The organism is Pseudomonas sp. FYR_5 (assembly GCF_043106315.1).
In the GTDB taxonomy this organism is placed as follows: Bacteria; Pseudomonadota; Gammaproteobacteria; order Pseudomonadales; family Pseudomonadaceae; genus Aquipseudomonas; species Aquipseudomonas putida_Y.
On sequence record NZ_JBICMK010000043.1, the window covers coordinates 1 to 54,233 of the forward strand.

General features: G+C 60.5%; 61 protein-coding genes, 1 tRNA gene and 1 pseudogene (1 of these 63 running past the window's edge). 33 read left to right on the forward strand and 30 right to left on the reverse strand.

The annotated features are described in order from the left end of the window. Positions 1–127 precede the first annotated feature (127 nt). Positions 128–243: pseudogene (locus tag ACF8RA_RS04990) on the reverse strand (single-stranded DNA-binding protein); the annotation flags it as partial. Between the two features lie 206 nt (positions 244–449). On the opposite strand from ACF8RA_RS04990, the gene ACF8RA_RS04995 reads away from it, so the two are divergent. From ACF8RA_RS04995 to ACF8RA_RS05005, 3 genes are all read left to right on the forward strand, one after another. After that, entirely contained in the window at positions 450–2,666 is a 2,217-nt protein-coding gene (locus ACF8RA_RS04995; protein ID WP_392487490.1) for a TonB-dependent siderophore receptor, read from the forward strand. Positions 2,667–3,101: 435 nt separating this feature from the next. Next, a complete protein-coding gene (locus ACF8RA_RS05000) occupies positions 3,102–4,310 on the forward strand; it encodes an MFS transporter (protein WP_176682306.1) in 1,209 nt (402 codons plus the stop codon). A gap of 153 nt (positions 4,311–4,463) precedes the next feature. Continuing rightward, entirely contained in the window at positions 4,464–5,069 is a 606-nt protein-coding gene (locus ACF8RA_RS05005; protein WP_176682307.1) for a TetR/AcrR family transcriptional regulator, read from the forward strand. 62 nt (positions 5,070–5,131) lie between these two features. On the opposite strand, the gene ACF8RA_RS05010 is transcribed toward ACF8RA_RS05005, so the two are convergent. Together ACF8RA_RS05010 and nhaA are read right to left on the reverse strand one after the other, a co-directional pair. After that, positions 5,132–6,493 (reverse strand): chloride channel protein, encoded by a 1,362-nt coding sequence (locus tag ACF8RA_RS05010; RefSeq protein WP_392518853.1) that lies wholly within the window; start codon positions 6,491–6,493, stop codon positions 5,132–5,134. A 138-nt stretch (positions 6,494–6,631) separates the two neighbouring features. Continuing rightward, complete coding sequence (gene nhaA / locus ACF8RA_RS05015; protein WP_392518855.1) at positions 6,632–7,993, reverse strand: Na+/H+ antiporter NhaA; 1,362 nt, start codon at positions 7,991–7,993, stop codon at positions 6,632–6,634. A 303-nt stretch (positions 7,994–8,296) separates the two neighbouring features. Here nhaA and ACF8RA_RS05020 point away from each other — a divergent pair, with 303 nt between their 5' ends. Next, positions 8,297–10,270 (forward strand): choline BCCT transporter BetT, encoded by a 1,974-nt coding sequence (locus ACF8RA_RS05020; protein ID WP_176682493.1) that lies wholly within the window; start codon positions 8,297–8,299, stop codon positions 10,268–10,270. Positions 10,271–10,297: 27 nt separating this feature from the next. Here the strand turns inward: ACF8RA_RS05020 and ACF8RA_RS05025 are convergent, their stop codons facing one another. The 7 genes from ACF8RA_RS05025 to ACF8RA_RS05055 form a co-directional block, all read right to left on the reverse strand. Next, on the reverse strand, positions 10,298–10,714 hold the full coding sequence (locus ACF8RA_RS05025; protein WP_209967007.1) for a DUF1850 domain-containing protein: 417 nt from the start codon (positions 10,712–10,714) through the stop codon (positions 10,298–10,300). Then, positions 10,711–12,738 (reverse strand): TRAP transporter permease, encoded by a 2,028-nt coding sequence (locus tag ACF8RA_RS05030; protein WP_176682310.1) that lies wholly within the window; start codon positions 12,736–12,738, stop codon positions 10,711–10,713. Before ACF8RA_RS05030 ends, ACF8RA_RS05025 begins: the two co-directional genes overlap by 4 nt. Before the next feature lie 27 nt (positions 12,739–12,765). Next, positions 12,766–13,716 (reverse strand): TAXI family TRAP transporter solute-binding subunit, encoded by a 951-nt coding sequence (locus ACF8RA_RS05035; RefSeq protein WP_176682311.1) that lies wholly within the window; start codon positions 13,714–13,716, stop codon positions 12,766–12,768. Positions 13,717–13,820: 104 nt separating this feature from the next. Next, a complete protein-coding gene (locus tag ACF8RA_RS05040) occupies positions 13,821–15,275 on the reverse strand; it encodes a TrkH family potassium uptake protein (RefSeq protein WP_176682312.1) in 1,455 nt (484 codons plus the stop codon). Between the two features lie 429 nt (positions 15,276–15,704). Continuing rightward, positions 15,705–16,346: a 3-oxoacid CoA-transferase subunit B gene (locus ACF8RA_RS05045; RefSeq protein ID WP_176682313.1), complete on the reverse strand. Its 642-nt coding sequence runs from the start codon at positions 16,344–16,346 to the stop codon at positions 15,705–15,707. 8 nt (positions 16,347–16,354) lie between these two features. Beyond that, positions 16,355–17,050 (reverse strand): 3-oxoacid CoA-transferase subunit A, encoded by a 696-nt coding sequence (locus ACF8RA_RS05050; protein ID WP_103469815.1) that lies wholly within the window; start codon positions 17,048–17,050, stop codon positions 16,355–16,357. 543 nt (positions 17,051–17,593) lie between these two features. Further along, positions 17,594–17,779 carry a hypothetical protein gene (locus ACF8RA_RS05055; RefSeq protein ID WP_176682314.1) on the reverse strand — a complete coding sequence of 62 codons (186 nt, stop codon included), beginning with the start codon at positions 17,777–17,779 and terminating at the stop codon, positions 17,594–17,596. A gap of 729 nt (positions 17,780–18,508) precedes the next feature. Between ACF8RA_RS05055 and ACF8RA_RS05060 the strand changes: the two genes are divergently transcribed. Then, a complete protein-coding gene (locus ACF8RA_RS05060) occupies positions 18,509–18,703 on the forward strand; it encodes a hypothetical protein (protein WP_176682315.1) in 195 nt (64 codons plus the stop codon). A 130-nt stretch (positions 18,704–18,833) separates the two neighbouring features. On the opposite strand, the gene ACF8RA_RS05065 is transcribed toward ACF8RA_RS05060, so the two are convergent. Continuing rightward, positions 18,834–19,739: a LysR family transcriptional regulator gene (locus ACF8RA_RS05065; protein ID WP_176682316.1), complete on the reverse strand. Its 906-nt coding sequence runs from the start codon at positions 19,737–19,739 to the stop codon at positions 18,834–18,836. 98 nt (positions 19,740–19,837) lie between these two features. On the opposite strand from ACF8RA_RS05065, the gene ACF8RA_RS05070 reads away from it, so the two are divergent. Then, positions 19,838–20,599, forward strand: a complete 762-nt coding sequence (locus tag ACF8RA_RS05070) for a TSUP family transporter (protein WP_176682317.1) — start codon at positions 19,838–19,840, stop codon at positions 20,597–20,599. Position 20,600: 1 nt separating this feature from the next. Here the strand turns inward: ACF8RA_RS05070 and ACF8RA_RS05075 are convergent, their stop codons facing one another. The 5 genes from ACF8RA_RS05075 to ACF8RA_RS05095 all read right to left on the reverse strand — a co-directional run bounded on the left by ACF8RA_RS05075 (position 20,601) and on the right by ACF8RA_RS05095 (position 25,301). After that, on the reverse strand, positions 20,601–22,025 hold the full coding sequence (locus tag ACF8RA_RS05075; protein WP_176682318.1) for a GGDEF domain-containing protein: 1,425 nt from the start codon (positions 22,023–22,025) through the stop codon (positions 20,601–20,603). Positions 22,026–22,162: 137 nt separating this feature from the next. Continuing rightward, positions 22,163–23,992, reverse strand: a complete 1,830-nt coding sequence (locus ACF8RA_RS05080) for an SLC13 family permease (protein WP_392462035.1) — start codon at positions 23,990–23,992, stop codon at positions 22,163–22,165. A gap of 126 nt (positions 23,993–24,118) precedes the next feature. Next, a complete protein-coding gene (locus ACF8RA_RS05085) occupies positions 24,119–24,511 on the reverse strand; it encodes a glycine zipper domain-containing protein (protein WP_016498896.1) in 393 nt (130 codons plus the stop codon). A gap of 73 nt (positions 24,512–24,584) precedes the next feature. Beyond that, the gene (locus tag ACF8RA_RS05090) at positions 24,585–24,767 is read right to left on the reverse strand and encodes a hypothetical protein (protein ID WP_176682320.1); all 183 of its coding nucleotides are present in this window, start codon (positions 24,765–24,767) and stop codon (positions 24,585–24,587) included. 243 nt (positions 24,768–25,010) lie between these two features. Beyond that, positions 25,011–25,301, reverse strand: coding sequence for an RcnB family protein (locus tag ACF8RA_RS05095; RefSeq protein ID WP_176682321.1), 291 nt, complete (start codon positions 25,299–25,301; stop codon positions 25,011–25,013). A gap of 117 nt (positions 25,302–25,418) precedes the next feature. Here ACF8RA_RS05095 and ACF8RA_RS05100 point away from each other — a divergent pair, with 117 nt between their 5' ends. Both ACF8RA_RS05100 and ACF8RA_RS05105 read left to right on the forward strand, forming a co-directional pair. Further along, positions 25,419–25,769, forward strand: a complete 351-nt coding sequence (locus ACF8RA_RS05100) for a hypothetical protein (protein ID WP_176682322.1) — start codon at positions 25,419–25,421, stop codon at positions 25,767–25,769. A gap of 182 nt (positions 25,770–25,951) precedes the next feature. Next, entirely contained in the window at positions 25,952–26,773 is an 822-nt protein-coding gene (locus ACF8RA_RS05105) for a class I SAM-dependent methyltransferase (RefSeq protein WP_392462036.1), read from the forward strand. On the opposite strand, the gene ACF8RA_RS05110 is transcribed toward ACF8RA_RS05105, so the two are convergent. The 4 genes from ACF8RA_RS05110 to ACF8RA_RS05125 form a co-directional block, all read right to left on the reverse strand. Beyond that, the gene (locus tag ACF8RA_RS05110) at positions 26,774–27,541 is read right to left on the reverse strand and encodes an SDR family oxidoreductase (RefSeq protein ID WP_021782185.1); all 768 of its coding nucleotides are present in this window, start codon (positions 27,539–27,541) and stop codon (positions 26,774–26,776) included. It abuts the gene before it with no gap. 36 nt (positions 27,542–27,577) lie between these two features. Next, entirely contained in the window at positions 27,578–28,645 is a 1,068-nt protein-coding gene (locus ACF8RA_RS05115) for a phosphotransferase family protein (RefSeq protein ID WP_176682324.1), read from the reverse strand. 184 nt (positions 28,646–28,829) lie between these two features. Beyond that, complete coding sequence (locus tag ACF8RA_RS05120) at positions 28,830–29,147, reverse strand: SCP2 sterol-binding domain-containing protein (protein ID WP_003251077.1); 318 nt, start codon at positions 29,145–29,147, stop codon at positions 28,830–28,832. Positions 29,148–29,203: 56 nt separating this feature from the next. Further along, entirely contained in the window at positions 29,204–29,914 is a 711-nt protein-coding gene (locus tag ACF8RA_RS05125; protein ID WP_176682325.1) for a histidine phosphatase family protein, read from the reverse strand. 197 nt (positions 29,915–30,111) lie between these two features. On the opposite strand from ACF8RA_RS05125, the gene sohB reads away from it, so the two are divergent. Continuing rightward, on the forward strand, positions 30,112–31,137 hold the full coding sequence (sohB, locus tag ACF8RA_RS05130) for a protease SohB (protein ID WP_176682326.1): 1,026 nt from the start codon (positions 30,112–30,114) through the stop codon (positions 31,135–31,137). 154 nt (positions 31,138–31,291) lie between these two features. Beyond that, positions 31,292–31,365, forward strand: a tRNA-Cys gene (locus ACF8RA_RS05135). A gap of 102 nt (positions 31,366–31,467) precedes the next feature. Here the strand turns inward: ACF8RA_RS05135 and ACF8RA_RS05140 are convergent. The 9 genes from ACF8RA_RS05140 to ACF8RA_RS05180 form a co-directional block, all read right to left on the reverse strand. Further along, positions 31,468–32,532 carry an integrase gene (locus ACF8RA_RS05140; protein WP_161751009.1) on the reverse strand — a complete coding sequence of 355 codons (1,065 nt, stop codon included), beginning with the start codon at positions 32,530–32,532 and terminating at the stop codon, positions 31,468–31,470. 3 nt (positions 32,533–32,535) lie between these two features. Continuing rightward, positions 32,536–32,772, reverse strand: a complete 237-nt coding sequence (locus tag ACF8RA_RS05145) for a DUF4224 domain-containing protein (RefSeq protein WP_099454697.1) — start codon at positions 32,770–32,772, stop codon at positions 32,536–32,538. Between the two features lie 237 nt (positions 32,773–33,009). After that, positions 33,010–33,213, reverse strand: coding sequence for a hypothetical protein (locus tag ACF8RA_RS05150; protein ID WP_392518857.1), 204 nt, complete (start codon positions 33,211–33,213; stop codon positions 33,010–33,012). Next, positions 33,206–33,499 carry a hypothetical protein gene (locus ACF8RA_RS05155; protein WP_392518859.1) on the reverse strand — a complete coding sequence of 98 codons (294 nt, stop codon included), beginning with the start codon at positions 33,497–33,499 and terminating at the stop codon, positions 33,206–33,208. Before ACF8RA_RS05155 ends, ACF8RA_RS05150 begins: the two co-directional genes overlap by 8 nt. Beyond that, positions 33,496–33,993 carry a hypothetical protein gene (locus tag ACF8RA_RS05160; RefSeq protein WP_392518860.1) on the reverse strand — a complete coding sequence of 166 codons (498 nt, stop codon included), beginning with the start codon at positions 33,991–33,993 and terminating at the stop codon, positions 33,496–33,498. The genes ACF8RA_RS05155 and ACF8RA_RS05160 overlap by 4 nt, the downstream gene beginning before the upstream one ends. Before the next feature lie 82 nt (positions 33,994–34,075). Continuing rightward, positions 34,076–34,321 (reverse strand): pyocin activator PrtN family protein, encoded by a 246-nt coding sequence (locus ACF8RA_RS05165; protein ID WP_019096608.1) that lies wholly within the window; start codon positions 34,319–34,321, stop codon positions 34,076–34,078. Beyond that, positions 34,318–34,827: a hypothetical protein gene (locus ACF8RA_RS05170; RefSeq protein WP_392518861.1), complete on the reverse strand. Its 510-nt coding sequence runs from the start codon at positions 34,825–34,827 to the stop codon at positions 34,318–34,320. Before ACF8RA_RS05170 ends, ACF8RA_RS05165 begins: the two co-directional genes overlap by 4 nt. Next, the gene (locus ACF8RA_RS05175; RefSeq protein WP_156676014.1) at positions 34,824–34,988 is read right to left on the reverse strand and encodes a hypothetical protein; all 165 of its coding nucleotides are present in this window, start codon (positions 34,986–34,988) and stop codon (positions 34,824–34,826) included. The genes ACF8RA_RS05170 and ACF8RA_RS05175 overlap by 4 nt, the downstream gene beginning before the upstream one ends. Before the next feature lie 139 nt (positions 34,989–35,127). Further along, positions 35,128–35,832 carry a S24 family peptidase gene (locus ACF8RA_RS05180; RefSeq protein ID WP_392518862.1) on the reverse strand — a complete coding sequence of 235 codons (705 nt, stop codon included), beginning with the start codon at positions 35,830–35,832 and terminating at the stop codon, positions 35,128–35,130. A 97-nt stretch (positions 35,833–35,929) separates the two neighbouring features. Between ACF8RA_RS05180 and ACF8RA_RS05185 the strand changes: the two genes are divergently transcribed. The 6 genes from ACF8RA_RS05185 (at position 35,930) to ACF8RA_RS05210 (ending at position 41,245) form a co-directional block, all read left to right on the forward strand. Beyond that, positions 35,930–36,154: a YdaS family helix-turn-helix protein gene (locus tag ACF8RA_RS05185; protein ID WP_019096612.1), complete on the forward strand. Its 225-nt coding sequence runs from the start codon at positions 35,930–35,932 to the stop codon at positions 36,152–36,154. 215 nt (positions 36,155–36,369) lie between these two features. Continuing rightward, the gene (locus ACF8RA_RS05190) at positions 36,370–36,858 is read left to right on the forward strand and encodes a phage regulatory CII family protein (protein WP_133978501.1); all 489 of its coding nucleotides are present in this window, start codon (positions 36,370–36,372) and stop codon (positions 36,856–36,858) included. Continuing rightward, positions 36,851–37,054 (forward strand): TraR/DksA C4-type zinc finger protein, encoded by a 204-nt coding sequence (locus tag ACF8RA_RS05195; protein ID WP_392518863.1) that lies wholly within the window; start codon positions 36,851–36,853, stop codon positions 37,052–37,054. The genes ACF8RA_RS05190 and ACF8RA_RS05195 overlap by 8 nt, the downstream gene beginning before the upstream one ends. Beyond that, positions 37,051–39,819, forward strand: a complete 2,769-nt coding sequence (locus ACF8RA_RS05200; RefSeq protein WP_392518864.1) for a bifunctional DNA primase/polymerase — start codon at positions 37,051–37,053, stop codon at positions 39,817–39,819. Before ACF8RA_RS05195 ends, ACF8RA_RS05200 begins: the two co-directional genes overlap by 4 nt. A 325-nt stretch (positions 39,820–40,144) precedes the next feature. Further along, the gene (locus ACF8RA_RS05205) at positions 40,145–40,693 is read left to right on the forward strand and encodes a hypothetical protein (RefSeq protein WP_392518865.1); all 549 of its coding nucleotides are present in this window, start codon (positions 40,145–40,147) and stop codon (positions 40,691–40,693) included. 207 nt (positions 40,694–40,900) lie between these two features. Further along, on the forward strand, positions 40,901–41,245 hold the full coding sequence (locus ACF8RA_RS05210) for a phage holin family protein (protein ID WP_265977992.1): 345 nt from the start codon (positions 40,901–40,903) through the stop codon (positions 41,243–41,245). Positions 41,246–41,474: 229 nt separating this feature from the next. Here ACF8RA_RS05210 and ACF8RA_RS05215 read toward each other — a convergent pair whose 3' ends face one another. Beyond that, positions 41,475–41,759: a hypothetical protein gene (locus ACF8RA_RS05215; RefSeq protein WP_392518866.1), complete on the reverse strand. Its 285-nt coding sequence runs from the start codon at positions 41,757–41,759 to the stop codon at positions 41,475–41,477. Positions 41,760–42,061: 302 nt separating this feature from the next. Here ACF8RA_RS05215 and ACF8RA_RS05220 point away from each other — a divergent pair, with 302 nt between their 5' ends. From ACF8RA_RS05220 to ACF8RA_RS05300, 17 genes are all read left to right on the forward strand, one after another. Then, on the forward strand, positions 42,062–42,643 hold the full coding sequence (locus tag ACF8RA_RS05220; RefSeq protein WP_392518868.1) for a terminase small subunit: 582 nt from the start codon (positions 42,062–42,064) through the stop codon (positions 42,641–42,643). Positions 42,644–42,647: 4 nt separating this feature from the next. Then, positions 42,648–44,684 (forward strand): phage terminase large subunit family protein, encoded by a 2,037-nt coding sequence (locus tag ACF8RA_RS05225; RefSeq protein ID WP_392518869.1) that lies wholly within the window; start codon positions 42,648–42,650, stop codon positions 44,682–44,684. Position 44,685: 1 nt separating this feature from the next. Beyond that, positions 44,686–44,892, forward strand: a complete 207-nt coding sequence (locus ACF8RA_RS05230) for a phage head-tail joining protein (RefSeq protein WP_024087070.1) — start codon at positions 44,686–44,688, stop codon at positions 44,890–44,892. Further along, positions 44,889–46,382 carry a phage portal protein gene (locus ACF8RA_RS05235; protein ID WP_392518870.1) on the forward strand — a complete coding sequence of 498 codons (1,494 nt, stop codon included), beginning with the start codon at positions 44,889–44,891 and terminating at the stop codon, positions 46,380–46,382. Before ACF8RA_RS05230 ends, ACF8RA_RS05235 begins: the two co-directional genes overlap by 4 nt. Then, positions 46,379–47,545: a head maturation protease, ClpP-related gene (locus ACF8RA_RS05240; RefSeq protein WP_392518871.1), complete on the forward strand. Its 1,167-nt coding sequence runs from the start codon at positions 46,379–46,381 to the stop codon at positions 47,543–47,545. Before ACF8RA_RS05235 ends, ACF8RA_RS05240 begins: the two co-directional genes overlap by 4 nt. Positions 47,546–47,547: 2 nt before the next feature. Beyond that, positions 47,548–47,895 (forward strand): head decoration protein, encoded by a 348-nt coding sequence (locus ACF8RA_RS05245; protein WP_392518872.1) that lies wholly within the window; start codon positions 47,548–47,550, stop codon positions 47,893–47,895. Positions 47,896–47,957: 62 nt separating this feature from the next. Beyond that, positions 47,958–48,953, forward strand: coding sequence for a major capsid protein (locus tag ACF8RA_RS05250; RefSeq protein ID WP_392518873.1), 996 nt, complete (start codon positions 47,958–47,960; stop codon positions 48,951–48,953). A gap of 2 nt (positions 48,954–48,955) precedes the next feature. Next, on the forward strand, positions 48,956–49,270 hold the full coding sequence (locus tag ACF8RA_RS05255) for a hypothetical protein (protein ID WP_392518874.1): 315 nt from the start codon (positions 48,956–48,958) through the stop codon (positions 49,268–49,270). Further along, entirely contained in the window at positions 49,267–49,929 is a 663-nt protein-coding gene (locus tag ACF8RA_RS05260) for a hypothetical protein (RefSeq protein WP_392518875.1), read from the forward strand. Before ACF8RA_RS05255 ends, ACF8RA_RS05260 begins: the two co-directional genes overlap by 4 nt. Then, positions 49,922–50,467: a hypothetical protein gene (locus ACF8RA_RS05265; RefSeq protein WP_392518876.1), complete on the forward strand. Its 546-nt coding sequence runs from the start codon at positions 49,922–49,924 to the stop codon at positions 50,465–50,467. The genes ACF8RA_RS05260 and ACF8RA_RS05265 overlap by 8 nt, the downstream gene beginning before the upstream one ends. After that, entirely contained in the window at positions 50,448–51,014 is a 567-nt protein-coding gene (locus tag ACF8RA_RS05270) for a phage baseplate assembly protein V (protein WP_239607344.1), read from the forward strand. The genes ACF8RA_RS05265 and ACF8RA_RS05270 overlap by 20 nt, the downstream gene beginning before the upstream one ends. Positions 51,015–51,099: 85 nt before the next feature. Then, on the forward strand, positions 51,100–51,321 hold the full coding sequence (locus ACF8RA_RS05275; protein ID WP_392518877.1) for a hypothetical protein: 222 nt from the start codon (positions 51,100–51,102) through the stop codon (positions 51,319–51,321). 6 nt (positions 51,322–51,327) lie between these two features. After that, positions 51,328–51,654, forward strand: coding sequence for a GPW/gp25 family protein (locus tag ACF8RA_RS05280; protein WP_392518878.1), 327 nt, complete (start codon positions 51,328–51,330; stop codon positions 51,652–51,654). Further along, entirely contained in the window at positions 51,651–52,541 is an 891-nt protein-coding gene (locus tag ACF8RA_RS05285; RefSeq protein WP_085625567.1) for a baseplate J/gp47 family protein, read from the forward strand. Before ACF8RA_RS05280 ends, ACF8RA_RS05285 begins: the two co-directional genes overlap by 4 nt. After that, positions 52,534–53,172: a phage tail protein I gene (locus ACF8RA_RS05290; RefSeq protein WP_209964696.1), complete on the forward strand. Its 639-nt coding sequence runs from the start codon at positions 52,534–52,536 to the stop codon at positions 53,170–53,172. The genes ACF8RA_RS05285 and ACF8RA_RS05290 overlap by 8 nt, the downstream gene beginning before the upstream one ends. Next, the gene (locus tag ACF8RA_RS05295) at positions 53,169–53,687 is read left to right on the forward strand and encodes a hypothetical protein (RefSeq protein ID WP_392518879.1); all 519 of its coding nucleotides are present in this window, start codon (positions 53,169–53,171) and stop codon (positions 53,685–53,687) included. The genes ACF8RA_RS05290 and ACF8RA_RS05295 overlap by 4 nt, the downstream gene beginning before the upstream one ends. Further along, positions 53,677–54,233, forward strand: the 5' end (the start) of a protein-coding gene (locus ACF8RA_RS05300) for a phage tail protein (RefSeq protein ID WP_392518880.1). 2,284 nt of this gene lie beyond the right edge of the window; the window shows 557 of its 2,841 coding nt (coding positions 1–557); it begins with the start codon at positions 53,677–53,679; the stop codon falls past the right edge of the window. Before ACF8RA_RS05295 ends, ACF8RA_RS05300 begins: the two co-directional genes overlap by 11 nt.

Genomic DNA, 54,233 nt, shown 5'->3' on the forward strand with positions numbered 1-54,233 from the left:
CCTTGCGGCCCCCTTTATTGGGTTCAGGCCCGCCTGAGCGCCTGGTTCATCCCCCGCATCCCGGCCGTCCTGGCTGACTCACTTCGCGCAATGCTTGAAGATCATTGCCGTCGAGGTATGCCCCATTGCCCTCGATGTGGCATTGGGCGCCTTTGCGCAGAGACTCGCCGACGATCTCGGCGACCTTCCCGAGCAGCGATACGCGGCGCCACTGGTGTGCTCGACCTTCTCGCCTGAGCGCTTGAGCCTGAGTGGAGCAGTAGATCTCACGCGCTTTGGCAACTGTCGCCGCGGACGATGGAATCCCTCAACCCTCAAAGAACCCTGCTCCCAAGAGGGGCGATGGGGAAGGGCTGCCATCACGAAGATGATATTAATTATCACATGCGGATGATTTTCATGTAGATTCCTGCGCCAAGGATTTTTCATGAACAAGGAGTCAGCCCGCGATGCCCCCGTCGATCAACCCTTCCATGACACTCACTCTCGGCCTGTGTGCTTCCGTCTTCTGCCCGTTTTCGCTGGCTGAGGCAGAAACCAAATCCGAGGACAGTGTGCTGGAGCTTGGTTCCACTGATGTGGTCGCTACCAGCTTGGGTAGTACCACTGAGAACAGTGGCTCCTACACTACCGGGAGCATGAGCGCAGCCACGCGCTTGAATCTCTCGATCAAGGAAACACCCCAATCGGTCTCGGTGATATCCCGGCAGCAGCTGGACGATTTCCAGCTCAACACGCTGTCCGAGGCCATGGCCCATGTGACGGGGGTAACGGTTCAGCGAAATGACTCGGAGCGACCTGGCTACTACTCACGTGGTTACGCGATCAATAATTTCCAGATCGATGGAATGCTCAATACGTTCTCGGGGCTTAAGTCCGACTCGGATACCATCATCTACGATCGAATTGAGGTCGTTCGCGGAGCCACTGGGCTGACGACAGGCGCTGGTGATCCCTCGGGCACTATCGCGATGGTGCGCAAGCGGCCAACGCATGAGCTGGCGGTCAAGAGCGGTGTCAGTGGGGGCAGCTACGACAACTACTACACCTACCTGGATGTCGGCGGCCCATTAGGCTGGGAGGGGCGGCTGCGCGGTCGCACAGTGTTGGCGTATCGCGACAACAAGTCGTTCATGAATAAATATGCCACCCAGCGTGAGGTGGCGTATGGCGTGCTCGAAGCCGACCTGACCGACAGCACGGTCCTGGCGGTGGGATATGACTATCAGAACAAGCACGTCCAAGGTTCCTCATGGGGTACGGTGCCTTTCTGGAATGCCGATGGCAGTAAAGCCAATCTCCCACGCTCGACCAACCTCAGCGCCCCATGGTCCTCCTGGCCATTGAAAGACCAGACGGTATTCGCAACCCTTGATCAGCGCCTGGGTAACGACTGGCTGATGAAAGTGGCCTACACCCATCGGCAAACCGACAGTGACGGCAAGGTGTACTACGGAGGTAATGGTTTCCCGGAGGCTGATCGCAGTGGCATGCGGGCCTGGTACGCGCATTTTGGTGGGGAGGAGAAGATGGATGCGATCGACTTCAACCTCGCTGGCCCCTTCCAATTGATGGGGCGCAGTCATGACTTCATGATCGGCTACGGCGAGTCAGAACGGCGCAATAGTGAGCCATATCGCCTTGGTCTTCCAGTGCCCCAAGACTACAACAAGATTCCTGACTGGAAGTACATGGGGTCTATCCCCAAGTTCTATGACATCGATACCGGACTGGACAGTTCGCGCTCCTACACCCGTCAGAAAGCGGGTTACATCGCAACACGGCTGAACCCGACAGACCGCCTTCACTTCGTGGTTGGCAGCCGCTACGGCAGTTGGGAAACGGAGCGTCGGGAATGGGACTATGACGACGCCCTGAATGTCGCCGGTCAGTCCACTACCAAGCAGACGCAAAACGATCAGTGGACACCCTACGCCGGTGTGCTCTTTGACCTGAATGACCAGTTCACCGCCTATGTCAGTTATACCGACATTTTTAACCCGCAGACCGTGAGAGACGTCAACAAGCAGTACATCGAACCTATCGTTGGCAAAGTCTATGAGGTAGGTCTCAAGGGCAGTATGTTCGAAGAAAGGCTGAACCTGAGTACTGCCGTGTTCCGCAGTAAACAGGATAACGTGGCGGAACAGGATGACTCGGTGCCGCCCAATGGCAATGAAGTTTTCTACAAAAGCGGCGGTAAAGGTGTAGTCGTTGAAGGTTTCGAAGCTGAAGTCGCGGGCGAGGTGATGACCGATTGGCAGATGAGCCTGGGTTACAGCTACACCCATGCCGCCACAGCCGAGAAAAAGCGAAAGAATACCGAGCAGCCATTGAACCTTGTGCGCTTCTCCAGCACCTACAAGATGACCCCGGCATTGACCGTTGGGGCGAGCCTGGATTGGCAGAGCGACAACTTCAAAATGGCCAACCGCCCAGTGGGGCGCGATGGTGACAGGATCATCACTGCCAAAGACAAGATCGGCCAGAAGGCGTTCTCGGTGGTTGGGCTGATGGCACGCTATCAAATCGATGAACACCTGTCAGCGTCGGTTAACGTGAAGAATCTGTTCGATGAGCATTACTACAACAACGTTGGATTCTACAACGGCGTTTACCAAGGTGAGCCACGGACAATGATGGTCAGCCTGGACTGGAAGTTGTAAGGCTTTGGTGCCGCCGGGCGTGCCGCCTGATGCCTTTGCACGTAGGCGCCTGACAGGGCTCATCGAATGATGGGCCTTTCTCATCTCTACTCAATCGCTTGAAATTGGGACGGTACCATCGTTCCGCACTCCTTCCTCTAATGGGTGATGCAAACCAAGTCCCGGTGGGCTTGTTGCGCAGATTGCCCACCTTTTTGACCCGCGCCTCCTAAGCGCGGAGGGCATCTCCCACACTGTTCAACTCACGCTCAACGGCGAACGACCGCTCGCGACACGCAAGGCGTCACAGGGCAGGGTGGCTGAATAAGGGCGTTCTCGGCGGATCATGAGGCTTTACATTCAGTGCGTATGATAATAAGGTTTTAATCATACGAGCTGCATGTAATTTACCTTGAGCGTGACTGCCCAAGGGCCTTTCGATAAGGAGAGTCGAGCGTGTTCAGTACCTACCGCGAGTTGTTCCAGGCCAGAGGCGCCAAGGGCTTCGCCTTGGCCGGCCTGCTGGCCCGGTTGCCGTTGCCGATGACCGGTATCGGGATCATCACCATGTTGTCGCAGATCACCGGCAGTTACGGCCTGGCCGGTGCGGTGGCGGCCACCTTCGTGCTGACCTATGCACTGATGTCGCCGCAGATCTCGCGCCTGGTCGACCGCCATGGCCAGGGCCGCTTATTGCCGGCCGCCGCCGGGCTCAGCGTGCTGGGCATCCTTCTGCTGTTGGCTTGCAGCTATTGGCAGTTGGCGGACTGGACCCTGTTCGTCGGGGCCGCGCTCGCCGGCTTCATGCCCAGCATGTCGGCGATGGTGCGCGCGCGCTGGACCGCGATTTACCGCGGCAAGGCGCAACTGAAGACAGCCTACTCGCTGGAAACCGTTCTTGACGAAGTCACCTTCATTGCTGGCCCGCCGATTTCGGTGGGGCTGAGCGTGGCGGTACTTCCGCAGGCCGGTACACTGGTTGCTGCCGTGTTCCTGGCCATCGGCGTGTTCGCCTTGGCGGTGCAGGTCGGCACCGAGCCGCCAGTAGAGGCCGATGCCGCCACCGGGCAAGACAGCATGTCGGTGTTCAGGCTGGCCGACGTTCGCCTGCTGACCTTGCTAATGGTTGCTATGGGCTTGATCGTCGGTACGGTCGACATCGTCAGCGTGGCATTCGCCGAGCAGATGGACATGCCGGCTGCGGCTAGCGTGGTGCTGTCCTGTTATGCCATCGGCTCCTGTGTCGCGGGGCTGGTGTTCGGTGTCCTGAAACTCGATACCCCGCTACACAAGCTGCTACTGCTGGGTGGGTTGGCGACTGCGGCGACAACCTTGCCGCTGCTGGTGGTGGGAAACATCATCGGGCTGGCCATCGCCGTGCTGGTCGCGGGCCTGTTCTTCGCCCCGACCATGATCGTGGCGATGTCGCTGGTAGAGCGCATCGTGCCCGAAAGCAAGCTGACCGAAGGGATGACCTGGTTGCTCGCCGGTCTCAACGTTGGCGTTGCCGGCGGTGCCGCAGCATCTGGGCAGGTGGTCGATGTGTGGGGTGCCCAGGCCGGATTCAACGTGGCCTTGGCCGCCGGGGCCGCAGTGTTGTTGGTCGCGCTTTGGGGCTACCAGCGCATGCGCGACCGAGCCCGACAGGCGTCGTATTCGCTTTGATCGGCTTCAGGGACCGCCAGGCTTGGGGGCTCGGTCACCGCGCGACGATACGACAGGCTTGTCAGTGCGCCTCGCGCCCAAGACAATGCGTGCAAGCGGTATGAATACTCGTATACGCCCGCCCTATGCTGCCAGAACACAAGGAATAGCTGGATGGTTCGCCGCACCCGCGCCGCAATGCAAGAAACCCGAGCCCTGTTACTGGCCACCGCCCGCCAGATGTTCACCGAGCAGGGGTTTGCGCACGCCTCGATGGATGATCTGACCGCCCGGGCGGGCTTGACGCGGGGGGCGTTGTACCACCACTTTGGCGACAAGAAGGGGTTGCTGGCAGCCGTCGTCGAGCAGCTCGACGCTGAAATGGACGAGCGCCTGCGTGCCATTACCGAGACCGCCGATAACGCTTTGGACGGCTTCCGCCAGCGCTGCCACGCCTACCTGGAGATGGCGCTGGAGCCCGAGATCCAGCGCATCGTGCTGCGCGACGCCAGAGCGGTGTTGGGTGGCGGCTCGCCTGAGGCCCAGCGGTATTGCATAGAGTCGCTGCGCCAGTTGATCGACAACCTGGTGCTACAGGGCGTTTTCGTCAACGCGCACGCTCAAGCGCTGGCTGCGTTGATCTACGGCAGCTTGGCTGAAGCGGCTGTGTGGATCGCGGAGGCCGAAGACGGCAATGCATGCTTGGCGCAGGCTGGCAAGGCGTTCGACCTGCTGTTGCTCGGGGTGCTAAAGCAGCCAACAGACTCTACGGAGGCGTGAATGCGCGCGACAGTTCCGCCCTGTTGGGAGCCCTGTCCCCCTCAGGGCAGGCTTGGTGCTGCTCAAGGTTTTTCAGTAGCGCTTGCTTGGCTAGGGGCGGGCTCTGTGGAAGAAGACGCGGCAGCATGAAGCTTGTCGGTAATCTGCTTGGCCAAGGCATGGTAAAGCGAGACCGGAGACACCCATCCAGAGATGGCCGCCGCCATCAGTGTCGATGCCAACATGGGAATGGCCAGGTCCGGGCTGTGTGTCAATTCAAGCACGATGACCGAGGCGGTCAGTGGCGAGCGTGTCACACCGGCCAGGTATGCGCCCATGCCGAGTAGTGCGCCTGCCTGGGGATCAACATCGGGCAGCAAGCTCAACAGGGGCGCAAAGGCGGCGCCGATGCTCAGCGAAGGCGAAAAGAGCCCGCCAGGAATCCCGGAAAGATAGGACGCGACGTTGGCCAGAAACTTCCAGAGGAGAAAGCTTGCGTCCGTGATCGGTTGCCCCTCCAGCAATGCTCGCGTTTCTTCGTACCCGGTGCCGAATACATGATTGCCAGAGACGAGCCCCAACGTGGCCAGCAACAAGCCACAGATGGCAGCAAAGCGCACTGGATAGCGTCCGCGTAATGCACAGACCTGGCCGAGTATGCCCTTGTCGGTGGGCAGCACAAGCTTGGCGTAAAAACCACCCAGCAGCCCGCCCAGGACTGCACAGGCAGGCACGACGCTCCAGCCCCAGCCCACCGGCATTCGACCGCTGATTTCTCCAAAATAGGCGTAATGCCCCATCAGCCCCAGCGTGACGACCCCACCGATCAGCACCGCAGTGAGCACCAGGCCGCTGAAACGTTGCTCGAACGTGCGGCTCAACTCCTCAATGGCAAAGACCACCCCCGCTAAAGGTGTATTGAAGGCTGCCGCAATACCCGCGGCGCCTCCGGCGAGCACCAGGCCAGCGATGGTGCGCCGGCCATGCAGGCCTAAACGTCGGCCAAAGGAATAGAGCACAGCGGCGCCGATGTGGACGGTCGGGCCTTCCCGGCCAACCGAACCGCCGACCAGCAGGGCGCCCAACGTCAGGCTCATGCGTGCTGCAGCCACAGGGAGCGAGAGCAATCGGGCGCGCAGCCGGCGAGAGGGCATTTCCAGGGCGGCTATGACTTGGGGAATGCCGCTACCCTTGGCATTTTCAAACCACCGTTGCGTCAGATAAGCCAGGAGCGCGAAACCAAGCGGAGTGATGAGAAGAGGTGACCAGGGTGCCCATTCCAGCAAACGCTTGAACGAAGCGAACGCCGCGTCGGCTAGCCAGGCGAATGCCAGCGCAACCAGCCCCACCAGCAACGCCCCGATCCAGAACGCCAGTCGCTGACGCCATTCTCGCCAGCGTGAACGGCGGGAGAGTGAAGGTGCAGGACGGGTAGGTTCGGGCATGGTCCACACATGGCTGACTTGGAAAGCCGTGAGTATGGCGTGTTTTCCCAGGCAGGCCTACCCGACACAGGTTGTAGTCGTGCCAGGCGTGGCGATCCGTTTGCTCACATGCAACGGATCGCCAGTGCCAGAATGTGGCTAGGTGGCCGAACTTGCTTTGGTAGCAGGAGCTGCCTTACGCATGCTCCACATCCCCCAGGTCAAACCCAGCACGGCCGCGATCAATGACGCGGATAGCACACCGAGTTTCGCAGCCCCGAGTGAGCCAGGTTCGACGAAAGCGAGGTTGGCGATGAAGATCGACATGGTGAAACCGATGCCGGCCAGCAGCCCGACCAGCATGATGCTACGCCAGTTGACCTCGGCGGGAAGCTCGCACCAGCCCAGGCGGACCATCAGCCAGCTAACGCTGACGATGCCCAAGGGCTTTCCTGCGACCAGGGCGACAGCGACGGCGATCATGACCCACTGGGGGCCTTCAGCGGACAGGTCGACACCCGAAAGGCTTACCCCGGCATTGGCCAAGGCAAACACGGGCATGATGCCGTAGGCTACCCAAGGGTGCAGGGTCCCTTGCATACGCACCACCGGCGGCAGCAGTTCGCGCTGGGCCAGGCGCAGCCGTTTCAAAGGATCAATGAGGTCGCTGGCATCTTGCTCAGGCGCCTTGGCGCGCCCCAGCAATTCGCCGGTGAAGCGGGTAATGGCATCCAGCGGGCGCTCACGCGTGGGCATTGCGGTGACAGGTGTCATCAGGCCTAGCACAACACCTGCGAGAGTCGGGTGGGCGCCGGTCAACAAGATGCCCAGCCAGACGATCGCGCCAGGAATGACATAGGCGAAGGCTGAACCCACACCGATCTTCTGAAGCCCGATCACCATGAGCAGGCCGATCAGTGCAACGCCGAAACCGGTGTAATCAAGGCCGCCAGAATAGAAGAACGCGATGATCAGGACTGCGATGATGTCATCGATGATTGCCAGGGCGAGGAGGAACACACGTACATTGGACGGGATCGACTTGCCGAGCAGTGCCAGTACGCCCACCGCAAAGGCGATATCCGTCGCCGTTGGCACTGCCCAACCTTGTTGGTCTGCCGGCGCGTGACCAAAACTCAGGTAGAGGAGTGCGGGTACCGCTACGCCGCCGACAGCGGCTGCCATGGGAAGCGTGGCTTGGCGCAGGCTGGACAGTGCGCCCTCGTGGATCTCGCGGCGGATCTCCATGCCCACGACCAGGAAAAAGATGGTCATCAAGCCATCATTGATCCAGAAGTGCAGGGACTGCGAATAGACATGCGAGCCCACGCCGAATGTCAACGGCGTATGCCAAAGGGCTTCATAACTGTCGGCAGCCGGGGAGTTCGCCCAGATCAGTGCAGCGACTGCGGCAATCAACAGAACGATGCCGCTGACCGCTTCAATGTGCAAAAAGCGCTCGAGGTTGGCGAAGGCTCGCTCGGCCAGGTCTTGGGCGCGAGGTAATTCTTTTTTATGCATAGGCGCAGGTGCTCCCGCATGGCGGCCCGACCTGCGCTGTTCTTTAACCTGCCTCACTGCACCGTGCAGCTGGCACCCGTCCGCTAGTCTACCGAATAACCACTCTCAGATGAACAAAAAGCGCCAAACCATTCACTCCAAAGGCATGTCGGTTTGAGATTTTTTCCTGCAGACGTTAGGGTTTGTGGTTATTTCCGAGCACACGAGGCTTGGCAAACGGGAATTTATCCAACTGCTAGCCTTGGTAAATGTCGTCGTGCTCAGGCACGCTGTGCTCATCGCCTTGCAAGGAGAACGGCCGCTATGACTGCAGCCCCCAAACCCAGGAGCACCCTCAATCCACCCGTTTTCTACACCAGTGCGATACTTATCTTTCTGCTGGTCTTGTACGCCACGGCATTTCAGGAGCACGCCCAGACGCTGTTCGAGCAAGTCCAGCGATGGATCATCACCAATGCCAGCTGGTTCTACATTCTTGTTGTAGCGCTGGTGTTGATCAGTGTGGTGTTTCTGGCTGTCAGCCGCTATGGCGACATCAAGCTAGGCCCTGACCACAGTGAGCCGGATTACCGCAAGAGCAGTTGGTTCGCCATGCTGTTCTCGGCGGGTATGGGGATTGGCCTCATGTTCTTCGGCGTGGCCGAACCGGTCATGCATTTCGCCACACCGCCCGTGGGCGATCCTGGCACCGTCGCTGCGGCACGGGAAGCCATGAAAATCACCTTTTTCCACTGGGGCCTGCATGCTTGGGCGATCTATGCCATCGTCGCGCTGATCCTGGCCTACTTCAGCTTCCGCAACGGCCTGCCGTTAACCTTGCGTTCGGCACTCTATCCGCTGATTGGTGAGCGAATCTATGGCCCTATAGGCCATGCCGTGGATGTCTTTGCCATCCTCGGCACGGTGTTCGGTGTGGCGACCTCGCTGGGTTACGGGGTATTGCAGATCAACAGCGGGTTTCATCATGTGTTCGGTTTGCCGGTAAACACTACCGTGCAAGTCATCCTCATCACCGCCACCTGCGCATTGGCGACGCTTTCAGTGGCCAGCGGCCTGGACAAAGGTATTCGCATCCTGTCCGAGCTCAACCTGAGCCTGGCGGTGATTCTGATGCTGTTCGTGCTGCTGCTTGGGCCTACGGTGTTCCTGCTGCAGACCTATGTACAGAATACCGGCGCTTACCTTTCGGATATCGTCAATAAAACCTTCAATCTCTACGCTTACGAGCCCACCGACTGGATCGGTGGCTGGACCTTGCTGTACTGGGGCTGGTGGTTGTCCTGGTCGCCCTTCGTGGGTTTGTTCATCGCACGTATTTCGCGAGGGCGGACCATCCGGGAATTCGTCTGCGGCGTATTGTTCGTACCGGCGGGTTTCACCTTGCTGTGGATGACGGTGTTCGGTGACTCGGCAATCCATATGATCCTCAACGATGGTGTAAAGGATCTGGCTACTGTGGTCAGTGAAGACAGTTCCCTCGCCTTGTTCGCTTTCCTGGAGCATTTCCCGTTCTCCAGCATCATTTCGTTGGTCGCGGTGCTTATGGTGGTCGTGTTCTTTGTGACCTCGGCGGACTCTGGTGCGCTGGTCGTGGATATGCTCGCCTCCTCCGGAAAAGGTCATTCACCCCTGTGGCAACGTATCTTCTGGTCAATCTGCATCGGCGCGGTCGCGATCGCGTTGCTGCTGGCGAACGGCCTCAAGGCGCTGCAGACCGCGACCATTGCGAGCGCTCTGCCGTTCGCGGTCATCTTGCTGGTTGCGATTTGGGGCTTGTTCAAGGCGCTGAGTCTTGATGCGACTCGCCGCGGGTTGCGCAATCAAGCGTTGCCAGGCCCACGCCATACCCGCCACCCACACGGCGGCTGGCAGCGGAGGCTGCGCAATATTGCATTGATGCCGCGCCGGGTTCATGTCACCCGCTTTATCGCCGAGGTGGTGAGGCCTGCCTGCGAAGAGGTCGCCCAGGAGTTGCGTAAGCAAGGCTACGAGGTGAGCGTGAATGAGCGCGATGATGGACGGGTATCCCTGGAGCTCTCCCATGCCGGTGAAGGGCGTTTCCTCTACGAGGTGCGGCCACGGGCCTTCAATACGCCAAGCTTCGTCATGCAGGACACCGAAGACGGTGGCGATGCGCGCAAGTATTTCCGTGCGGAAGTGCATCTGCGAGAAGGGGGCCAGGACTACGACATCATGGGGTGGAGCCGCGACGATGTGATTGGTGACATCCTGGATCAGTACGAACGCCACCTGCAATACTTGCACGTGGTGGGCTGAACTGGATTCGGTCCTGCCCTGGCGCAGTCAGGGCAGGGCGGTTCGCCTGCTGTCCAAAGGCGGATTTTCGCAGGCCCAGAAGTCTACTGCAGCAATGCGTTCGCTCGGCGGTCCTAACCAATGGGACAGCGGCTGGCACCCGGTTGTCGTGCAGACCTGATAGTCGCCAGCCTCGGGCGTTCGCCCGGCATGCAAGGGCTGCAGCGGTGGTAGATGACGACGATAGTGCCAAGTGCCGTCGCGCAGTTGAGCGTCGTCCGGAATCTCCATGCCGGCCCCGCTGCCTTTGACCCGTGCCTCTACCAGTACCAGGCCAGCCGGGGTCACTTGATAATCCTCTTCCCAGCGGACCTTTTCGATACTGTGCTGCCACGCGAGGGTAAACTCGTTCAGTGGCAGGCTGACCCAGACCACACCGGCCAGCCCAACGCAAAGGCTGATCATGCGGGGTGTCCAGAAGCCGGTCGGCTTCGCCAGTAGTGCCAACCCAGCACTGCCGCACCCAAAACAAAACCGACCTCATCGCTGATGGGCAGAGCGAGTATCAATGACACGCCAGCAGTGAACGCCAGCAGGCGCTCCCACCAGGGCATGGGGGCACGCAAATGCCCGATCGACGCACACCCCCAAAGGGCAACCGCGAACGCCGCCTTGATCACCATGTACAGCGTACTGCCCATGCCTTCACCTTGCATCATCAACGCCGGGTCATAGACTGCCATGAAGGGTACAACGAAACCGGCCAAGGCAATGCGCACCGCCCAGAAACTGATCAACAGGCCTTTTTCCTTGGCAATCGGGGCAGCTGCAAAGCACGCCAATGCCACGGGCGGCGTCAGGTCGGCCAGGATGCCGAAATAGAACACGAACATGTGCGAGACGATCAGCGGGACCCCGAGTTCCAACAGGGCCGGGGCAGCAATGGAGCTGGTGATGATGTAGTTGGGGATGGTCGGAATGCCCATACCCAGTACCAGGCAGGTGAGCATGGTCAACACCAGCGAAAGGAACAGGTTGTCGCGTCCCAGGTCAAGAATGTATCCGGCAAAGGTGGTGGCCAGGCCGGTCAGCGAGATGACGCCGATAATGACACCGACCAGCGCACAGGCAATACCCACCGGTACCGCATGACGGGCACCCTCCGCGAGGGCCATGACGCATGCGTGCAGGGTGGCGCGGCCGCCCTGGACGAAGCAGCACGCAATGGCCAGGCCGGCAATGACCATCAGGATCACCCCGATCCCCATGCGGAAAAAACCTGAACACAGTATCCCGAGTGCAACCCAGAAAGCCGCGCGCAGCCAGGTTTTTTGAGCGCGCAGGATGATGGCCGAGCCAAGGATGACGATGGCGGTCAGGGCCAGGCCGACCATTCCCGAGTACAAAGGTGTTCGCCCGGAAAACAACAGCGCGACCAAGACCATCAGCGGTACGAGCAGGAACCAGCGTTGTCGCAACGCATCCCAGGCACTCGGGCACTGTTCGCGCGGCAAACCATGCAGATGGCTGCGCCGAGCCTCCAGGTGGACCATCCAGTAGACCGAGCCGAAGTACAGCAACGCTGGGATGAGCGCGGCTTTCGCCACCTCGGCGTAGGGCACGTTGATCGTCTCGGCCATGATGAACGCCACAGCGCCCATCACCGGCGGCATCAGCTGGCTGCCCATGCTGGAGGTCGCCTCGACGCCACCGGCAAATGCAGGTTTGTAGCCGAAGCGCTTCATCAGCGGAATGGTGAACTGTCCGGTGGTGACGACGTTGGCCACCCCCGAGCCGGTAATGGTACCCATCAGTGCCGAGGAGAACACCGACACTTTGGCCGGCCCCCCGCTGCGATGGCCGAACAGCCCCATGGCGAAATCTGTGAACAGACGAATCATGCCCGCTTGCTCAAGAAATGCGCCGAACAGGATGAACAGGTAAATGTAGGTGGCTGAGACATAGGTCGGTGTGCCATACAGCCCCTCGGTGCCGAAGGCCAACTGATTGACGATCTGATCGAGGCCGTAGCCTCGATGCGCCAGTTCGCCTGGCAAGTGTTGGCCAAGCAACCCATAGGCCAGAAACAGGGCGCAAATGATGGGCAACGCTATGCCCATGACGCGCCGCGCGGCTTCAAAGACCAAACCAATAAGCAACAGACCCACGATCAGGTCACTGGTGGTCAGTTCGCCGGAGCGTTGAATCAGATCCCCTTCGAAGTACCACTGGTATGCGGCCGTCGCCATTCCCGCAAGACCCAGCAGCCAGGCAAGAGGTTGCCAGGGCCGATGGTGGCCAACGCATGCATAGCTCAGGTACACCACCAGCAACAGGAACCCCACGTGTATTGCACGCAGTACTTGGGTGGAAATCAGGGGGAAGGCCGCTGTGGCGATCTGGAATACCGAAAAGACCAGCGCCACGGCAAAAAGCGCGGCAGGCCAGCGATCGGTGCTGGCGTGAAGACCTTGCGCGGTATCATTCATACGCTGCTCCATGGCTCGAGGATGTCATCAGGGGAGCAGGTTTTTCTCCTTGAAGTACCTCTCTGCTCCTGGATGCAGCGGAATGGGCAGGTTCTTGGCGGCATTTTCTGCCTGGATATCTTTCGCTGCAGCGTGGGCCGTGACCAGGCGTGGAAGGTTCTCGAATATCAGCTTGGTCATCTGATAGGCCAGGTCATCGCCGATATCGGCGCGGGTGACGAGGATGTTGTTGATGGCCGCCGTTGATACGTCCGCACTCTGCCCATCATAGGTGTTGGCAGGAATGGTGGCGGGTTGGTAGGCGTTGTTGCCAATGCGGGTCACGACGTCGGCAGGGATAGGCACGAACACTACCGGCAAGGTCGCGGCCAGGTCCCGGATAGCTGCTTGACCGAGCCCTGAGGATTGCAGCGTGGCGTCAAGCTGACGGTTCTTGATCAGTTCGACGGACTCCGCATAGGGCAGGTATTCAACTTTTCCCATGTCCTGGTAGGTAAGCCCTGCGGCTTTGAAGATGGCGCGGGCATTCAGCTCGGTGCCGGACTTGGGTGCCCCAACCGAGATACGCTTGCCTTTGAGGTCTGACAGGGAGGTGATCCCCGACTCCTTGCTGGCGACGATCTGGATGTAGTTCGGGTAGGTGCCGGCGATGGCGCGGAGTTTCTTCAAGGGCGTTTTGAATCCAGCCTCTGCATCGCCCTTCCAGGCATCTGACACCGAATCCCCCAGCGCGAATGCCAACTCCCCTCGACCGGCTTGCAACAGGTTGAGGTTCTCTACCGAGGCCTTGGTGGCTTGCACCGTGGTCTTGCTGCCTTCGATGCCGTGGCTGTAGATCTGTGAAATGCCTACGCCTACCGGGTAATAGACACCACTGGTACCGCCTGTGAGGATGTTGATGAAGGTCGGTGCGGCCTGGGCAGCCGCGCAGACCGTAAACAAGGTGCTGGCCAATGCCAGGCGAAGGGCTCGGTTCATGGCGTCGTTCTCCGCTTGTTGTTGTTATTCCTGCGCCAGTAAACCTAGAACGAATATGCAGTCCCTGCCCAATTTTATGGCTGATTGGCCGGATGACCTCCGCCTTAGAATCGCCAGAAGACTGGCGAGACCAGTACCAGTACGGTGAGGATTTCGAGCCGTCCAAGCAGCATGCCGATGGTCAGTAACCATTTCGCTGCGTCCGGCAAGGAGGCGAAATTACCTGCAGGACCGATAAGTGTGCCCAGGCCTGGGCCGACGTTGCATACGGCGGTGGCAGCCCCACTCAACGCCGTCATCCAGTCGAGCCCTATCAGAGAGAGGCCAAGGGCGATGATCGCGATGGTGACGGAGAAGAAGAACGAGAACGTCAGCAATGAGCGAACGATCTCTTCATCGATGGGGTGCCCATTGTATTTCTTCGAGATCGTTGCCCGTGGATGGATCAACTGTTTCAGGCTGCTGACAAGCAAGGCAGCGGCCACCTGGAAACGGAATATTTTCAAACCGCCGGCGGTAGAGCCCGAGCACCCGCCGATGAACGTCAGGTAAAAGAACAGCATGATGGCGAAGCTGCCCCAGAGCGTGTAATCACCCACGGCAACGCCCGTGGTGGTCACCACCGAGGTCACATTGACCGCAACGATACGAAACGCATCCCACCAGGCCAGATCGCTGTGCCAGCAGAGCCAGGTTCCGACCGTGAGCCAGACGAAGGCGAGAAAGCCAATGAAACCGCGAACCTGATGGTCCTTGAGCAGGATGCGTCGATGGCCCCGCAGCGTGGCGACATACAGCGTGAAGGGCAGGCTGCCGAGTATCATGATGACCACGGCTACCCAATGCACCGCAGGCTGTCTCCAATGACCCAGAGAGGCATCCGAGGTAGAGAAACCACCGGTTGAAACCAGCGACATCGAATGATTGATGGCTTCGAACGGGGTCATGCCGGCAGCCCACAACGCGCATGTCCCCAATGCTGTCAGGCCCAGGTAGACCAGCAGGATCATCTTGGCTGCCACATGCGAACGCGGCGTCACTTTGTCAGACCAATCCGAAGACTCGGTCTGGAACAGGCGCATGCCGCCCACGCGCAGCAGTGGCAGGATCGCCACGGCCATGCCGATAAAACCAATGCCTCCCAGCCAGTGCAGCAGGGAACGCCATATCAGCAGCCCCGGTGATGCACTGTCCAGGCCGGTCAGCACGGTCGAGCCGGTGGTGGTGATTCCCGACATGGTCTCGAAGAACGCATCCGTGTAACTGATGTGTCGAATGAACACCATTGGCAGCGCCGCGAATGCGCACACGATGACCCAGCTTGCCGTCGTGAGCAGATACATATCCCTGGTCCGCAGTTGCGGTGTGTCGGGGACGCCGCGGGCTACCATGAGCAGGCCGGCACACAGAACGATCAGGCTCGACCAGACGAATGCACCGAGGTCGTCGCTGCGGTCGTACACCAGCAGCGTCAGCATCGGAATCACCATGCTGACGGCCAACGTGATCAGGAATACACCAATAATGAACGCGATGAAACGCAATGCGGGAAGCGGCATTGAGGGAGCTCGTTGGGACAATGCCGGCAGTATTGCCTGCTTTACGGTAATGTCGAGTAAAAAAGGCGTAAAGTCGTGGGCTGGGATTTTTTACGCCGTTATCTGGCTCCTGCTCAATGGCTCATTGGGTTGACCTCTCCGAGAGTTCTCGTCTATCGGCTCCGAAGCGGTTGGAAAGGCGGCCTCAAGCACCGCGTGCTCCCTGCTCGCGGCGCTTGTGCGGCACTATCGATAATGCCGCAGAGGGCATGGAAAGCCCTAGGCTCTGTACGAAAAGCCTTGATACTTGTTCATGCTGCGTTGAAAACAGCCTCGGAATGCTCATGTACTCCAGTACAGTCGGGCGCGACCCCGGCCGTTCCTCGGCTGTTTTCGCCTTGCCTGACCTGCGTCTCAAGACTTTTCGTACAGAGCCTAAGGCTTCCTGGATCACTTGATCAGCGACACACCACTGAGCTTCTGCAGCTCGTCAAAATCGATGTCCGCGCAGATCTCGATCACTTTCAGTCCTTCAGGTGTCACTTCCAGTACGGCCAGGTCGGTGTAGATGCGGCTGACGCAAGCGATACCGGTCAGCGGGTAGGTGCACTCGGGCACCAGCTTGCTTTCGCCGGTCTTGGTCAGGTGGTCCATCATCACGAATACCTGGCGGGCGCCGGTGGCCAGGTCCATTGCGCCGCCTACGGCCGGGATCGAACCTTCGGCACCGGTGTGCCAGTTGGCCAGGTCGCCCTTTACCGACACCTGGAAGGCGCCCAGTACAGCGATGTCCAGGTGGCCGCCACGCATCATCGAGAACGAATCGGCATGGTGGAAGAAAGCACCACCGGTCAGCAGGGTGACGTGCTGCTTGCCGGCGTTGATCAGGTCATCGTCTTCCTCGCCCGGCGCAGGGCTTGGGCCCATGCCCAGCAGGCCGTTCTCGCTGTGCAGGAACACTTCCTTGTCGCCCAGGTAGTTGGCCACCAGGGTCGGTGCGCCGATGCCCAGGTTTACATAAGCGCCTTCCTGGATGTCTGCGGCCACGCGTTGGGCCATCTCGGTGCGGGAGAGCTTTTTGGTGATGGTCATGGCAGGCCTCAGACAGCTTTGGCAATCGAAGAAACGGCAGCACCGGTGACGGCGACCACACGCTGGACGAAGATACCCGGGGTGATGATGTGTTCCGGGTCCAGTTCACCAAGTTCGACGACTTGGTCGACCTGGGCAATGGCGGTCTTGGCGGCCATGGCCATGATCGGGCCGAAGTTGCGGGCGGCCTTGCGGTAGGTCAGGTTGCCCCAACGGTCACCCTTGTGCGCCTTGATCAGTGCGAAGTCGGCGTGCAGCGGCATTTCCAGCACGTACATGCGGCCGTCGATCTCACGGGTTTCTTTGCCCTCGGCCAGCAGGGTGCCGTAGCCGGTTGGTGAGAAGAACGCACCAATGCCGGAGCCTGCGGCGCGGATACGCTCGGCCAGGTTGCCCTGCGGCACCACTTCCAGCTCGATCTTGCCGGCCCGGTACAGCTCGTCGAACACGTAGGAGTCGGACTGGCGCGGGAACGAGCAGACCACCTTGCGCACGCTGCCTGCCATGAGCAGGGCGGCCAGGCCGATCTCGCCGTTGCCGGCGTTGTTGCTGATGATGGTCAGGTCGCGGGCACCGGTGGCAATGAGGCCATCGATCAGCTCGGACGGCATGCCAGCCGTGCCGAAGCCACCGACCATGATGGTCGAACCGTCGGTGATCCCTTCCACCGCGCTGGCGATGGACTCGTACGTTTTATTGATCAAGGCGAGCTCCTGGTTGTTCCTGGAGTTGTGGTTGTCGGGCTGGCCGGAGCGCGTGAAGCGATGGGGCCTGTCAGCACTTGATATGGCTTGCTGACTTTCGCTATAGCGTGCCGCAAGATAGGGCAACAGTAGAGAGGGTTTGGCTGAATTTGTGCGATTATCGAACTGTTGTGCGATCTGCGAGCAGTACTGGAGGCTGCTGCACCCGAGTAGTGGGAGCACCTGACCGACCTGGCCGAGCAAGTTGCAGAAGCTGCTGGGGCAGTTCGAAGTCAGCGATGATGGCGAACAAGGCGTCGCTGCCAGAGTAAAGCGCCGCACGGTAAAGCTGTTGTGGCCATGCAGGCTGAAATACCCACCTGCAATGTGACCTGCCGGCCACCTTCCTCAATTACCTGGGGCGATGCGGGTCGCTGGCCGGGCTTGGGGTACGGGCGCGCAACGTGATGGCGCGCTCCAACTACCGGACAGATATAGATGAGAACCGCTTGATTCTGAGATGGGTAGGCCTGAGCTGTGGAGCATGACAGTGGCTCTTGCAGGTCACTGCAAAGTGTCGGGCTTCAGGCTATCCGGCAATTGCCGGATGGCCTCCTCAAGCCGCGCGATCGGCCCAGCGAGTTGATCTGCTTCCTTGTCCTTGCCTTCACCTCTCAGGCGCTCACGCGCAACGCGCAGGTCTAGCAGATTTTTCTGCAACTTCAGTGCAGAGGTTTTGAACGAGTCCATGCTTTTCTCACGCTGTAGGCTTCCGTACCGTTGTAGGAAAAATGGACCGTAGCAGCTCGAATTTGCCTGAGAAACTGATGTTTCATACAGGCAAGACTCATTGCCACGCCATTTCCTACAGATTGCGGTAAACAATCCTACAAACCGTGTTTCAGATCGTGTCCTCCCAGGCAAGCTCAATCTACCGTATTGGCTGGGCTCAAGAGCTTTCGAGGGGCAGCGTACCCGGCGCAGGTACTGCGCAAGCCTGGAGGCGTGTTTAGAAACTTCGTGTATCAATTGCCGGCCCGCGAGCGACACGTGGTCAGCGTCAACCACTGCGGCTGAGTCCAGCCCGGCGGCATCCGCGCATCGCATCTGATCCGCTTTTTTTCCATAAACCTGAATCTGTAACCGTATCAGCCCAAGCTCGACAATGTGCCCATTCCCGCATCACAACTGTAGAGGTTCCAATGGGCAAGCTGGCGCTGTTCCTGGGTGGTTTTCTGCTGCTGACCATTCTGATTGGTATTCTTGGCACCATTCCACCAAGCTGAGTTCAACTGCTTTTTCCCTGCGCGGCCCGTCCACTTCAAGCGACGGGCCCACGCTATTGGCAAATGGCCGGTAGTCTTCCTCGTTGCACTGCTGGATCAGCGGTAGGTGCAAGTCATTCTCAAGTGCAAAAGCCTCGTGTAGTCTCCCGCCGCCGCTTATTCGGCGGTATTTTGCCTTGGAGTCGATAGATTGATGGAATGCAAGAAAGGCACTTCAGCCATGCTGGAGTGGCGTAGGCGTTATCTCGCCGAAGGCCAGCTTGATGAGCCGGGCTATGATCAGGCACTGCGCAATGCCGAGGCGCTTGAGCAAGCCGGGTCAATCAGTACGCAGGAGTGGATCGAGCTGGTCAAGCTGGCCAATTCGGCATTGCTGCTTGTGCGATAAGTCGTTCTTTACGCTGGGAAATCTGTCCACAAAAAACGTGGGTAGGTCTGTGGATAAAGTGCTGTAAGCCAGATCCGCGGCGGGCTCTGTTAAATTGAGCAGAAATTGAACAGTCGTTTCATGGTCTGTTTCAGAGGGGCGAGTCGGCTTGGCGTAGGGCTACCAGCAAGTCACGTACCCGCGCCGGCAACTCGCCGGCAGGGTATACAGCATGCATCTGTGGGTCCTGGCCGCTGCTGGACGTCAGGCGGTACTGCGGACACACTCGGACCAGGCGGCCGACCTTGACCTGTGCTTCGCCGACCCAGGCGGCGAGGCGGGCAATGCCGGCGCCGGCCAGGGTGCTGTGGTAGACAGCGCTTCCTGAGCCCAGGCGGAGCCTGGGCCTGGGGCGCAGGCTGGTGATCTGGCCATCGTGGCAGAAGTGCCAGGCCTTGAGGATGCGTGGCGCGGTATGCAGGATCAAGGTGTGTCCATTCAGGTCTTCCGGGTGTTGCGGTGTGCCAGCCAGGGCCAGATATGCCGGGCTGGCATACAGGTGGCGCTGGTAGGGCCAAAGCGGGTAGCCGATCAGTTCGCTCGATTGCGGGAATGCACCGCGCACCACGAAGTCGAATTTACCTTGCAGCGGGTCAAGGGCTTCGTCGCTGTACTGGACGTCCAGCGTCACTTGGGGGTAGCGGCGGGAAAACTCGGCAAGCACTTGCGGTAGTACATGCTCTCCCAGCAGTTGCGGCGCGGCAAAGCGAATCCAGCCTTGGGCGCTGCCGCTGAGCGCGGCCAGTTCGTCGGCGGCATCGCGTTGCACATCCAGCAAGCGTTCGGCATGCGGCAGCAAGCGCTCGCCGGCCTCGGTCAGGGTTACGGCGTTGGCGTTGCGGTTGAGTAGTTTGCTTCCCGTATTGTCTTCCAGGGTTTGTACAGCACGTGTAACTGTGCTGGGTGAGCGCCCCAGCGCGCGGGCGGCAGCAACGAAGCTGCGCTTGTGTGCGACGCTGACGAACGCCTGGATTTCCCGCAGCATGTCCAATGCCATTGCCTGCTCCTTGTTGCAGTTATTGCAATATGGCATTTCAACACAAGCGCGCCACTTTGATTAGCCTTGCAGGCGTCTTCACTGCCTGGAACCGCGTCATGATGGATATTGCTGTGCTTTCTGTGTTCGCCTTCGCCGCTGGGTTGATCGACGCCGCGGTGGGTGGTGGCGGGCTGATCCAGATCCCGGCGTTGTTCAACGTGTTGCCCACCGCGCAACCAGCGGCATTGCTCGGCAGCAACAAGCTGGCGTCCGTGTTCGGCACGGCTTTCGCGGCCCGCTCGTTCATCCGTAAAGTGACGCTGGATTGGGGGTTGATCGTACCGGCGGCACTCAGTGCCTTTGTCATGTCGTTCGCGGGGGCCGCCACGGTGTCGCTGGTACCCCCCAGTGTCATGCGCCCGGCAGTGCTGGTGCTGATCGTGCTGATGGCTATCTACACCTTCTGCAAGAAGGACTTCGGCACCTTGCACAAACCTGCGCAGATCGGCCGCAAGGAGCAATGCCTGGCAGTGCTGATCGGCGGCGCTATCGGCTTCTACGATGGCCTGTTCGGCCCCGGCACCGGTAGTTTTCTGATCTTCCTGTTCATCCGCTTCTTTGCCCTGGACTTTCTGCACGCTTCGGCTTCGGCCAAGGTGGTAAACATTGCCACCAACCTGGCGGCGCTGGTGTTCTTCGTGCCGACCGGCAACGTGCTGTACGCCATCGCCTTGCCCATGGCGGTGTGTAACATTCTCGGCGCGCTGACCGGTACCTGGCTGGCGGTACGCAAGGGGGCCGGTTTTGTCCGCGGGCTGTTCCTGGTGCTGTTGTGTGTGCTGATCGCCAAGCTGTCGTGGGACCTGCTGATCGGCTAGTTCAGATCACCAGGCGCTGTGCTTCGGCCTGTTCGACGCGGTTGCGGCCCCGGGCCTTGGCCCGGTACAGCGCCTGGTCGGCACTGGCCAGCAGTTCGTCGAGGCTGGGGGCCGGCATGTCTGCGTCGCAGCCTGCCACACCGATACTCACGGTAATCTGCAGGCGCTGGTCGGCCTGTGTCACGTGCAGGTCCTGTATGGCGCGGCGCAGGCGTTCCGCGGTGAAGTTGGCCCGATCTGGCGCAAGTCCGGGCAGGATGACAACGAATTCTTCGCCACCCAGGCGTGCGATCAATTCATCGTTGTGCAGTTGGTCCTGCAGGGTGCTGGCGAATTGGCGCAGCACCTGGTCGCCGACGGCATGGCCGTGGGCATCGTTGATCGACTTGAAGTGATCGACGTCCAGCATCATCAGGGTCAGTGGCAGCGCCTGGGCGTGCTGTTGGCGGCTCTCCAGCAGCGCGTTGGCGCGGCGTGTGAAGGCGCTGCGGGTGAGCACGCCGGTGAGGTGATCGACGGTGGCCTGGTGCGCCAGACGGGCCATGAGGCTACGGTTGGCCTGGCTGACGCAGGCCACCACCAACGGCCCGAGCACCAGCATGGCGATGCCCAGGCGCGCCGACATCAGCGTGGTAACCCCAGGCTCGCTCTGCGGCACGCTGAAGTGCATGAGGTTTTGCGCCACGGCCACGATCAGCGTACTGCCGGCCGTGAGTGTCAGCAGTGATACCAGGAACGGTGAGTAGGTCCAGGCACACCACAGTAACGCGGCAATCGGGAAAGCAATGGCACCCGGGCCACCAAAGGCGATGCTGAATGCCAGCGAGGCCAGCAGCACCAGCAACGGCGCCAGGCGGATGGGTTGCGCGCCGCCACGCATCAAGGCCCGTACCGAGGGCGCAGTGAGCAGCACTGGCAGCACCAGCACGCCGGTCGAGAACTGTTCGCTGAACCAGGCTAGCCAGGTGGCGCGCAACGACTGTTGGAACCACGGTGCGGCCATTGCCGCTGCCATGCTGGCCGCTACCACGGCAGCGGCGGCGCAGGCGGCGAACACGCGGAGTACGCCGTGCGGGCTGCGCATGCGCCGGTGCATGCGTGGCAAGCGCGACAGCAGTTGCCAGAGGGTGACCACCACACCAAGATTGCACAGGTTGAACCACAGCGCCGGCACCCAGGCACTGCCACACAGCAGGTCGGCGCCGACCATGGCCAGCCACACCAGGCTAAAGCCGGTAAACGTGGCTTGACGGGGATAGCGCAGGAGTATGCCGGCCAGTACCGCATTCACTGGCCAAAACAGCGACAGCGATTCGATCGGGCGTGCCAGGATGCCGCCCAGGGTGAGGGCAAAGGTCACGCCAAGTACAACGATATAAGGCAACACGCGCGATTGGGCTGGAAAAACCATGAACTCGACCGGCAAGCGGAAACGAAATCCAGGACAACGCGATGGAGCACCTGGGGCAATTACCCGCAGTGTGTTGGGTCAGGGTGGTTGATGTCAATCTGCCGCGATTGGTTGCGATAATGTCAAATTGCCTCTACTCCTGGCCGCTTTCCTCACAGTCCAAAGAACCACGGCACCATCACGACGGTAACCAGCATCACCAGCACGGTGAACGGTACGCCAATCTTGACGAAGTCAGCAAAGCGGTATTGCCCGGGCCCAAGCACGAGCGTGTTGACCGGTGATGACACCGGCGTCATGAACGCCGCCGACGCGGCCAGCGCTACGGTCATGGCGAACGGGTAGGGTGACATGCCCAACTGCGCCGCAGTGCTGACAGCCACCGGTGCCATCAGTACTGCGGTGGCGGTGTTGGAAATGAACAGCCCGATCACTGCAGTGACGGCGAACAGGCAGGCAAGAATGGCGCTGGGGCCGGCACCACCCAGCACGTTCACCAGCCCACCCACCGCCAGGTCGATGCCGCCGGTTTTCTGCAGCGCCTGGGCGAAGGGCAGCATGCCGACGATCAGCACCAGGCTTTGCCAGTGGATGGCGCGATAAGCACTGTTCATGTCGATGCAACGGCCTGCGCCCATCAGCAGGCAGCCGATCAGCGCAGCAATCACATTGGGTACGGCGCCGCTGACCATTAGCCCGACCATCACTGCCAGGCTGAGTAGCGCCTGCGGCGCGCGGGTGCGGGCTGGTGCGACCAGGTCGATCTCGGCGGGCAAGCTCAGTACCAGGAAGTCTTTGGGCTTGCTTTGCAACTGGCGCACCGCCTTCCACGGGCCGACCACCAGCAGGGTGTCACCCAGGCGCAGCTTTTCTTCCAGCAGTTGCGCTTCGATAGCTGCCTGATCGCGGCGCAGGCCGACCACATTGAGGCCATAGCGGGTGCGAAACGCCAGTTCGAGGATACTCTTGCCGATCAGTTGCGAGCCTGGCGGCAGCGAGACCTCCGCCATTCCCAAATCCTGGGACTGGTCGATGAAGTAGGCGGCCTTGAAGTGCAACGGCTCCAGTTGCATGGTTTGGCACAGGCTGCGCAGGTCGTCATGCTTGGCGAACAGGTCGAGCAGCAGCACGTCGCCCTGATGCAGCACGGTGCCCGAGTCGGCAGCGATCACGCGCGTGGTGAACTTGTGCTGGCGCTCGATGCCGATCACGTTGGCGCCGTGTCTGGTGCGCAGTTCCAGTTCGCCGAGGTTGTGGCCGATCAGCGGCGAGTGAGGGCGGATGCGCAGGCGCCGTTCACGGCCATTGAGCTTGTAGTCCAGTACCAGGTCCAGCAAGGTGCGGCGGCTTTCCACCCGGCCATCCTTGCGCACTTCACCGTTGAGCCAGTGCCGGGTCAGCAGCATGTAGCCAATGCCCAGCACCAGCACCACCAGGCCGAACGGGGTAAAGCTGAAGAAGCTGAACCCCGCTTTGCCATGGCGGACCAGCTCGCTGTGCACCACCACGTTGGGCGGTGTGGCGACCAGGCTGAGCATGCCACTGATGAGGCCGGCAAAAGCCAGTGGCATCATCAGGCGGCTGGGTGAAAGCTGCAGGCGTGCAGCGATGCTCAGCACCACCGGGATAAAAATGGCCACCACGCCGGTGGAGCTCATGATCGATCCCAGCCCGGCCACCGCCACCATCAGCAGTACCAGCAGGCGTGCTTCGCTATTGCCGGCCCGCTCGCTCATCCATTCGCCGATGCGATAGGCAATGCCGGTGCGCACCAAGCCTTCGCCAATCACGAACAGGGCGGCGATCAGCACCACGTTGGGGTCACTGAACCCGGCCAGGGCCTGTTCTACGGTAAGGATGCCGAGTAGTGGCAGGGCGAGAATCACCAACAGCGCAACCACGTCCATGCGTGGGCGGTTGATGACGAACAGGGTAATCACGAGGGCCAGCAGGCCGAGGACCCAGAGCAACTCATGGTTCATGGGGAGGGGGTGTTCCTTCACACGGGGGCACGATAGACAGTAGCAGTCAGTGTGCCAGCTTGCAGTGAAGGGGGGGTTGATGTGCTGCAACAAAAAGGGCCGCTATGCGGCCCTTCGGTCACGGGCTCAGTGACGGTGGCGGCGGTGCTTCTTGCTGCCGCGGTTGTCGTCGCCCAGATGGTTGCCGAGGGCACCACCGGCCGCGCCGCCCAGGCCGGCACCCACGGTCGAACCGGTCTTGCCGCCTACTGCGCCGCCCAGCAGCGAGCCACCGGCCGAGCCCAGGCCACCGCCGATGGCGGCTTCGGTACGGTTGCCCTTGCGTGCACCGACCGCGCTGCCGGCTGCGCCGCCAACGCCGGCACCGATGGCTGCGCCGGTCTTGCCGCCGAGCTGTTGGCCAACAACGTTGCCCAGGACACCCCCCAGACCGCCGCCAATGGCGGCAGTACCGTCACCGGCGAAAGCGCCCTGGCACAGCAGCAGGCCGAGGGCAAGGGAAGGCAGAGTCAGACGCATGATACGAACCTCAAAGGAATCATCAGGATAAGTCGCCGCGCAACGGGCGGCAGGTCAGGGCTGAAAGGACGCTTCAGCGGTAGTAGCGGTCACCGCGGTATTGCCGATCATCGTCGTCGCGGTCATGGCGATGGTGGTGGCGATGGTCACGGTCGCGGTCACGCCAGCCGTCGTCATCATGGTAGCGATGGCTATGGCAGCCTGCGGTCAGCAGGACAACAGCAACCAGAGAAAGGCTTGCAAGACGCGTGAGCACGATATAGGTCCTTGATCCGCATAGGTTTACAGGGCACCTTCTGAGACTGGGGTCGATCGATTTGGTTTCCCGGACGGGCAAAAAAATTGTGCTTCACGCGATCAGCGCCAAGGCGCCCGCCTGCAACAACGGGCTGTGGCGCTGACCGGCATCGATCGGTCCAAGCGTATCAACGCGCTCTGAGCGTACCTGGCCGGCGGCGAAGTGCTCTGCAATGGGTCGCCTTGGTCAGGGTGTGCAGAATCAGGATGCCGGTTGAATCGCCAGCACCACGCCATTGGTGATCTGCACCAGCACGTAGTGCTTGCCCATGCGCACCCAGTGACTTTCCTTTTCCGGCTCGGGCAGGCCCTTGGCTTTCCAGTCCTTGATGGCCTGGTCATCGCGTTTGTACTGGTCCGGAGCCTTGTCGCCGACGTTCAGTTCGCGGTTGTGGGTTTCGGGGGCGGTGATGCTCTCTTCGCTGGAGGGGGCGGCGCTGACGCTCAGAGGCAGGCAAGGCAGGGCGGCGAGTAGCAGATAGTGCAGTTTCATGATGCGTTCCTTGTGACGGCATGTCTTATCTGCGACAGCGGCAAGTGCCTGGCAATTCACTCGGGATGCCTGCCAGTGCTAGAGTCGCCTTCTTTTTCGCGACCCCGAGGATGGAACATGCGTGCGATTCTGCCGTTGGCTGCGGTGCTGATGCTGGCCGGTTGCGCTTCTGCGACCATGGAAACCGCGCGTGGCGGCAAGCCGACTGCGCAGTTCGACTCGCACAAGGCACCCGCGCTGGTTGCCCAGTGCATCCAGTTCAGTTGGCAGGAAGAGCAGGTGTTCGGTGACGACGCCAGTGGCTACATGGAACCGCGCAAGCAGGGCGGGTTCACCGTGTATACCCGTGAGGCCGAAGCGTTCGTGGACGTGTATCCGCAGTCGGGCGGGGCGCGTGTGGATTACTACGCGAAGAGCAACGACGGCGTGGCCCTGCAGCGCCGGGCGGCAGCTGCAACCTGCCTGTAACTGCTGGCGCTTGTGCTGGCTTTATCACCACTCCTGCAAGGGCCCGCGTATTCAGGGTAGTGAGCAAGGCATTTGTTGCCACAGCAGAGGGCGCGCGGGCTTTACACTTTTTATCAAGACAGTTGTGTTGCAGGGGGCGCGGTGACGGCTAGCATAAGGCGCTTCCACACAAGGACGACTCCATGGACCGCTCACTGCAACTCAACCGCATCAGCTGGGATGAACGTGCCCCGTTGCACGCCGCTTCGAAGGACTACGAAGTCGAACGCCTGGTCCAGCAAAACGGGCACTTGTCCGAAACCGTACGCTTCGACCTGCCACTGCTCGGCGACATCGACGGGCTTGAGACGGTCCATTTACAGTGCCACATCGGCACCGACACCCTCTCGCTGGCGCGCCTTGGCGCCAAGGTTTGCGGCCTGGATTATTCCAAGGCTTCGCTAGCCGAGGCACGGGCTTTGGCCGAGCGTTGCGCGCAGCCCATCTCGTATGTCGAGGCTGACGTCTATGCCGCCGACAAGGTACTGCCGGCGGGTACTTTCGACCTGGTCTACACCGGTATTGGCGCGCTCTGCTGGTTGCCTCGCATCGAGCCGTGGGCGCGCACCGTCGCGGCACTGCTTAAACCGGGCGGGCGGCTGTTCCTGCGCGACGGGCACCCGATGCTGATGGCCGTCAACGAAGACCATCAGGATCGCCTGCAGCTCGAATATCCGTACTTCGAGCACGAATCGCCGACGGTGTGGCACACCGACCAGACCTACGTCGAAACCGATCAGCGCCTGGCCCACACCGAAACCCACGAATGGAACCACGGCCTGGGCGAAGTGATCACTGCCTTGCTGGCCCACGGCCTGCAGTTGACTGCGCTGGTCGAGCACCAGAGCATCCCCTGGGAGGCGCTGCCGGGGCAGATGGTCAAGGGCGAAGACGGTGAATATCGCCTGCGCGAGCAACCGGCGCGCCTTCCCCTGAGTTACACCTTGGTCGCCGTCAAAGCCTGATCAGGACAGGAAGCCACCGTCGACATTGAGCGTGGTGCCGGTGGTGTAACTGGAGGCATCGCTGGCCAGGTACAGCACCGCGCCCGCCATTTCCTTGGGGTCGGCCACGCGCTTGAGCGGGATCTGCTGCAAGGCGGCATTGAGGATGGCTTCGTTCTTCACCAGTGCCGAAGCGAACTTGGTGTCGGTCAGCCCCGGCAGTAGCGCGTTGCAGCGAATACCGAACGGCGCACACTCCTTGGCGAACACCTTGGTCATGTTGATGACCGCCGCCTTGGTCACCGAATAGATGCCTTGGAACAGCCCGGGCGAAACACCGTTGATCGACGCCACGTTGATGATGCTGCCGCCGCCGTTCTCGCGCATCAGCTTGCCAGCCTCCACCGACATGAAGAAGTAACCACGGATGTTCACGTCCACGGTCTTCTGGAACGCCCCTGGGTCAGTGTCCAGCACATTACAGAATTGCGGGTTGGTGGCTGCGTTGTTGACCAGCACATCCAGTCGCCCGAACTGTTCGCGAATGCCGGCGAACACCTGCTGAATCTGTTCCAGCTCACCAATGTGGCAGGCCACAGCCGTGGCCTTGCCGCCGGCGGCAATGATGGCGTCGGCCACCTGCTGGCACCCTTCAAGCTTGCGGCTGGAAACAATCACATGGGCCCCTTGCTGCGCGAGCAAGTGGGCGATGGCCTCGCCGATGCCTCGGCTGGCGCCGGAAACAAAGGCAATCTTGCCGTCGAGGTCGAACAGGTGGGTCTTGGACATGCTGTTTTCCTTGTTATCCGTCGTCGTGGGCAGTGCTCAGAAGCTGGACTTGGCGATGACCTGCAAGGTCATTTGTTCCAGCAAACGGTTCATGTGAATGAACTGGGCGAAACGCTTGTCCTGGGTCTGGCCGTGGTAGTAGCGGTAGTAGATTTGCTGAACGATCCCTGCCAGGCGGAACAGGCCATAGCAATAGTAGTAATCGAAGTTGTCCAGGCGGATGCCGGAGCGCTCGGCGTAGTAATCGACGAACTGGCGGCGGCTGAGCATGCCCGGCGCGTTGCTTGGCTGGCGGCGCATCAGTTGCACTGGCGCCGGGTCGCCGGCTTCGATCCAGTAGGCCAGGCAGTTGCCCAGGTCCATGAGTGGGTCGCCCAGGGTGGCCATCTCCCAGTCCAGCACACCGATGATGCGCATGGGGTTGTCAGCATCCAGGATCACGTTGTCGAAACGGTAGTCGTTGTGCACGATGCCTGGGCGCGGGTGGTCGGCGGGCATTTTGTCGTGCAGCCAGGCGGTTACTTTTTCCCAGCGTGGTGCATCCGGTGTCAGGGCTTTTTCATAACGGCTGGTCCAGCCCTCGATCTGGCGCTGCACGTAGCCCTCCGGCTTGCCCAGGTCGGCCAGGCCGCAGGCGGTGTAGTCCACTTGGTGCAGCTCGACCAGGCGGTCGATGAAGCTTTTGCACAGGGCTTCGGTCCGGCTGGCGTCCAGGTTCAGTTCGGCCGGGATGTCCGAGCGCAGGATGATGCCCTTGACCCGTTCCATCACATAGAATTCGCCGCCGATCAGGCGGGTGTCGGTGCAGTGTGCGTAGGCCTTGGGGCAATAGGGGAAGCCGCTGTTGAGCTGGTTGAGGATGCGGAACTCACGACCCATGTCGTGGGCCGACTTGGCCTTTTGACCGAAGGGAGGTCGGCGCAGCACGAAGTCGCGGTCCGGGTAGCTGACCAGATAAGTGAGGTTGGAGGCGCCGCCAGGGAACTGGCTGATGCTCGGCAGGCCGTGCAGGCCGGGGATATTGGCTTTGAAGTAAGGGTCGATGACGGCCGCGTCGAGTTCTTCGCCGGGGCGTACCTGGGTGGACTGGTCGGTGAGCGTCATGCGTCTTCCTTATTCTCGATAGCAAGTACTATTGGGTAATCTAATGGTCCGCCGAGGTTGGAACAATCGTGCCATGTGCCATATAGGTGAGGGTGTTGCTGGTGGATCACTGCACCGAATGCAGGCCAAAAAAAACCGAAGCCTGGCAGGCTTCGGTTTTTTGATCATCCGGTACTCCCAGCCCTCAGGACGGGAACAGTTCGCTGAGTTTCATCGACAGCATCATGTCGCCCTCAACCCGCAGCTTGCCGCCCATGAAGGCCTGCATGCCGTCGGTTTCGCCGCTGACGATACCCTTCAGCGTTTCGGCGTCCATCACCAGGGTGCAGTTGGCATCCGGGTTTTCGCCTTCCTGCAGGTCGCAGGTGCCGTCCTTGACGATCAGCGCGTAGTGCTTGTCTTCGTCGGTGATGTTGAAGCCGAACACCAGGTCCAGGCCGGCGGCAGCGGATGGGTTGAATTTCTCTTGCATCTTTTTGACGGCATCAGCTACGGAGGTCATGGCGCATTCCTTATAGAGTGATTTACACGTCCCCGCAGGGACACAACAAGCCGGGCTTATCGGTAGGTGACAAGCTCCGGCGCCCTCAACAGCTGCACATGGGCCTGGCTGTTGAAGGAAGTCAGTGCCACGTCGCGGCCGCGAAACTTCAGCTGGCTGAGCGACGTGTTGATGATCTGCCAGTTCAGCGCGAACGCCTGGCTGGGGGTAATACCGGTAACCAGGTGGAGCAGGGCGGCAATGGTGCCACCCGAGGTGAAGATAGCAACATGATCGCCGCTGCCGGCGCTGTCCAGCACGCGTTGCAGGCCCCCTTGTACGCGTGACGTAAACGAATGCCAGGTTTCCAGGCCATTATCGGCATGCTCGCCATCGTGCCAGCGCTGCACCATCAACGCGAACAGACGCTGAAACTCGCTGCGGTGCTGTGCGGCATTGCGCAGCACATGCAGGGCATCGGGCTCTTCCGGCAGCAGGTCGGGCAATAGGGCACGGATCACACCGTCGGCATCGAACTCATTGAATGCGGCGTCGGTCTCAACCGCCGGCACCGGGCAGCCGTTGGCGTGCAGCGCCTGCAGCGCCAGCCGAGCGGTATCCTGCTGGCGGCGCAGGTCGCCAGCCACGCAGCGGTCCAGCCGCACGCCCAACTGGGCCAGGTGTTCACCCAAGGCCTGGCTCTGGCGCACGCCCACGGGCGAGAGGACGTCGTAGTCATCGGCACCGAAGGAGGCTTGGCCATGTCGAATCAGGTAGAGATTGCCCACGGAAGGTTCCGGCCTGTTGGAGGTTGCTGCGAGGTTAGGATGCGGCACACGGGCTGTCAACGAAAAAACATACAAGCGTTTGAAAAGGTTGTTTGAAAGATGTTGCCAGCGTTTACACCGGCTGGCAGCTCTACAGGCGCAACGGTATGCTTGCAACAGTGACGCGCCGTAGTGGCGCAGGCATTTAAGGAGTCAACGTGGAGTTTCTTGCCGAATACGCAAGCTTTCTCGCCAAAACCGCCACCCTGGTCATCGCCATCCTGGTGGTGCTGTCTGCCATCGCCGGGCTGCGTGGCAAAGGTCGGCGCAAATCGGGCGGGCAATTACAGGTCACCCGCCTGAACGATTTTTACAAGGATCTGCGTGAGCGCCTGGAGTCCGGCCTGCTCGACAAGGCCCAGCTCAAAGCACTGCGCAAGCGGCAGGCGAAGGCAGAAAAGCAGCAGAAGAAGGGCAAGGCCGAGTCCGAGGACAAGAGCCGGGTATTCGTGCTGGATTTCGATGGCGACATCAAAGCCTCGGCCACCGAAAGCCTGCGCAACGAAATCACCGCACTGCTGACGCTCGCCACCGCGCGTGACGAAGTGGTACTGCGCCTGGAAAGCGGCGGTGGCCTGGTGCACAGTTACGGCTTGGCTGCATCGCAACTGGCGCGTATTCGTCAGGCGGGCATCCCGTTGACCGTGTGCATCGACAAGGTGGCTGCCAGTGGTGGCTACATGATGGCCTGCATCGGCGAGAAGATCGTCAGTGCCCCATTCGCCGTACTGGGGTCTATTGGCGTGGTGGCGCAGTTGCCCAACGTCAACCGCCTGCTGAAAAAGCACGACATCGACTTCGAAGTGCTCACTGCTGGTGAATACAAGCGCACCCTGACCGTCTTTGGCGAAAACACCGAGAAGGGCCGGGAGAAGTTCCAGGAGGACCTGGACATCACTCACCAGTTGTTCAAGGATTTCGTCTCCCGCTATCGTCCGCAGCTGCACATCGACGAAGTCGCCACTGGCGAAGTCTGGCTGGGCGTGGCGGCGCTCAATCGCAAGCTGGTGGACGAGCTGCAGACCAGTGACGAGTACCTGAGCGAACGCGCACGCAACGCCAACCTGTTCCACCTGCACTATGCCCAACGCAAGAGCCTGCAGGAGCGTATTGGCATGGCCGCCAGCGGTACAGTGGAGAACACGGTGCTGGGCTTGTGGAGCAAACTCAGCCGCCTGCGCTAACACCTTGAACCTGTTGAAATTTTTTTTCGTTCAGGGGGTTGCAAGGTTAAAAGAATGAAGACATAATGGCGCCCATCGAAACGCAGCAAACTTTGAAAAAGGTTCAGCGTTTCAAGGAGATAGCAAAGCGCAAGCAGCTAGATCCGACCTTTGAGGCCGAGTAGCAAAGTGGTTATGCTCCGGATTGCAAATCCGTCTACGCCGGTTCGATTCCGACCTCGGCCTCCACCATTCGAAAGCCCCGCAGATTAACGTCTGCGGGGTTTTTCTTTGCACGCAGAAAAAACGGATCGTTTCCGCATCCTGAGGCATCGTTTCCGCATCAGCGATTTACTTGGTAGGAGAAACCACCTCACCGACTCGGCGATACACCCGCTTGGTGATCTCCTCCTTGGAGTGGCCCAGCAGCCGGCTGGCGTGACTGATGTCCTCGATTTCCGAGGCCGCCTTAGGTCGGATATCACGGAACTGGAACTGCCGCACCTTGGTGGCCAAATCAGCGTTGCCGTCGGCGATGAGCTTCCGAGCAGCCTTGTCACGCGCCTCGCTGAAGCGGTTCCTTAACATCTCCCAGCTCATTCGCAGACCCGAGTCGTTGGTGATCAGTCGCGAGTTGCGCACTCCCTGCAGCTTGCGGCGTTCGAGTAGCGCCTCGATGAACAGCCCAAGGCCGGTCAGTTCGCCATTGACGTGCCGGCGGATGCGCAGTTTCTTGTCGGTCTTGTTCTGGTCTACCCATAGGTAGTCCTCGTCAAGGTCGACAGTGCTGAACTTCAATGTGTCGGCGGGGCGCTGGCCGGCTAGGTAGGCCAAATCCATGGCGTCCTTCAAGCCCTGGTCGGCCTCCGCATACACTGCGTCCCAGACTTCATCGGCGGCGTAGAAGTCGCGTATTTTCTCTTTATTGCGACGAACCGCCAGGCACGGATTTCGATCTGCGAACCCCCACTCCATGGCCATGGTGAATACATGCGAAAGCAGGGCGATTTCCCGGTTTGCCCGGGTCTTCGCGGTGCGGGCATCCCGATACTGCGCGACGACCGGCGGCGTGATGGCCTCGATGGGAGCGTCGGCAAACGCTGTGCGCAGGCGCTCCAGTTCGTATTTGTTGTCTTTCTGGGTGCGTGGCGCCTTTGCCGGGATGATGTCACGCTCGTACCGGTCGAATAGCTCACCCATCGTTGCCATCACCTTCGGAGCTGCCTTGTGCTCCAGGCGTGCCCACTCGAGCTTGGCCTCGGCGAGGTCGGTCCCCAGTGGAATTTCCTGCCGATTTCCGTCTGCATCCCGCCCGTTGTAGTAGTACCCGACCCACAATTTGCCGCTCTTCAGCTTGCGAACTCGCCGCAGCATCCGAGGCGGCAGGTCCTTGTTCGATGCCTTCCTGTTGCGCATCTGTTACCCCACGCGCGATAAGTCTAATGTCCAAGTTTCTGTTGCAGCATTCGTTGCGGTTGGCTTCACGCCGGCCATTTTGAGGCGGGCGTATACCCGCCCAACAACGGGCCGCCTGGCCCGAGTCAGCGTGTACTGCCAGCCGTTTTTGGCCAGCCAGGCGATTTGTTTGCTTGGGATCTGGTAGCCGGTGATTCGCATCACCTCTTCTTCATCAAGAAACTCGCTTGCATGTTCCATAGTGCTGGCTCCGCGCCTTCGATGGCGGCAGGTTGGGGTTCTCGTTCGGGACATGATCTGCTCGTCCAACCTGGGTGGTGGTGAAGCCCGCGGCTTGGCGGATCTTGGCGCAGCGGCTGTGTTCGCCGCGTGTGCGCGGAACGCTGCAGACATCACACATAACGGACATGGCGGGGCGAACGAAGCTCTGTACCCCCTTTGCATCCCTGGTGTTCGGCTTGTAATTGGGCCTGGTTGTCACAGCGAGTACCTCTCATGGATTCGACGAGCGTTCGGGCTCACGGCCAAGTGCTCGAAGTTCTGGCGGATGTTCTCCGTGAATAGCGTCTCTGGCTGCGAGTGTTGAGCTTTGTTGAGGCGCTGTAATTCGATCCAAACGGCGATCAGCGCAGCGACAAGCCCAAGGCTGATCAGCTGCCAAATGCGGACATGGTTAGCCATGCTGGCGACCCTGACTGAGCTGGTTGAGCACCTGCCTGCTCGCAAGCTCGAACAGCTCGTTGGCAGATATTGGCGTAAGCGACTGCTCACAATTGCGCACGGCGTCAAAACGCGTGCGATACAGTCCGGCCTGGCCGAGCCACGCGACGGCGTGATGCTCAGCGTTCGAAACGGGGCAGGGTGTCGCTAGGCGTTCACCTTGAGAGGCAAGCTTGCATTTCTTGCAGATGTGATAACCCCCGTCATACGGGTCAACCGTTTCCCAGAGGTGCTTGTGTATGGTCATGCTGCACTCCCTGCGTTTGCGCGGCCGGCCGGAGTGTCGCGCAGCTGGATGTGAATTCGTTTAGCTAGACCTCCCAATTGGGTGGCTTGCAAGCCGGCGCGTGATGCCTGCTGAGTTGCCTTCATTGCAGTAAGCGTCCGCTCGGTCAGGTTCAGGGTTTCTATGGCGCTGATGAGCAGCTCGTAATCCGCCCTGGTCACCGCGAGCCCGGTGTAGGACATGATCCGGGCTTCGAGTTCGCGGATGCTGCCTTTGAGGTGTGCGACAGTCAGGTGATGCTTCTGCTGATCCGCTTCGGTCTGGACTCGGGCTTGGTCCAGGTCGTCCTGAAGCCCTTTTATCTGCAATTTCAGCTCGGCTTTCAGGCGCTGTTTGCCAGTGTCAAGGCCTCTGTTGAAGGCGCGATGACGGGCTTTGGCAAAGAGGAAAGGCAGAATGATCAGGGTGGACAGCCAGAGGATACCCATGGCAAGAACTAGTTGATGCGGTTGCATGTGCTGTGCTCCGAAAGAGCCCTCCGCCGTTGATGTGAGAGTCGGCGGGGGCCGTATGCCCCTGATGGCCGGGGCCGCCTGGTCAAGCAGATTGGGTCGAGCGTTCGGCCTGCCGGTCCAGATATGCGGCAAGGTTGTGCAGGTAGATCACGTGCTGCGCTTTCTTCGAGCTGTCGATCTTGCTCAGCTGAAGATCAATCCTCCCTTTGTTGATCAGCTCTTTGAACCGCCTGTCTGACCCAATGTGTGGGAAATATCGCTCTCTGACGGCAGTGAGCGTTGGGCAGGGGGTGGTCCACTCGCTGCGGAGCTGTTCCAGCGTACTCATGCGCATTTCCCGATACCGTCAGGGCTGGGCCGAAGCTTCGCGCGGACTGCTGCTGCGAGCTGCTCTTTACTGGCCCCCGTCACTGCAGCGCAGACATCGCCCTGGTCGTCAGTAACGACGGCGCCAAGGGGAAGCTGTCGGTTGACGGTGGCGATAACGTAGGCTGTCTGACCTGTCTGCAGGACCTCTTCAACGCTGACTTGCGCCTCCATGAGTGCAAGCGCTTCTTCCGCCTGGGCTGCGGAGTCAGCTCGGCCATTCGCGATGTCCTGCACAAAATCTCTTAAGGACTGGCACTTGGTGGAGAGGGCGCGCGGAAGTTTCAGGCTGCTGCAAAGCGGCCCAAGGGTCACCTTGATGCTGTGATGCGTACTGTCATTTTCGATCTCGATCTGTGCATCGACCGTCGCTTCAGGACGCTGCAATTTGCAGGTCGCAGTGCCGCCGTTATCCAAGGTGCGTTGCAGCAGCATGACCTGGCGAAGGGAGATCCTGAATTCGCTCATGCAGCACCCCCATTGGCAGGTACCGCATGGGCTTTACCTTCGAGCGTGACGACCAGCTGCAAGCCGGTGCTGCGCTGGAAAGCCTGTATTTTTGCCACGCTGCTGCAGGCGGTTGGATGGATCAGAATTGCTACCGATCCGTTGTGCTGTGCTGATTTCATTCTTCGTGTCCTTGATGTGAGAGAGGGGCACGAAGCTGAAATTAGCAAAAGCTAAATAATTGTTCAATAGCATATGCTAAATTGCATGGGCGTGGTTGCGCCCCGGCGGATGGCCGGTAGGACACAACCCAAGGAGGCGTTAGAGCTTTTTTGCGTTCCAGGCCAGTAGGACACGGGCCTGGATATGCATCCGCTCGATCATCGACTCGTCGATGGTAATCGGCGGGTAGATAGGATTATCGGAGATCATTCGGAGCTGGCCTCCAGTCAGACGCTGCAGGCGTTTGATGTAGAGATCGCCATCGAGGGTGAAGACATAAATTGCGTCTGTCTTCACCTCGGTGATCCCGCGATCCACAAGCAGGGCATCGCCGTCTGCGAATGTGCCAGACATGCTGTCGCCATCGCCAGTGATGATCGCCAAGTTGTCGATGTTGGAAAAACTAAGGCCCTGCATCCTGAGCCAGTCTAGGTGAACCGTCATGTCGCGGATGACTTCAATGTGCATTTCCGGGGCTGCCTTGCCATGCCCCATAGAAGCCGCGACATCGAGATGCGGAATCAGAACGTAGTTCTTGTCCTTTGCTGTCCTGGTGGGCAGGCGAACCACGTTGGTTGGGGCTGCGATGGAGGGTTCCTCCATTGGAGGAGATGTCAGCGTCCCTGCTGCAAGCCCAATCTTGAGCTCGAGATTAAGCGCAGCCTTTTCCCCCAGCTTGCGGTGGCCGTTGAGCAGTTGCGACAGGTACGACGCGTCTAGGTCGTGAGCCTCGGCGAATTCCTTCTGGCTCAGATTCCCCATGATCGTACGGAGGGAGGCGATGCGCCTTTCATTAATGTCCATCTGCAGATGATTGCTTTCCGTTAGCAAACAGTAAATTACTAGTTGCTATTGCCTTGATAATTAGCAATTGCTAATCTTCCGGGCGGTGGAGGTGTCTATGACGCTTAGCGAATATTTGAAAACGATAGACAAGGAAGGGGTCGACGCCCTCGCACGGCACTGCGGAACATCGGTCGGCCAGCTGAAGCAAGTCGCTTATGGAAACCGCCGCGCAGGTGCGGGGTTGGCTGTCAATTTGGATCGAGAAACGGGAGGGGAGGTTACTTGTGAGTCGCTGCGACCGGACATTGACTGGGGATACTTAAGGCAAGGAAAGGGGTAAGAACGCTGGGCCAGGACTCTCACCTCCCAGCCCAGCTATGACAGTACGAAGCACCATCACTCTCGTCGGCCGGTGTCCTCTCTCACAAGTTCAGCCGGACGACTATTACCACATGCCATGCCCGCACAGCACGCAAGGCACAGCACACAGGTCGTGGTCGTAGGATAGGTCTTACATGATCCTATGACTAGGCCGTAAACCGAGGATTTACGGTTATGAGCAGGATTGATCTTTTGCCGGGCGCAGGTCCGGTTCTCACATTGCGGCAGGCGCTCTATCGCGCGGGTCGTGATTATCACGGAGGTATTACCAGGCTGGCTTTCGACATGGGGCTCGAGGTGGATGCCCTGCAGAAGAAGTTGCACCATGCCGACGACCGTCGCTGGCCAACCCCTGACGAACTGGAAGAGATCGTGCAGTGGACCGCTGATCCTCGGCTGCTCGATGCGCTGGTTCGTCCTGCCGGTGCGGTCTGGTATCGCCCCAAGCCTGTGCCTGCTACCAACGATGCCTTGCAGGCGGTTGCGAAGCTTCTAGCCGAGTCCGGTCAGTTCGTGGGTAGCCTGCATGATGGCGCCTCGGATAACGTTTGGACCTTGCCGGAGGTGTTGAATCTGGAGCAGCGTGGCATGGAGGTTATCCGGCAAGTTCTCGCCATCATGGCGGGCGCGCGCGAAGCCATGGAGGACGCAAGCCATGGCTGATGCCGTCGATTTTGCCAATGATCGCGCTGAGTATTTCCTCCAGTTGTCGCTGCAGCGTCTTGCGCGGATCCCGGTCAAGCCAAGCGCGCAAATCTGCGAAGACTGCGATGAGCCCATCCCGCTGGCCCGTCAATTGTCAGTCTCCGGTTGCGAAACCTGCATCGATTGCCAAGAGTTGCGGGAGCGCCGGAGATGAGCGAACGCCCAACTCCTACCACAGCTGATTGGGCGCGGCGTTACATTGAAACCTTCGGCCTGGCTCTGGTGCCTATCGAACCGGGTGAAAAGGGGCCGAAGGGGGCCGGATGGAACAAGCCTGGTGGCTATTTCACGGATGCCTCGAAAGCTGAAACGTTCTGGACTGCGAGCCCGAACCAGAACCTCGGTGTTGTGCTTGGGCCGAGTCGTGTCTGCTCGCTCGATGTTGATGATGTCGAGCTGACCCGGCAGGTGCTGCAGCAGACGCTTGGGCTCGATGTCGACGCACTCGCTGACGCGTACCCCACCTCCGTTGGCAACCCTGAACGATTCCGCGTGATGTTCCGCGTCCCTGAGGGCGTAGAGCTGAGTCGCCACGCCTTGGTTTGGCCAAACAAAAACGACCCGGATGGCACCATCTACAAAGGGCTCATGATGCAAGTGAAGGCTGCCATGGATGCGGGGGATGCAGGCCGCGAGGCCGCCTTCCGCATGGCGGCTGAGCCTTTCAAGAAAGTGACGGTCTTTGAGTTGCGGGGTGGCCTCGTGCAGGACGTATTGCCACCATCCATTCACCCAGGCACTCGCAAGCCTTACTCATGGCGTACCCCTCCGACAGCTGAAGGCTTGCCAGAGCTGCCTGCCGACTTGTTGGCCATCTGGCAGGATTGGGATGAGTTCAAGCCGAAGGGGGAGGCCGTTTGCCCGTGGAAACCGAAGGCGGCAACGCCTGCGCCTGCAGCTCGTCCAATGGCCAAACCATCAACAGCTGCAGCACGATCTGGTGACCGGCTCCCCGAGGTTATCCCTGAGTTCAATCGTATCCATGACATCGCAACGATGATTGAGGCGCACGGTTACAAGCGCGTCGATGGGAAGTGGTTGAGCCCGCACAGCAGCTCAGGTCTACCCGGTGTGACAATCACGGAGGGCAAGCTCTACTCGCATCACACCTCGGACCCGCTGGCGAACGGACACAAGAATGATGCGTTCGATGTGTTCTGCATCCTAGAGCACGACGGCGACCAGAAGGCTGCGACTAGGGCGGCAGCTCGGATCCTGGGTATTGACGCGAAGTCCCGTCCGCCGGCACCGCCGCCATTGGGCGAACTTCCCCGTGCCCCATCGGTGGTGGAGCCGGCCGAGCTGCCTCCGGTCGTCGATAGCAATGTAGAGCATCTTCCCCGCACCCCATCAGACGTCGAGGCCATCAGCCCGGCCGACTCCTCGGCCACCGGGGGGCCGGGGGGAGATGCCCTGGACATTGATGCTGCGATGCGCCGATTTGCCCTGGTCGAAGGTTCCACGAACGTATGGGACTTCGACAAGCGACGGTCGATGAAGCGGACAGGCTTCGAGGCCTTGGTCGGCAAGCCACTCTCGAAAGCGTGGATGGAGCGGACCGACAAGAAGCTCATCGCCTCCGAGCAGGTGCAAGAGCTTGAGCAGGCCCGGAAGATGTCCAGCAAGAAGGGTGGAGCGCTGAAGCTTGAACCGCTCGACCGGTACATCTACATCGATGGGACAAAAGAGGCCTGGGATCGTGAGAAGAAGCGTCGGTTGCCCGAGGGCAGCGTCAAGATGGCCTTGGGGGATGCCTATCAGCTCTGGCTGAACAGCCCGGAGCGGCGGGTGGTGGACGTCGATCACATCGTGTTCGACCCAACGATGACCAAGGACCCGGCGATTTACATCAACACTTTTGAGGGCTTGCCGCTTGAGCCGGTCCGTGACGATGCTGCGTGCGAGAACCTGCGGTGGCTGATCTCATTCCTTTGCAACAATGACGCTGAAGCGTTGGATTGGCTGGTCAAGTGGCTGGCCTACCCGCTGCAGCACATGGGCGCAAAGATGGACACCGCGATTCTGTTCCACTCAACCATGGAGGGCTCGGGCAAAAGCTTGCTGTTCGCGGACATCATGGGCGAGCTGTACGGTCGTTACGGTGCCACGGTTGGCCAGGCACAGCTGGAGGGCAATTTCAACGCCTGGCAAAGCGGCAAGCTTTGGGCCGTGTTTGAAGAGGTAGTGAGCCGTGACCAGCGCTACAACCAAGTAGGCAAGATCAAGCACATGATCACCGGCAAGACGGTGCGCATGGAATCCAAGTTCATCAACGGCTGGGAAGAATCCAACCACATGAACTCGGCCTTCTTGAGCAACGAGATCATGCCGTGGCCGATCAGTGAAGACGACCGCCGGATGCTAGTGATGTGGCCAATGGAGACTCTGCCCACCGAAAGGCAGAAGGCTATCGCCCGAGAGTTGGCCAACGGTGGGGTGGCAGCCTTGTACGGGTGGCTGCTCGATGTCGACCTGGGGGATTTCAACCAGCGCACGCGTCCGCCAAAGACTGAAGCCCGCCAGAGGCTTGTTGAGCTGAGTCGCACGGCTTGGCAGACCTTCTTCTACCTCTGGCGAAACGGCGAGTTGGGGCACGGTCTATGGGGCTGCTGCCTGACTTCCGATGTGTACGCCATGTTCCTTGAGTGGTGCTCCCACAACAAAGAGAACTCCATGAGCCACACGAAGTTCTCGCTGATGTTAAGCGCGAAGGTGGAGAAGACACGCCCTATCCCCTGGACTGATGGCAGTTCTCGCCGATTTGCGGCGTTCTTTGTGCCCAGCGAGGGTGATCCTTCCCTGCCCCCATCCATGAAGTCGGCCGAGCTGGGCAAGACCGTTGTCGAGTGGCGTGCCCGAGCAAAGCTGGCGGGCTGGAGTGTGGACAGTTGGGACCACATTAAGAGGCTTGCTGCATGACTCTGCCATTAAGTGTGTTGGGTGTGTTGGGTTTGTGTTGGGTTGGTTTTGGTAAGCCAACACACATTCAGGCCCCGGAATCTGTGGCTTCGGGAGCATGTGTGTTGGGTGTGTTGGGTTTGTGCGCACGCGCGCGCGCGCGACTTTTTTTAATCGCTGAAATCGAAGGGGAAAGAAATCTCTATGCGAACCCTGAAAAACCCAACACACCCAACACACTCAACACAGTTACTTCCAATCCATTGAATTCATTGAGTTCTGAGTGTGTTGGGTTTGTGTTGGGTTTGCCAAATGCGTGTTGGGTACTGGCCGGGGAGGGCTGGCGATGACGAAGGACCAAGGATTGCGCCTACAGGGGCAGGTGGATCACGCGCTGCGCCGCATCGATATGGCGGCACTTATCGACCAGTCCGAACGCCTGCGTCTGGTTGCCGAGCTGATGAAGCATTGGGGAGAGCGGCGTGGACAGCTTGGGCTGGATGCCGGCTTGGGCAGTCAAATGGGCAGCATCATGGAATGGAAGGGGGCTGCACCGCGCGGTGGCTCATCCGGTTCGCGAATTTTGGTCGGCGGTGCAGGCCTTGATCACGCGGCAGCAGAGGTTGACGCAGCAGTGGTCCAGCTGGAGCGGCGTGATCCGCGCGGGGCTACGCTGGCCAAGCTGGCCCAACTGCGCTACCTGTATGGGGCCACGGTGCGCGAGCAGATGCGCGAGGTTGGGCTGGCTGAGGACGCCGACCGCACCTACCGAAACTGGGTTAAGGCCCTTCACCTGCAGGTGTTTGCCATCCTTGCCGCCCGCGCTGGCCGAGTCCGCCAGCAGACCGTTCGTCGGGTGACTATGCGACTTGCGTGCAACATTGATGAGACATAACCACCACATGGCGACGAACCGAAAATAGGCCCTTTTCGGTTTTTCCGGTGGCATGTAAAAAGGCGCCACGATATCAAAAGTGCGCTTAGGCGCTTCCTCCACAAGCACTGTGCTGTGCAAGCCGCTCCGGATTTTCGGCGCACCGAGAACCCTGCCAACTGGCGGGGTTTTCTTTTTCCGGCGCCGTGCTTTGCCTATGAGGCTTACATGAACAGCGAGCAACAAACGTTAGCCGAACTGCCAATCTGGATGGTGATCGTGCTGTCCCTGGTCGGGGGTGTTTCGGGAGAGATGTGGCGGGCCGACAAGGCCGGTGTCAGTGGCTGGTCGCTTGTTCGCCGGATTGTTCTGCGTTCTGGGGCATGTGTTGTGTGTGGATTGTCGACCATCATGCTCTTCTACTCGGCAGGTATGTCGATTTGGACCGCGGGCGGCATCGGTTGCTTGACCGCGATGGCGGGTGCCGATGTCGCCATTGGTTTGTACGAACGTTGGGCCGCCAAGCGCTTGGGGGTCTGTGAGATGCCGGAGCGCGGTGACGGCAGCAAATGATCGGAGGAGGTGTGCTATGCAAGTACGTGTGATCGATGACACCCAAAATGTTCTATGGGTCAAGACAGAGACCGGCGGTCTGACTAGCTTGTCTTACCGCCGGGATGGGACGCTGGTGAAAATCATATCTCTCCTCGAGTCAGCTCTGCTTCAGGCTCGTGGAGAATTGAACAGCCGGCAGGAAGGCGGAGACATCGCGCAGGAAAACTCCGCTGCCCTTGAGGAGATGTTAAATCGTAAGCTCCTTGTTGATGTTGGCCATGACCCATCCCCAAATGTTCGGGGAACGGAAGAACGAATGCCACGCGGGCGGGGCTCGGAAGTAAACTCTGTTGCCTGACTTCCAGATCGCCACCACATGCCCAGCGAGATCCGCGCCCCAAGCAGCTTGCTGGAGCGTATCCATAATGTCCTGCTGTTGGCTGTCGGATTTGCTTCCGAATGATGAATCCAGCGGGAAGACAATCATGTCCTGCCCGCTGTGGTGCACATGAGCGATTTTGTACTTTGCCATCTCGGTTCCTTGTGGTTTGGGAGGTAGTCCTTCCTCGGCACTCCTTCTGCTAGGAAGGACCCCTCGAATGCTAGCACTTTGGAATCAATGACGATGGTTCACCGATTGCGGAGCCCGTTTGCAGCGTTGCCGAGCTGCAAGATCTGGCGGTGTCTCGGGCTAGGGCCGGGGACCCTGGCGACTTGGCCGGGGTACGGGGCAGGAAACCCGCGGTTCTTCGTTAGCGGACAGTTCACCAGCTTAGTGAACTACGGTGAACTGGTTAACCCCCTGAATTCATTGGGTGAACTGGACGTTTTGCAATGACATACCTGACGAAATCGGAGTTCGCCGCCCGACGCGGATGGTCGAAATCCTACGTTTCCAAACTGGCCAACCAGGACCGCCTGGTGCTCACTGCGGATGGCAAGGTCGATGTCGAAGCCACCGAGACGCTGTTGGCTGAATCGGCCGACCCAAGCAAGGCCGCCGTCGCGGCCCGGCATGAAGACAACCGGGTCGAGCGTGATGTGCGTACCCACCTCCAACCAGGCGGCGACACACCTGCGGTGCAGCCACCGGTTCCGCAGCCTGGCAAGGGCCCAGACTTCCAGAAGGCGAGGGCGCATCGCGAGTATTACCTGGCGCAGCTCGCCGAGACTGAATTCAACAAGGTCCAGGGCAACCTGGTCGAGCGGAAGGCGGTGGAGGATGCCGCCTTCGCTGCTGGCCGTACGCTTCGGGACCTGGTGTTCGGTCTTGCTCCACAGCTCGCAGCCGAGCTGACGGGCATGAGCGATTCTTGGGAAATCGAAAAACACCTCGCGGGTGCGTTTCGCCAGGTCTTCGACGACGCGGCGAAGATGAGCAGCGCCGATCTCAAACAAGCCATGACACAGAGCTAAGCCTATGCCCACCGGATACGCGGACGGTGCAAAGGTGTACCGCGAAGCGTATGGCCGGGGGCTTCAGCCCGACCCTGAATTGTGGGTGGACGAATGGGCTGACGAGTACATGCGGATTCCGCGTGATACCGGTGCAGCCGAGCCCGGCAAATACCGCACGGCGCGGACGCCGTATGCCCGTGAACCCATGCGCTGCCTCTCACCAGCGCACCCCTGCAAGCGCGTCATCACCATGGTCGCCTCGCAGCTCATGAAAACGCAGATCGCCCTAAACTGGATAGGCGCGCTGATCCACATGTCGCCGTCCAACATCCTGACCTTGCTGCCGAGCCTGGCCTTGGCCAAGCGGGTTTCAGCGAGGATCGGTAAGACCATCGCCGCGACCCCCGAGCTGAGAGCACGCGTGGCTGCTTCCCGATCACGGGATGCACGCAACACCATGGATACCAAGGAGTTCGAGGGCGGCACGCTTTACGCGACCACAGCCGGCTCGGCCTCCAACCTGGCCGAGCTCGCAGCGAAATACATCTACGGCGACGAGATTGACCGCTGGGACGTGGATGTCGATGAAGAGGGTGACCCCATCGAGCTGGCGGAGACACGAGGCAGTACCTTTGGGCGCAACGCGAAGTTTTACTTCTCCAGCTCGCCGACCATCAAGGGGGCCTCACGCATCGCTGATCTGTTTGAGGCCAGCGACCAGCGGCACTACTACGTGCCATGTCCAACCTGCGGTCATATGCAGGTGCTGGAGTGGGAGAGTTTGCTGTACTCCGCTGACTTCCAGACAGTCCATTACAAGTGCTCTTCACCCGATTGCGATGTGCTGATCGAGGAGCATAACAAGGGTGAGATGCTCACCAAAGGGGAATGGCGCTCGCACGCCAAGGGCGATGGGGAGACGGTTGGTTTCCACCTCAACGCTCTGTATGCCCCGCTTGGTTGGACATCATGGGCTGATCTGGCCAAGCAATACGAGAAGGCCAAGCGCGCTCAGGATCGTGGCGACCTTGAGCCCATGCAGGTGTTTTACAACACCCGGTTGGCGAAGGTATGGGACAGCGCAGTAGAGCAGACCAAGGCCGAGGTTCTGCAGGCGCGAGCTCTGCAAGAAAACTATGTTCTCGGCACCCTCACCGTTGGCGTCCTGGTGTTGACCTGCTCTGTCGACGTCCAGGCCAATCGCTTGGAGGTGATGGTGATCGGCTGGGGCGTCGGCATGGAGCGCTGGGTTGTTGACTTCCAGGTGATCCCTGGGGACCCAGCAGACCAACGGACATGGGATCTGCTTGATGGACTGCTGAAGGCCCGATACCGCCATCCTTGCGGTGTTGCCTTGGGTATCTTGGCCACAGGCATCGACTCCGGTGGTCATCACACCCATGAGGTCTATCAGTTCTGCCGCGTGCGCCGTTGGCGTAACGTCTTTGCGCTGAAGGGGGCGAGCAAGCCGGGCAAGCCAGTAATCGCCCAACGGCCCTCTCTGGTGGATGTCACCTGGAAGGGCCAGACCGAACGTAATGGTGCCGAGCTGTGGATGATCGGTACCGACACCGCCAAGGACTGGATCTACAACCGCTACGGATTTGAGTCGGGACCGGGCGCGGTGCACTTCGCCAAGGACCTTCCCGACGAGTTCTTCCAGCAGTGCGTGGCCGAACGCAAGATCGCCCGCTATGTGAAGGGCTACAAGCGGATCGAGTGGGTCAAGGGCAAGGCCGACCGCAACGAGGCGCTGGACCTTCAGGTGTACAACCTGGCCATGGCGTATTACCTCGGCCTGCATCGCTACGGCGAACAGGACTGGGACAAGCTGCGCCAGGCGATGGCCCAGGCCAGTCTCTTTGATGAGCCATCACCTGCGAAGCAACCCGTCATCAAGCACGGACGCGATGAGGATGATGACCCCGACGAAGAGCCAGTATCTGCGTCACCGCCCCCAGCTCGGCCTGCCCCGCGGGCAACTCCACCGCCGCCTCGCCCGGCACCTCAACCAATGCAACGCCGCAGCTCAAGTAGCGGCTATCTGAAGAGACGCTGACATGGCATACACCCAGGCACACCTCGCGGCTGTCGAGCGTGCGATTGCGCGTGGCGAACGGGTTGTTCGCTACAGCGACCGCACCGTCGAATATCGGACGGTAGACGAACTGATCAAGGCTCGCGATCTGATCCGTACTGAGCTGGCCCAGTCGGCGGGCCCGCGCTCCCGCGTAGTTCGCCTTCACCATGGAGGTAAGGGCCTGTGAGCGGCCGCTACATTTCCACGCGCTCGGGGCTTCTGGTGCCTGAGCGGATCAAGGCCAGCTATGAAGGTGCCGCCGAGGGGCGGCGTTCCTCTGGCTGGGATGCGCCAGATACTGGCCCCAACAGCCTGATCATGCCGGCCCTTCGCAATCTGCGGTCACGTTCACGGGCTGCAGTACGCAACGATCCGTATGCGGCCAACGTCATTGATAAACGGGTCAGCAACCTGATCGGTACCGGCATCACGCCGCAGCCAAGGTTGCTGGACAAGGCCCTACGAAAGGCCATGCAGGAACTGTGGGAGGACTGGGTGGACGAGTCGGACGCCGACGAACGCACCGACTTCTATGGTCAGCAGGCCTTGGTGGCGCGCACGGTTGAGCAGTCCGGTGAATGTTTCGTGCGCTTGCGCCCACGCCGGCTGGAGGATGGCCTGGCGGTGCCGCTGCAGGTGCAGTGCCTCGCGCCGGAATTCGTGCCGCACGACAAGTTCGAAGTGACACGCTCCGGCAACACCATCCGGGCCGGTATCGAGTTTAATGGCATTGGCCGCAGGGTCGCCTATTGGTGCTACCGCAACCATCCCAGCGACAAGGCATCGCTCAACGCCGGTTACAACCCGCTTGTACGGGTGCCGGCCGATCAGATGCTGCACATCTTCGAGCCCCTGGAGCCCGGCCAGTTGCGTGGAGTACCCAGGTTGGCGCCGATCTTGAAACGCCTGCGCAGTCTAGACAACTACGACGATGCGGTGCTCTTCCGGCAGGAAGTGGCCAACCTGTTCGCCGGCTTCGTTCGCAAGCCGGCGCCCGAGGGGCTGAGTGGTCCACCAATGGACATGCTCACTGGTGCGCCGATTGTTCACGACCGCGATGCCTTCACCCCCATGGTAGCCCTGGAACCCGGCACGATGCAGGAGCTGGGGCCGGGCGAGCAGGTCGAGTTCTCTGACCCGCCCGACGGCGGCAACAACTACCCCGACTTCATGCGGCAGCAGCTGATGGCCGCCGCCGCTGGCGCGGGTCTGCCCTACGAGTTGATGACCGGCGACATGCGCGGGGTTAACGATCGTGTCATCCGGGTGGTGCTGAACGAGTTTCGCCGCCGACTGGAGCAGCTGCAGTTCTCGGTTTATGTCCACCAGCTGTGTCGCCCGGTGCGGGCGGCCTGGATGGACATGGCGGTGCTGGCCGGGGCGCTCGACCTGGTGGACTACACCCTGAACCGTCGCACGTATCAGCGTACGCGGTGGGTACCACAGGGGTGGGCGTACATCCAGCCAGTGCAGGACGTACAGGCGCGCATGCTCGAGGTCGCGGCGGGCTTCACCTCTCGCAGCGAGATGTGCCTTCGCTCAGGTACCGATGCAGAGATCGTGGATGAAGAGAACGCCACTGACATCGCCCGGGCGCATGCCCTGGGCCTCAAATACAACGGCTTGTCGGCTATCGATGACGAGTCGGATGACTCCGACGAGAAGGGGAAAACATGAAACCGTTTATGCCGTTCCGCATCCTCAACAAGGCGAAGGCCCTCCCGCAAGTCGAGGATGGGCATTGGTATTCGATCACTGCTGCAGCGGAGGAGGGTGATGCCGACTCGAAGGTGATCGAGGTCTATGTCTACGGCGAGATTGGCGGCTGGGGCATCACCGCCAACCAGTTCATCCAGGATCTCAAGGCAGTGGACGACGGTGTGTCACCGGTTGTTGTGGCCTTCAACACCAATGGCGGCGACTTGTTCGAGGGGCTCGCTATTCATAACGCGCTGAGCCGCTTGGGTGAGCGTTGTACGGGCCGGGTCGATGCTTTGGCCGCCAGTGCAGGCAGCGTGGCGGTTTGCGGTGCTCACCGCGTGGTCATGGCATCGAATGCCATGCTGATGATCCATAACCCTTATACCTGGGCTGGTGGTGATGCGGACGAGCTGCGTCGGGTGGCTGATGTGCTCGACCAGGCATTCGAGGTGATCATCGCAGCCTACAAGGCCAAGGCGCCGGACATTGATGAGGATGAGCTGCGGCGTTTGGTCAATGCAGAAACCTGGCTCACGGCCTCGGAGGCCCTGGCGCTGGGGCTAGCCGATGAAGTCGGCGATGGTGTCAAGGTACAGGCTTGCCTTGGGCAGGGCGCTGCCATGGCACGCTACCGGAACACCCCGCAGGCGCTGCTGGATCAGCTCAAAGCAAGCAAGGATGAGCCGACCGAGCCCGTTGTAAATGAGCCCGAAAACGAGCCAGATGCACCGCAGCCGGCTGCCAGTGATTCGACAGCCTTAGCCTTGATGATCACCCAGGCCTGTGCAAAGGCTGGTATCAGCAATCTGGTCGAGCCGCTGATCGCCTCGACCAAGCTCGCGGACGAAGCCACTGTGCAGGCAGCCCTTACCCGCGCCAAGGCCGTGCGAGATCTTTGTGTCGCAGCCCGTTTGCCCGAGATGACCGGTGAGTACGTCCAGGCCGGCCTGGACGCGACGGCGGTACGGGCGCGTCTGTTCGACAAGCTGGTCGGCAGCGGCAAGGGCTTCGAGATCGACAACAGCCTGCCTCCAGCAGATGACCTGCCGGAGAAGGTCCAGGCGAAAGCACCCAACCCCAACAGCATCTGGGCTGCCCGTCGGCAGGCCACACAACCCCGTCCCGGCCAAGGAGCCTGAACATGAGCAAAACCTACGTTGAGCCGGTACATGCCGGCGAATTCCTGCTGTCCGAGGGCGCCGGCAAGATCTCCCGCGAAGTGATCGAGCTGGCCCCTGGTGAGGCCCTGGTAGCCGGCCAGGTGCTCGGCCAGCTCACGGTCAGCGGACAGTTTGCCCCGTACAACCCTGAAGCCGAGGACGGCAGCGAGACGGCCAAGTGCATCCTGTTTGCCTCGGTTGCGTCCTCTGATGTGGTGCGCCGGGGGCGTGCTGTCGTGCGCCTGGCTGAAGTGAGCGAGGCGCTGCTGAGTGGCCTCGATCCTGACGGCGAGAAGGCCCTGGCGGCCCAGTTCATCATCGTTCGCTGATAGCGAATCTACTTTGTTCCAGCCCCGCCCAGTGCGGGGCTTTGTATTTCTGGAGGGCCTTCATGGCTGCTATCGAGATTTTTGAAGACGACGCGTTCAGTGTCCCTGCGCTTACCGCTGCGATCAACGAACAACCCTTTGTGCCAGGCCGTCTGGCCGAGCTGGGGTTATTCGAGGAGGAGGGCGTTACCACTCTGACCGTCCAGGTCGAAAAGGACGGCGAGACCCTGGCCCTTGTGCCGGCGGGTGAGCGTGGTACTTCGGGCTTGGTGGTCAATGGCAGTAAGCGGATCTTGCTTCCATTCAACACTGTGCACCTCCCCGAACGTTTCGCCATCAAGGCAGATGAGATCCAGGGTATTCGTGCTTTCGGACAACAGACCGAGTTGCAGGCGGTTCAGGATGTCGTAAACAAGCGTCTGGCTAAGGCCCGTCGCCAGTTGGATGCAACCCATGAGTTTCATCGCATGGGCGCCCTGAACGGTTACGTGATGGATGCCGATGGGCGTACGGTGCTGCTCGATATCTATGATCGCTTTGGGCTTGATCCAATCGAGATTGAGATGGAACTGGCAAGCGCAGGCACCGATGTACGCGTGAAGTGCGTGGACGCACTGGATGCCCAAGAGGAAGCGCTTGGAGCCACTACCAGCAACGGTGCTCGTGCGTTCTGCGGCAAAAACTTCTGGCGAGCGCTTATCGCGCACCAGAGCGTAAAGAAGACCTATGAGGGTACTCAGTACGCTGCTGCGCTCCGTGCCGATGGCCGCGAATCGTTCGAGTTCGGTGGGATCACTTGGGAACGGTACCGTGGCAAGGTAGCGGGTATCGCTTTCGTACCTGACGACGAAGCGCGTCTGGTACCGGAAGGCGTGCCCGGGCTGTGCATCACGCGCTTCGCTCCAGCTGACTATATGGACACGGTCAATACCGAAGGCCTGCCGTACTACAGCCAACTGGAGATGATGCAGTTCAAAAAAGGGGTGGCCGGTGAAGCTCAGTCGAACCCGCTCCACCTGGTGACCCGCCCTCGCGCGATTATTCGCTTGAAGCGCTGACCATGGGCTTCCGGGATCTGATTGTCGATATCGATGACACCGTGTTTGAGGTGTTGGGCGATACGGCTTTGATCGAGGGGCGGGAGGTGGTGGGTATGTTTTCGGCGCCTTGGCTGCAACCCAAGCTTGGCCAAATCAATACCGGCCTACGTGAGCCGCATTTCGTCATCCGGGTTAGCGATAGCTCGGATGTCGTTACGCGGCAGCTTGTGGTGGTTGATCTTCCGCCCGAAGATGGCGGCGGCAATTTCACCATCGCCCGAATTGAGCCTGGTGGCGACGGGCTTGTAACCCTGGTGCTGAGGAAGTCGGCATGAGCGTAGGCAGTTACCAGAAACAGTCGTCTAGTTCGGGACTCATTACACTCCAGGCGAACGTGCAGCAGGCTTCAAACTTCGCAAAGTTCGCCGCTTTGATGCCGAAAGCCATCAAGGCGGCTGAACGACGGGCAATCAATAAGACCATTCGTTGGTTGCGCACGCACATTGCCAGATCGGTGAGCCAACAAGAGCGAATCGCGGTTACGGCGGTCCGTCAGCGCTTGAGAGCTTTCCCAGTGGCCAGCAATGGCCAAGGCAAGCTCTGGTTCGGTTTGAATCCCATCGAAGCCAGTCGAGCAGGCCGCCCTCGACAATCCCGCTCAGGTGTATCCGTAGCCGGACGTTCGTACCAGGGTGCTTTTTTCCGGACTGTGTATGGCAACAAGCCGGATATCTGGATCCGTACTGCCAGTAAGCACTTCAACCCTGATGATTATCCCACCAGCCAAGTCTCTGCCAGAGGCGGTGCGAGTTCAGGGTGGGTCGGTGAGAACGGCAGCCGATTTCCACTAGCTAAGGCAAAGATCTCGCTGGAAGAGGTGAGGCCGCATTTCGAGTCATGGACGAGAAAGGCGCATCAGCGGTTGCTTGTGGTGATGGAGCAGGAGCTGAACTTCGAGCTGTTGAAGTATCTACGGAGATTGGGCAATGGATGATGATCCGATACCTCTCGAGCAGCTATATACCGCTATCGAGCAACATATCAAAGACGCCATTCCAGGGCTGGCGTACGTCGGTACCATGCCTGACGGGATTGAGGTAGTTCCACCTCCTGCCGTTGTACTGGAACTGGCCGGATTCGAGCGTGCAGACATGGATCCGGGGACTGGCGAGACCGCCGTGGAGGCGCGTTTTGAAGCCCGTGCAATTGTTCCGGTAGAGGAGAAAAACTGCCTCCACGTTGCTGCCTTCGTTGCCGCGCAGCTTGCGGTTCTACTTCGTGGGCAATCGTGGGGGCTCCCTATCGGCTTTGCTGACTTTGTCCGTGCAGAGCGTGACTGGAGCCGTCCTGAGCTGGATACCTTCGCGGTCTGGGTCGTGGAGTGGACTCAGGTCATCTATCTCGGGGAAGAGGAGTGGCCGTGGCCCACTGAGCTCGGCCCGGCCGCTGCAGGCACTACTGCAGATGGGGGACCGCTTTCCCAAGGTTATGTCGAGATTGGGAGGATTCCGGATGAGCTACCCGCTGGCTGAGCATGACCGGATGATTGCCGGCATGATTCGCAAGTGCCGGGTCGTGGCGCTCGACCTGGCCGCCGATCCGCCGGTGTGCCGGGTTTCGGATGGCGAATGGACCAGCGCCTGGGTGCGCTGGCACAGCCTGGGTGCTTCACCTGGTGCGCGGCACTGGCTTGCCCCTGGCATTCATGAGCAGGGGGTGTTGATCAGTACCAGCGGCGATGTAAGCCAGGGCACATTCCTGCCGGGGCTGTACAGCGGCCCTGCGCCTGCGCCGGATGACCGCGACCATGTCCAGCGCTGGCTGTTCGAGGACGGCGGTTCGCTGACCTATGACTGGCAGGCCAAGCGCTACAGCATCGAGCTGCCGGCCGGCCAGGTGGATATCAAGGTGGGTGGGTCGGTCGTTAACGTAACGGAGTCGGCCATTGAGGCGATGGCGCCCATGCTGCGTTTCACCGGGCCGATGCTGATTCAGGGCGCGTTACGCGTAACGGGCGATATCTACGGTGACGCCCGAATCATCGACACGGCCGGCAACACCGCCAACCACAAGCACTGATTCACAGCGGGCGGGCGCTCATGCGCCGCAGCCCTGATAACCACCAGCCCGCTGCGCGCGGGCTTTTTCATGCCTGGAGGAACTCATGGCGACCCCAAAAGCGGCCGCGACCTCTCCGGAGGCCCCTGTGGCCGTCGACCCCCAACGAGTGTTGTACCGAGACGCGGCGTTCCGCTCCCGCTCCATTTTCACCCCCAGCGGCGCCCAGTTCGATGTAGTCAATTTCGAGGTGCGAGTGCCGGCCTCGGACGACGAGGCGCTGGCCACCTTCGATGAGCACTCGGATTTCCAGCGCGTGCAGGAGTAACTCCCCATGATCGGAATGGACCGCCACACCGGCGCCGTGCTGTCCGGGGTCGATCACTTGCGGCAGTCCATCGTGGACATTCTGACCACGCCGGTGGGGTCGCGACTGATGCGGCCGGAATACGGCAGCAAGCTGCGCCGGTTTGTCGACCAGCCGGTTAATGCCGGCTGGAAAAGCGCGGTGCAGGCTGAGGCGGCGCGGGCGCTGCAGCGCTGGGAGCCACGCTTGGTCCTGCAGAGCGTGCAGGTGGTTTCTGCGGTGGGTGGCCAGATCGGCTTTCGCATCACTGGCACCTATTCCGAGGACAGCGTGAACCTTGAGGTAAGGATATGAGCACCATCGACCTGGCCAGCCTGCCGGCGCCTACGGTGATCGAGGAACTGGACTTTGAGACGTTCTATCAGGAAGGCCTGACGGGCTTTCGCGCCCTGATGGGCAACAACTGGAACGCCGAGTTGCTATCTGATCCGGTGGTCAAGCTGCTGGAGCGTGCGGCCTATGAAAAAGTGATGACCCGCGCCCGTATCAACGACGCGGCCAAGTCGCAGTTCATTGCCTTCGCTCAGGGCGCCGACCTCGATCAGCTGGCCGCCAACTACAACGTCAAGCGTTTGGTGATCGTGGCGGAGGACCTGAGCGCGGTACCGCCGGTGGCCGAGCAGCTGGAAAGCGACGAATCTTTGGCCGAGCGCACCCTGCTGGCCTTCGAGGGCATGGCGGTGGCCGGGCCGGCCGGTGCGTATGAGTTTCACGCCCGATCCGCCGATGGGCGGGTGGCGGATGTGAAGGCCAGCAGCCCGTCGCCGGCCACCGTGCTGGTCAGCATCCTGAGCCGGGTCAACGGAGGGGTGGCTACCCAAGACTTGCTCAACAAGGTTGCCCAGGCGCTGACGCCTGAGAATATCCGGCCAGTAGGTGACCGGGTGCTGGTGAAGTCGGCCGAGCTGGTTAACTACGAGATTGAAGCGGTGCTGTATATGTTTCCGGGTGCCGAGAACGAGTTGGCCCTGGCGCAGGCCAAGACTTCACTGGATACCTACATCAACGCGCAGCGCCGGCTGGGGCGGGACATTCGCCGCTCGGCCATCCATGCCGCGCTGCATGTACCCCGCGTGCAGCGGGTGGAGCTGATCAAGCCCGCTGCAGACTATGTGATCGAGGACCACCAGGCATCCAACTGCATCGGCTCCAGCGTGGTGATGGGGGGGACCGATGAGTGACACCAGCCTGCTGCCGATCAACCGCACCGCGCTGGAGGATGCCCTGGCGCAGGTGGGGCTGGAGCCGGCCGACCTGGCCAACGTGCTGCGCTCGATGAAGCGGCCAGAAACCTGCCCGGCCGACATGCTGCCATGGCTGGCGATTGAGCGCAGCGTGGACCGCTGGGACCCGGCATGGTCCGAGGAAATCAAGCGCAAGACGGTGCGCGACTCGTTCGAGGTTCACCAGCGCAAAGGCACCATCGCCTCGCTGCGGCAGGTCATTTCGCCGTTCGCCGACATTATCGACATTGTCGAGTGGTTCGACCTGACCCCCATGGGGCCGCCCGGCACTTTTAGCCTCAGCCTGGCGCTGCTGAATACCGGCCTCAGTGACCGTGGGATTGCCGAACTGGAGCGCATGATTCTGTCGACCAAGCCGGTCAGTCGGCACCTGGTCGGGTTGAGCATCACTTACAGCCCCAACGGCCAGTTCTACATGGGTGCGGCGGTGTCCTCGGGTGACGAAACCGAGATTCTATCGGCCGACCTGCAGGCCGAGGCCTTTGCTGACCTGGAGCTGATGATGCTGGCCAATGACCTGCATTACTTCGCCAACCACCGAATGCCTGAATTACTGGAAAAGCCATGAGCGAACTATCCGACCGCCAAGCGGCCGCCATCGCCCTGATGGAAGCCGCCGCACAGACGGCCCATGACATTGTGCATGGCGCGGCTGACGCCACGGTGCAGACTGCTTCGGGGCCGTCGCCTACCTACCTGGCGCTGGCCAAGATGATCACCGACCTGACCGGCGGGCTGCTGCTGCCGCGCCGCAAGGCCATCGCCGCTGCTGGCAGCGCTTTGGCGCTGGATGTGGCGTATACCGCCGGGGTGTCCTTTTTCGATGTGACGTTAGACCAGCCGCAGTGCGCGCTGACCTTCACCAACTCGGCCGTGCCGCCGGGTTATACCTGGTCGTTCTCGGTGCGCCTGCAGCAGGGCACTGGAGCCAACCGGGTGACGTTCCCGAACAACGTCCGCTGGCCGGCCAACCGCCCGCCGGTGCTGTCGTTTGAAAAGGGCTCGGCCGACCTGCTGACGTTCCTGTGGGATGGGGTGCGCTGGTCCGGGTTCTATGACGGGGGGTGGATCAATGTTTCTTAATCCGCTCAACAGCCGGCGTCCGGTCAGCCAGCGCACGGCGCTGGCCAATGCCATCAGCCTGATCGAGGGCCATCACCGCTTTCTGCGCAACAACACCGGCGACACCGTCGATGCGACGGTGCAGCACTATGTGCAGAACAACCAGGGCGTCCTCTCGAACAACCGGCATTTCATCGCTCATTCACAGATGGAGTATCAGCCCAACGGCGACGGCACCACCGAGGGCCAGGCGCTGCATGTGCTGGGTTATGCCCATGCCTACCTTGCAACCAAGGACCCGCGCTATCTGGAGGCCGCCATATGGCACTGGGAGGCCTACGAGAAATATTTCTATGCGGGCCAGCCGATCCCTGATACGCCGCAGCGGCGTATCTGTAACTGGATCATCAATTCCAAGGAACCGGTGCTGGCCAATTGGCCGGTAGACCCCGTCGAGCCGACGCACAGCGGCTTCAAGGGCGTGCCGTTCGCCTTCACCAATGGCGCCCTGTCGATTCCGCACGGTGCGCCGCACTGGGGCGAATACCTGGACAAAGCGACGTTTGC

What these genes read in the sequence shown, in the direction of transcription:
- ACF8RA_RS05260 (WP_392518875.1), top strand. Translation starts at nt 49,267, where the DNA reads ATGAGCGTAGGCAGTTACCAGAAACAGTCGTCTAGTTCGGGACTCATT.
- ACF8RA_RS05175 (WP_156676014.1), bottom strand. Translation starts at nt 34,988, where the DNA reads ATGAAATCAGCACAGCACAACGGATCGGTAGCAATTCTGATCCATCCA.
- ACF8RA_RS05055 (WP_176682314.1), bottom strand. Translation starts at nt 17,779, where the DNA reads ATGGACTCGTTCAAAACCTCTGCACTGAAGTTGCAGAAAAATCTGCTA.
- ACF8RA_RS05290 (WP_209964696.1), top strand. Translation starts at nt 52,534, where the DNA reads ATGAGTGACACCAGCCTGCTGCCGATCAACCGCACCGCGCTGGAGGAT.
- ACF8RA_RS05040 (WP_176682312.1), bottom strand. Translation starts at nt 15,275, where the DNA reads ATGCCGCTTCCCGCATTGCGTTTCATCGCGTTCATTATTGGTGTATTC.
- ACF8RA_RS05020 (WP_176682493.1), top strand. Translation starts at nt 8,297, where the DNA reads ATGACTGCAGCCCCCAAACCCAGGAGCACCCTCAATCCACCCGTTTTC.
- ACF8RA_RS05295 (WP_392518879.1), top strand. Translation starts at nt 53,169, where the DNA reads ATGAGCGAACTATCCGACCGCCAAGCGGCCGCCATCGCCCTGATGGAA.
- ACF8RA_RS05070 (WP_176682317.1), top strand. Translation starts at nt 19,838, where the DNA reads ATGATGGATATTGCTGTGCTTTCTGTGTTCGCCTTCGCCGCTGGGTTG.
- ACF8RA_RS05210 (WP_265977992.1), top strand. Translation starts at nt 40,901, where the DNA reads ATGAACAGCGAGCAACAAACGTTAGCCGAACTGCCAATCTGGATGGTG.
- ACF8RA_RS05195 (WP_392518863.1), top strand. Translation starts at nt 36,851, where the DNA reads ATGGCTGATGCCGTCGATTTTGCCAATGATCGCGCTGAGTATTTCCTC.
- ACF8RA_RS05045 (WP_176682313.1), bottom strand. Translation starts at nt 16,346, where the DNA reads ATGACCATCACCAAAAAGCTCTCCCGCACCGAGATGGCCCAACGCGTG.
- ACF8RA_RS05200 (WP_392518864.1), top strand. Translation starts at nt 37,051, where the DNA reads ATGAGCGAACGCCCAACTCCTACCACAGCTGATTGGGCGCGGCGTTAC.
- ACF8RA_RS05170 (WP_392518861.1), bottom strand. Translation starts at nt 34,827, where the DNA reads ATGAGCGAATTCAGGATCTCCCTTCGCCAGGTCATGCTGCTGCAACGC.
- ACF8RA_RS05035 (WP_176682311.1), bottom strand. Translation starts at nt 13,716, where the DNA reads ATGAACCGAGCCCTTCGCCTGGCATTGGCCAGCACCTTGTTTACGGTC.
- ACF8RA_RS05095 (WP_176682321.1), bottom strand. Translation starts at nt 25,301, where the DNA reads ATGAAACTGCACTATCTGCTACTCGCCGCCCTGCCTTGCCTGCCTCTG.
- ACF8RA_RS05270 (WP_239607344.1), top strand. Translation starts at nt 50,448, where the DNA reads ATGAGCTACCCGCTGGCTGAGCATGACCGGATGATTGCCGGCATGATT.
- ACF8RA_RS05100 (WP_176682322.1), top strand. Translation starts at nt 25,419, where the DNA reads ATGCGTGCGATTCTGCCGTTGGCTGCGGTGCTGATGCTGGCCGGTTGC.
- ACF8RA_RS05220 (WP_392518868.1), top strand. Translation starts at nt 42,062, where the DNA reads ATGACATACCTGACGAAATCGGAGTTCGCCGCCCGACGCGGATGGTCG.
- ACF8RA_RS05185 (WP_019096612.1), top strand. Translation starts at nt 35,930, where the DNA reads ATGACGCTTAGCGAATATTTGAAAACGATAGACAAGGAAGGGGTCGAC.
- ACF8RA_RS05285 (WP_085625567.1), top strand. Translation starts at nt 51,651, where the DNA reads ATGAGCACCATCGACCTGGCCAGCCTGCCGGCGCCTACGGTGATCGAG.
- ACF8RA_RS05115 (WP_176682324.1), bottom strand. Translation starts at nt 28,645, where the DNA reads ATGACGCTCACCGACCAGTCCACCCAGGTACGCCCCGGCGAAGAACTC.
- ACF8RA_RS05245 (WP_392518872.1), top strand. Translation starts at nt 47,548, where the DNA reads ATGAGCAAAACCTACGTTGAGCCGGTACATGCCGGCGAATTCCTGCTG.
- ACF8RA_RS05085 (WP_016498896.1), bottom strand. Translation starts at nt 24,511, where the DNA reads ATGCGTCTGACTCTGCCTTCCCTTGCCCTCGGCCTGCTGCTGTGCCAG.
- ACF8RA_RS05280 (WP_392518878.1), top strand. Translation starts at nt 51,328, where the DNA reads ATGATCGGAATGGACCGCCACACCGGCGCCGTGCTGTCCGGGGTCGAT.
- nhaA (WP_392518855.1), bottom strand. Translation starts at nt 7,993, where the DNA reads ATGCATAAAAAAGAATTACCTCGCGCCCAAGACCTGGCCGAGCGAGCC.
- ACF8RA_RS05080 (WP_392462035.1), bottom strand. Translation starts at nt 23,992, where the DNA reads ATGAACCATGAGTTGCTCTGGGTCCTCGGCCTGCTGGCCCTCGTGATT.
- ACF8RA_RS05205 (WP_392518865.1), top strand. Translation starts at nt 40,145, where the DNA reads ATGACGAAGGACCAAGGATTGCGCCTACAGGGGCAGGTGGATCACGCG.
- ACF8RA_RS05265 (WP_392518876.1), top strand. Translation starts at nt 49,922, where the DNA reads ATGGATGATGATCCGATACCTCTCGAGCAGCTATATACCGCTATCGAG.
- ACF8RA_RS05240 (WP_392518871.1), top strand. Translation starts at nt 46,379, where the DNA reads ATGAAACCGTTTATGCCGTTCCGCATCCTCAACAAGGCGAAGGCCCTC.
- ACF8RA_RS05250 (WP_392518873.1), top strand. Translation starts at nt 47,958, where the DNA reads ATGGCTGCTATCGAGATTTTTGAAGACGACGCGTTCAGTGTCCCTGCG.
- ACF8RA_RS05025 (WP_209967007.1), bottom strand. Translation starts at nt 10,714, where the DNA reads ATGATCAGCCTTTGCGTTGGGCTGGCCGGTGTGGTCTGGGTCAGCCTG.
- ACF8RA_RS05150 (WP_392518857.1), bottom strand. Translation starts at nt 33,213, where the DNA reads ATGGCTAACCATGTCCGCATTTGGCAGCTGATCAGCCTTGGGCTTGTC.
- ACF8RA_RS05005 (WP_176682307.1), top strand. Translation starts at nt 4,464, where the DNA reads ATGGTTCGCCGCACCCGCGCCGCAATGCAAGAAACCCGAGCCCTGTTA.
- ACF8RA_RS05180 (WP_392518862.1), bottom strand. Translation starts at nt 35,832, where the DNA reads ATGGACATTAATGAAAGGCGCATCGCCTCCCTCCGTACGATCATGGGG.
- ACF8RA_RS05140 (WP_161751009.1), bottom strand. Translation starts at nt 32,532, where the DNA reads ATGCGCAACAGGAAGGCATCGAACAAGGACCTGCCGCCTCGGATGCTG.
- ACF8RA_RS05165 (WP_019096608.1), bottom strand. Translation starts at nt 34,321, where the DNA reads ATGAGTACGCTGGAACAGCTCCGCAGCGAGTGGACCACCCCCTGCCCA.
- ACF8RA_RS05275 (WP_392518877.1), top strand. Translation starts at nt 51,100, where the DNA reads ATGGCGACCCCAAAAGCGGCCGCGACCTCTCCGGAGGCCCCTGTGGCC.
- ACF8RA_RS05145 (WP_099454697.1), bottom strand. Translation starts at nt 32,772, where the DNA reads ATGGAACATGCAAGCGAGTTTCTTGATGAAGAAGAGGTGATGCGAATC.
- ACF8RA_RS05110 (WP_021782185.1), bottom strand. Translation starts at nt 27,541, where the DNA reads ATGTCCAAGACCCACCTGTTCGACCTCGACGGCAAGATTGCCTTTGTT.
- ACF8RA_RS05030 (WP_176682310.1), bottom strand. Translation starts at nt 12,738, where the DNA reads ATGAATGATACCGCGCAAGGTCTTCACGCCAGCACCGATCGCTGGCCT.
- ACF8RA_RS05160 (WP_392518860.1), bottom strand. Translation starts at nt 33,993, where the DNA reads ATGCAACCGCATCAACTAGTTCTTGCCATGGGTATCCTCTGGCTGTCC.
- ACF8RA_RS04995 (WP_392487490.1), top strand. Translation starts at nt 450, where the DNA reads ATGCCCCCGTCGATCAACCCTTCCATGACACTCACTCTCGGCCTGTGT.
- ACF8RA_RS05225 (WP_392518869.1), top strand. Translation starts at nt 42,648, where the DNA reads ATGCCCACCGGATACGCGGACGGTGCAAAGGTGTACCGCGAAGCGTAT.
- ACF8RA_RS05010 (WP_392518853.1), bottom strand. Translation starts at nt 6,493, where the DNA reads ATGCCCGAACCTACCCGTCCTGCACCTTCACTCTCCCGCCGTTCACGC.
- ACF8RA_RS05155 (WP_392518859.1), bottom strand. Translation starts at nt 33,499, where the DNA reads ATGACCATACACAAGCACCTCTGGGAAACGGTTGACCCGTATGACGGG.
- ACF8RA_RS05190 (WP_133978501.1), top strand. Translation starts at nt 36,370, where the DNA reads ATGAGCAGGATTGATCTTTTGCCGGGCGCAGGTCCGGTTCTCACATTG.
- ACF8RA_RS05255 (WP_392518874.1), top strand. Translation starts at nt 48,956, where the DNA reads ATGGGCTTCCGGGATCTGATTGTCGATATCGATGACACCGTGTTTGAG.
- ACF8RA_RS05065 (WP_176682316.1), bottom strand. Translation starts at nt 19,739, where the DNA reads ATGGCATTGGACATGCTGCGGGAAATCCAGGCGTTCGTCAGCGTCGCA.
- ACF8RA_RS05230 (WP_024087070.1), top strand. Translation starts at nt 44,686, where the DNA reads ATGGCATACACCCAGGCACACCTCGCGGCTGTCGAGCGTGCGATTGCG.
- ACF8RA_RS05215 (WP_392518866.1), bottom strand. Translation starts at nt 41,759, where the DNA reads ATGGCAAAGTACAAAATCGCTCATGTGCACCACAGCGGGCAGGACATG.
- ACF8RA_RS05120 (WP_003251077.1), bottom strand. Translation starts at nt 29,147, where the DNA reads ATGACCTCCGTAGCTGATGCCGTCAAAAAGATGCAAGAGAAATTCAAC.
- ACF8RA_RS05060 (WP_176682315.1), top strand. Translation starts at nt 18,509, where the DNA reads ATGGAATGCAAGAAAGGCACTTCAGCCATGCTGGAGTGGCGTAGGCGT.
- ACF8RA_RS05105 (WP_392462036.1), top strand. Translation starts at nt 25,952, where the DNA reads ATGGACCGCTCACTGCAACTCAACCGCATCAGCTGGGATGAACGTGCC.